We start from the raw sequence: 54,710 nt of genomic DNA, 5'->3' as shown, positions 1-54,710 counted from the left end.
CTTCCCGCACCGGGTCGCCTACCACCCGACCTGCCACTCGCTGCGCGGGCTGCGGCTGGGGGAGCGCCCCGAGCGGCTGCTGCGGGCGGTGCGGGGGCTGGAGCTGGTCGAGCTCCCGAGGGCCGACTCCTGCTGCGGCTTCGGCGGCACCTTCGCGGTGAAGAACGCCGACACCTCCGCCGCGATGCTCGCCGACAAGACCGGCGAGGTGACGGCCTCCGGCGCCGAGGTGCTCTGCGCGGTCGACAACTCCTGCCTGCTGCACATCGGCGGAGGACTGTCCCGGCAGGGCAGCGCTGTGCGGACGGCGCACCTCGCGGAGATCCTGGCCGCGACCGAGGGAGACCTGCGATGAGCGACCGTGGCGTGGTGTGGCTCGGCGCGCCCTCCTTCCCGGAGGCGGCGCGCGAGGCCCTGAAGGACGGTCAGCTGCGCGCCAACCTCAGACGCGCCACCGGCACCATCCGCGACAAGCGGCTCGCGGTCGCCGGCGAACTGGACGACTGGGAGCAGCTCAGGGAGGCCGGCGAGGCGATCAAGCGGCGGACGGCGCGTCATCTCGACCGCTATCTGCTGCAGTTGGAGGCCGCCGTCACGGCGGCGGGCGGCACGGTGCACTGGGCGGCGGACGCCTCCGAGGCGAACCGGATCGTGGCGCGGCTGGTGAGGGCCACCGGCGAGACCGAGGTGGTCAAGGTCAAGTCGATGGCCACCCAGGAGATCGGTCTCAACGAGCACCTGGCGGAGGTCGGCATCACCGCCTACGAGACCGATCTCGCCGAGCTGATCGTGCAGTTGGGCGACGACCGGCCCTCGCACATCCTGGTGCCCGCGATCCACCGCAACCGCACCGAGATCCGCGACGTCTTCGCCGCCCGGATGGCTTCGTGGGGCCGCCCCGCCCCGGAGGGCCTCACCGACGAGCCCGCCGCGCTGGCGGAGGCCGCGCGGCAGCACCTGCGGGAGAAGTTCCTCAGGGCCAAGGTCGCGGTCTCGGGAGCCAACTTCGCCTGCGCGGACACGGGCACGGTCGTGGTGGTGGAGTCCGAGGGCAACGGCCGGATGTGCCTCACCCTCCCGCAGACGCTGATCACCGTCATGGGCATCGAGAAGGTGGTGCCCTCCTTCGCCGACCTGGAGGTCTTCCTCCAGCTGCTGCCCCGCTCCTCCACCGGCGAGCGGATGAACCCCTACACCTCGATGTGGACCGGCACCTCGGAGGGTGACGGACCGTCGGCCTTCCACCTGGTGCTGCTCGACAACGGCCGGACCGACACCCTCGCCGACCAGGTCGGCCGCCAGGCCCTGGCCTGCATCCGCTGCTCCGCCTGTCTGAACGTCTGCCCCGTCTTCGAGCGCACCGGCGGGCACGCCTACGGCTCCGTCTACCCCGGGCCGATCGGCGCCGTCCTCACCCCTCAGCTGGTGGGCGTGGAGCACGCGGCCTCCCTGCCGTTCGCCTCCACGCTGTGCGGGGCCTGCTACGACGCCTGCCCCGTGAAGATCAACATCCCCGAGGTGCTCACCCACCTGCGGGCCAAGGCCGTCGAGGCCGAGGGCTCCGGCCTGGAGGCGGTCGCGATGAAGGCGGCCGGCTACGTGCTGGACTCGCCGCGGCTGCTCGGCGCCGCCCAGAAGGCCGCCGCCCTCGGTGGCCGGCTGCTGTCCCGTGACGGGAAGATCGGGCGGGTGCCCGGCCCGATGCACGGGTGGTCCGACAGCCGCGACACCCCCGTGCCGCCGGCCGAGTCCTTCCGCGCCTGGTGGCGCAAGAACCGCGAGAACAGGGAGAGCCAGGGATGAGCAGCCGCGAGGGCGTCCTCGCCCGGATCCGCGCCGCACTCGCCGACGTCCCCGCCGACGAGCGGCCCGAGGACGTCCCCGTCCCCCGCGACCACCTCCGCAGCCACCTCGAACCCGGCCGGGACCGCGTCGACCTCTTCGCCGAACGCGTCGCCGACTACCGCGCCACCGTCACCCGCACCGACCCGGCGGGCCTGCGCGACGCCGTCGCCGCCGCCCTCACCCGGCAGGGGGCCACCCGCCTCGCCGTCCCCACGGGCCTCCCCGGCGAGCTCCTGCCCACCGGTGGGTGGGACTGGCACCCCGAACCGCTGGACGTCCCCGCCCTGGACGCCCTCGACGGCGCGGTCACCCTCGCCGCCGCGGGCATCGCCGTCACCGGCACCATCGTGCTCGACACCGGCCCCGGCCAGGGCCGCCGCGCCCTCACCCTGGTCCCCGACTACCACCTCTGCGTCATCGGAGCCGACCAGATCGCCGACGACCTCCCCGACGCCCTCGCCCGCCTCGACCCGCGCAAGCCGTTGACGTTCATCTCCGGCCCCTCCGCCACCAGCGACATCGAGCTCAACCGGGTGGAGGGCGTCCACGGCCCCCGCACCCTGGACGTCCTCATCGTCACCCCCGCCGTCCCGGCCGTCCCCGCCGTCCCGGCCGTCCCCGCCGTCCCGGCCGGACCCTGACGGGGCCCGAGGCCGGAGGAACGCCGAGAGGCCCGCACCGCGCGGTGTGCGCGGTGCGGGCCTCTCGTTGCCAGGTGGGTCACCCGGCACAGGAACTACAGCGGGCGGATGTTCTCGGCCTGCGGGCCCTTCTGGCCCTGGGTGACGTCGAACTCGACCTTCTGGCCCTCGAGCAGCTCACGGAAGCCGTTGGCGTTGATGTTCGAGTAGTGGGCGAAGACGTCCGGGCCGCCACCCTCCTGCTCGATGAAGCCGAAGCCCTTTTCCGAGTTGAACCACTTCACGGTGCCATTAGCCATTAAAAATCTCCTTCAAAGGGCCGTCCGGAACGCGCACGTCGCACGCTCCGAGTCGCCGCGATGAGCGCCCATCCGAAAAAATCGGAAAACAAAAAATGCGCCCGCGAAACATCAGCAGGCGCACACAAAGTTCATGGGAACCACTACTGCAACTACAACGACTGTAGCAGGCCCGGGTCCGGAACGTTCCCACATTGTGCTCCGTGTTTTTCCGGGCATATTTTTCGAGCCCTCGCAGGCGCTCGCCGCAGTGCACCGCACCGTGGCGGACCCCGCAGCGCCGACCGGATCCGACGGGCCGTCAACTCCGCTGCCCCGCACGGCTGCTCCGTGGATTCGGCCGTTGCCCCGCCGGTGCCGGTGCGCGGGCGGTACGCTCGCCCCGGTCCGTCCGCGGGGGGCGCCGGACCGTGGCGAGGGGGAGGCGCGGTGGAACGCCAGTTCTGGTTCGACTCGTGGGACGAGGGCGGCTCGAAGACGAGCTTCCACCTGCCGGAGGTGCACCCGCACGCGCGGTACCTGGTGGACAGTGGGCTCCTGGACGGGGCCCGGGTCCTGGTGCCGCTGTGCGGGAAGTCCCTGGACATGCCCGCCTTCGCCCGGCGGGCCCGCGAGGTGGTCGGCGTCGAGCTCGTCGAGTCGGCGGTGGCCCAGTTCCTCGCGGACAACGCGCTCGACGCCGTCCGGACGGAGCCCGGGGTCTTCCGGGTGGGCAACCTGACCGTGCTGGTGCGGGACTTCTTCGACCTCACCGCCGCCGGCCTCGGCCCCGTCGACGTGGTGTACGACCGTGCCTGCCTGGTCGCGTTCCCGGAACCGATGCGCGAGCGCTTCGCCGCGCACCTGACCGGCCTCCTGCCGGCCGGGGCCCGGTATTTCCTCAACACCCTGGAGTACGCGCCGGTGATGGACACCCCGCCCTTCTCGGTGGGGCCGGACGCGGTCCGGGGGTACTTCGGCGACGCGTTCGACATCGAGCACGTCTTCGACGACGACCGCCCCGACCACCGCATGGTCGCCAAGTTCGGCCTGGAGTCCCTGCGGGAGCACGGCTTCCTGCTGCACCGCCGCTGACCACCCGCCCGGTGCGGGGGCCGCCTGGTCCCCCAACTCCCGTGCGGGGGAGCCCGCTTGATCCGCTGCGGAACCGATGCGTCCGGCCGCTGCCCGCCCCGCTGCGGGTGCGACCATCGGTTCGTGCTCGTACTGTCGAACGGGGGGCGCCGTTCGACCGAACGGCGAAAACCAGACGAGGAGGCACATCTGATGCTTGCTCAGTTCCAGACCGAAACCGCTCCGGCGTCACGCAGCGCGACGCTCGCCGAGGCCGGGACGCTCGCGAGCCTGATGGTGGAGGACGAGGCCGTCGTGTCCGACGCGCCCACGTACCTGCCCGAGGCCGCCGGCGCAGTGCTGCTGGCCGGGCTGCTGCTGGCTTCCCCGAAGCCGCCGAAGGAGAGGCCGACCCGGTAGTCGGCCCCGTCGGTCCCGGCGCGCGGCAGCCCTGCGGCACGGCGCCGTACCGGACCCGTGCCCCATCCCGTGAAGGAGGCGGTTCCACCATGCCGTCCGCCGAGACCACCCTCCGCGACGAGTACGCCGCCGCGGTGGAGCACCTGTCAGGCCGTACCCTCGACGCCGTTCGGGACGGCGGGGGTACGGCCGCACCCGCGGATCCCGCCCTTCCCGACGGCGCCGCGGAGACCACCGCACGCCGCCCCCTGCTGGCCGCCGCCCGGGTGCTCGGCGTGAACCTGTTCGCCCCGCAGCTGCTGGCCGGCGCCCCTCCCGACGAGGCGGCCGCCGCCCTGCTCGCCGAGGCACGACGGACCCTCCCCGAGCCGGCCGCCGCCACCGACGGCGGTGCCCTGGCGATCGCCTGGCAGGACTGGGCCGCCCTGTGCCTCCTCGCCGCCACGTCCCACGCGAGCGGCGGGACCCCGGCCCCGACGCCACCGACGCCGCCCGGCCCGGCGGACGTCGGCTGGCAGTCCTGGTCCGTCCGGATGGCCCAGCTATCCGGTCTCGCGCTGCCCGGGCTGGACGGCGCCGTGCACGACTCGGCCCGCACCCACACCCTGGACCTCGCCCGCGGCACCGTCCGCGCGATGCTGCGGCGCGACCCCACCACCGCCGTCCGCCTCGCCCGCTGGCTCGCCTGGGCACACGCCGACGGCCGCCCGGACCGGCTGGAGATCGGGCCGGTCCTCGACCGGATCGGCTTCGTCGGCGACGGGACCAACCGCTCCGGGCTCGAACTCGCCATCGCCCGGCGCCTGTTGACCGATGACCGATGACCGTTGAACGGGGCACGGAGATGACCGACACCCAGGTGCTCGCCCTCGCCCAGCAGCTCGGCTCCCGGGCCCTGGCCTGGCTGCACGCCGGCCAACTCGGCGGGTTCGACCGGATCGAGGACAACACGATCATCGACCTCGCCGATCCCAACGACGTCTACAAGCCGCTCTGCGAAGCAGCGCTCGCCTCCTCCCTGGTGCTGCGCGACGGCGTCACCGGCGCCCACGACGCCCGGCTCGCGCGCGAGCTGCTGGAGGCCTCCTGGTCCCAGCTCAGGCACGGCGACCTCCTCTACGAGCGGCAGCTGCGCCACGTCACGGTGATCGACCCGCTGGAGACCTACGCGCACTTCGCCCGGGCCGGCTACCGGCACCCCGCCATGGACGAACTGCTCACCTCCCTCGGCCGGCTCCGCTCCGTGCACGCCGTCGAGATCCCCGGCAACCGGCAGCTCGCCCTCGCCAACGCCCGGCGGATCGCCGGGCTCGAACCCGCGCCGGACTGGCCGGCACTGGCCCGGTCGACCTGGCTCGGCGCCCTCTCCGAGCCGTGGACCATCGCCTGGGTGATCGGCTACCACGTCACCCACACCGTCTTCCACCTCACCGACTGGGGCGCGCGCCCCGAGTGCCTGCCCGAGCCGATGCACGCCTACCTGCGCGACTGGCTGCCGGTCTGGCTCGACGTCTGGCTGGAGACCGAGCAGTGGGACCTCGCCGGCGAACTGCTCATCGTCGACTCCTGCATGGGGGAGCCGGTCACCGGGCGGTCCGGCTGGGAGGCGCTGGCCGCCGTCCAGCAGCCGGACGGACTGATCCCGCGCGACGGGGCGACCCCGCTGTACGAGGACTCCGAGGACACCTTCCGCGAACACGAACACACCGCCGTGGTGGGCGTGGTGGCCGCGACGGTCGCGCTGTCCCGCGCCCTCGGCGGCACGCCGGTCGCCGCGTGAACGCGGCCGACCGCGAGTGCGACCAGGCGGTCGACCAGGCAGTCAACCAGGCGGTCGGGGCGGCGGTGCGCGCCGCCGGGCCGTACGCGAGCGCGGTCACCGTGGCCGTCGGCCGGGGGGACCGGGAGGAGGTCCGCTGCCACGGGCGCGCCGCACGGGCGCCGGACGCGCCGCCGTGCACGCCGGACACCGTCTTCGAACTCGGCTCGGTCTCCAAGACGTTCACCGCCCTGCTGCTCGCCGAGATGGCCGCCCGCGGTGAACTCGCCCTGGACGACCCGGTGGAGCGACGGCTGCCGCCGCACTGGAGGACGGCCCGGGGCCGCTCCGCCCGAACGATCCGCCTGCTCCACCTGGCCACCCACACCTCGGGGCTGCCCCGTCTGCCACCGGGGCTGCTCGCCGGTGCCGTGCCGGACTGGTTCGGCAACCCCTACGCCGCCTTCGGCGACGAGCAGTTGGGGGAGTCGCTGGCCCGGACCGCCGTCCGGTGCGCGCCCGGCAGCCGGTACCGCTACTCCAACTACGGGGTCGGGCTGCTCGGCCGGCTGCTCGCCGAGACGGGCGGGCTGACGTACGGGGAGCTGTTGGCCGAACGGGTCTGCGGGCCGCTGGGGCTCACCGCCACCTCCTGCCGGCCGGACGCGGCGGGACTGGCGGTCGGCTACCGCCACGGGCGTGCGCGACCGCCGTGGCTGATGCCCGGGCTGCCGGGCGCGGGGGCCGTGCGGTCTTCGGGGGCCGACCTCCTGCGCTACCTGCGCACCCACGCCGAGAGCCGGAGCGGGCCGCCGGGCTCCGCCGCAGGTGTCTCCGTCGGCGCCGAACTGGGCGCGGCACTGGCCGACGTCCAGCGGCTGCGACTGCGGCTGCCGGGCTCGACGGACCGGCTCGGCCTGGTCTGGATGCACCGTCACTCCGGTGGCCGGGACCTCTACTTCCACTCGGGCGGCACCCGCGGGTTCACCACCTTCGTCGGCTTCTCCCCGCAGGGCCCCACCACGGTCGCGGCCCTGGCCAACACCGCACCCGCGCTGGACGGGCGCTTCGTACAGGCGGGCTACGAGGTGCTGCGGACGGCCGCCGCAGGGGCCGTTCCGCGCGGATGAGCCGCGGGCCCCGGGCGGGGTGAGGGGCGCGGCCCCGGCCTTATGACAAGGGTGTTGACCGTAACGGGGCGCCGCGTGTTGGATCGGTGAACCCCTCCGCCGGCTCGACCCCCGGGACCGCCCGCCATGCCCATCTTCGGCCGCCGCCCCGCCGGGCCACGCCTCATGCCCGCCCTCGACGACGCCGAACTCGCCCTGGTGCATCGGCAGTTGACGGTGCCGCAGACCCACGGCCAACTGGAGCTGTCCGCCGTCCTGGTGGAGCGGGCACTGCGCGACGCCGGCTCCGCCTGGGACCGTCGCACCCTGCGCCTGGCGGTCCTGGCCGAGGCGGCCACCCCGCGACTGGCCCAGGTCTGGCGACGACAGCGCCCGGACGACGCCGATCCGCTGGTCTTCCGGGCATGGGTGCACGTCGCCGCCGCCCGCCGCACCGGGAGCACCGAGGAGCTGCACGGCGTGGAGCGGTGGTGCCGCGACGCGGCCGGTGCCCGCCCGCAGGACCCGGCCCCCTGGATCGCCCTGCTCGGAGCCCAGCGGCTGCTGGGCCGACCGCTCGACGAGGTGCTGCCGACCTGCCGGGAGATCGGAGCCCGCGACCGGTGGAACCGCACCGCGCACCTGGAGCTGCTCGGCTACCTCTCCCCGGCGGAGTCCGGCTCGCGGGCGGAGGAGCTCGCCTTCGTCGACGACGTCCGCGCCACCGCGCCGCCCGGCTCGCCGGTGGCGGGGCTCGAACTCGCCCTCTACCTCGGCCGCTACCGCGCCGCGCTGGCGGCCGGCGGGTCGAGTGCCTTGGCAGCCCGTCAGCGCTGGGAGCAGCCGGACGCCGCAGCGGCCCTCGACCGCGCCCTGCGGTGGACCGCACCGGGCGGCCTCCGGCACGCCCACGCCAAGGCCGACCTCAACCTGCTCGCCCACGCCCTCGTCAAGGCCAACCGCCCCAAGGACGCGGCCAGGGCCTTCGAGGCCGTCGGCCACGTGGTGACCGCACACCCGTGGGACCTCGACGGCGACCCGCTCCTGGAGTTCCGCCACTGGCGCGACCAGTCAGCCGCGGCCTGACCGCCGCGGGCGGGCGGGGCCGGGAGAACGGGAGGATCGACGGGGACCGCGTTCGGGCCAGTGCCGGTGGCCGGGGTGCGGGCCGCGTGGTCGACTGGCGTACGGATCCGGCACGCGCGACCCGGGGGTGTGCCGTACGTCGGCGAGAGGTGTGCGCATGGGCCATGACCACGGTGCGCCGTCCGCCGCCTCCGGCACCCTGAGCGGCGGCTTCCGCAAGCGGTTGCTGTGGACCATCGGCATCAGCGCGTCGATCACCCTCATCCAGGTGGTCGGCTCGGTGGTCTCCGGTTCGCTGGCGCTGCTCGCCGACGCCGCGCACAGCCTCACCGACGCGGTCGGGGTCTCGCTCGCCCTCGGCGCGATCACCCTCGCCCAGCGCGCCCCCACCCCGAAGCGGACCTTCGGCTTCTACCGGGTCGAGATCTTCTCGGCGGTACTCAACGCCCTGCTCCTGGTCGGCATCTTCGTGTGGGTGCTCTGGTCGGCGATCGGCCGCTTCAGCGAACCCGTCGAGGTCAAGGGCGGGCTGATGTTCGCGGTCGCGGTCGGTGGGCTGGCCGCCAACCTGGTCGGCCTGTGGCTGCTGCGGGACGCCAAGGACCAGAGCCTCAACCTGCGCGGCGCCTACCTGGAGGTGCTCGGCGACGCGCTCGGCTCGGTCGCGGTCATCGTGGGAGGCCTGGTGATCCTGCTGACCGGGTGGCAGGCGGCGGACCCGATCGCCTCCATCGTGATCGGACTGCTGATCGTGCCGAGGGCGTACGGACTGCTGCGGGACGCCGTGCACGTGCTGCTGGAGGCGACCCCGCAGGGCCTCGAACTCGCCGAGGTGCGCCGCCACATGACGGCCGAGCCGGGCGTCGTCGCCGTGCACGACCTGCACGGGTGGACGGTCACCTCCGGAATGCCGGTCCTCACCGCGCACGTGGTGGTGGAGCGGGCGGCGCTCGCGCGCGACGAGGGCGATCTGCTCGCCCGCCTCCAGCGCTGCGTCGGTGACCACTTCGACGTGGCCCACTCGACGATCCAGCTCGAACCCGAGGGTCACACCGAGCACGAGGCGTCCCTCCACCCCTGACGCCCCGCCACGGGCGGGAGAGGGCGGCAGACGGCCGGGTCCGGGAGCGACGGGGGACCGCTCCGGGCGGACCCGGCCGGTGGGAGGCAAGCAGTGCCGGTGGCGTGGCACGGCTGCTCTGCCCGACGGCCCGGTCGAGGCTGTGGTGGGGCCGCCGTGGCCGGAACACTAGACCCCGTGATCCGGCTCCCGCTAGGGCCGTGAACAGGGATTTTTCGGCCGGGAACATGCCAGCCGTTCAGGCCTCCCGGGCTGACGGCGCGTCAGCCCCGTGGGCCGGGGCCTCAGCAGCGGACGTCCACGGCGTCGATCCGCTTGCCGAAGTTGGTGTCGTAGGCCTTGGCGTAGTCACCGCTGTTGACCGCGCGGCGCTCCTCGGGGCTCCAGTCGATGAAGCAGGCGCGGGCGTTGGCGTAGAAGGAGTACACGTGGTCGTGCAGGTTGGACGGCAGGTCCCGGTAGCCGTTCGAGGGCGACCAGCGCCACGGGGTCCCCGAGTAGTTCCGGTCGCGCCAGAAGCAGACCTCGCCGGAGCCGCACTGCTCGGCCGCGCGCTGCAGTGCCGCGGCCGCCGTCTCCGCGGTCGGGGCGGTGACGGCCCGGGAGGGGCTCGCCGCGCCGGTCGAGGCGAGACAGGCGGCGGCGACGGCGACGGCCAGGCTCATGCGAACACGCATACGCACAGGGGGAGTTCCTTCCAGGAGGTCAGCGGCCGGACGCGACGCCGGCCCCGGCCACTCCACCACGCCCGGCACGGGCCGGCCCCGCCGCGGGCACGGAATCACCCGTACAGACGGTAGAACTCGGTGTGCATGCGAACCGTGTGAGCCACCGCGCTCCGTCCGGGGCGGAAGGGCGCCGGCTGCGGGCGCGGGTCGGCTGCTCCGGTCCGGTCCGGCGGGTGCCCGCCCGGGCTCGTCGGCGTCAGGGTTCCGTAATGCCCTCGGAGCTGGCACGACCCACACCCGTGGTGCTTCGATCGTGGTCGTCAGCCCGTTCCCCGCCCCGGAGTTCCTGATGCGACGACGCGTGTCCAAGCCCACCCTGACGGTCCTGTCGCTCGCGCTGGCGGCGGTGGTCGCGGCGGGCCTGCTCGCCTTCGAGCCGTGGAAGGCCTTCACGACCACGACCGTCGAGGAGGCCCTCCCGACCGTGGTCGCCGCTCCCGCCGCCGCCCCCACCGCCGCGCCCGCGACCGGCAGTTCGACGGCCGCGACCCCCGCCCCGTCCGGTGTCGCCCCGTCCGCTGCCGCGCCGACGGACCTCGGCCGGGGCAGCTTCGTCTCCGGCGAGCACACCACCACCGGTCAGGCCCGCCTGGTCCGGCTGGCCGACGGGAGCACCGTCCTGCGCCTGGAGAACCTCGCCACCTCCGAGGGCCCCGACGTCCGCGTCTACCTCTCCACCCGCCCCGCCGCCGAGTCCAGGCTCGACGACCTCGGCCCCGGCGCCGTCGAACTCGGCCGCCTCAAGGGCAACATGGGGAACCAGAACTACGCCGTCCCGGCCGGCACCGACCTCAGCGGCCTCCGCAGCGCCGTCATCTGGTGCAAGCGTTTCTCCGTCGGCTTCGGCGCCGCCGACCTCGCCGCCGCGGCCTGATCCGGCGGGCGGCCCGGCGGGTGGTCCGGCGGGTGGTCCGGCAGGCGGTTCGGGTGCGGGCGGGGCACGATGACGCCATGTCCCGACGAATCCGGTCCGCCGTTGCCGCACGTCCGTTCCCGCACGCCGTCCCGGATCCGCCGGCCGCCGCGCTGCTGGTCGGCATCACCGGATCCGCCCGGCGGCCGCGGTCAGGTCTGCTGGTGCTCCCCGACGGCCGCCGGCTGGTCACCGGTCCGTTCACCGCGCGGCAGGCCCGTGCCGTCGCCGAGCTGGTCGCGGGCCGCCTGCGCCGCGCCAGCCTCGGGGGGCAGGCCCTCGTGCACTGGCTGACCGTTCCCCACCCGGTGCCGGACCTGGACGGTCTGATCCCCGGCTCACGCCGCTGACCGCGCGTGGTGGGGCATTGTCCGATCTTCACTCGATCGGATGATGGTCGGCTGTCGGGCGGGTGGACGGGCACCTAGTGTCATGGACCCGTCCGGCGGCTCTGTCGGGCCGTCAGGAACGCCATCGGGAGGGGAAGATCGTGGGGGACATCGACGGTACCTGGGCGGAGCGCGGGGCGTGCCGGAGGGTCGACCCGGACGCGCTGTTCGTCGAGGGAGCGGCGCAGCACCGGGCGAAGGCGGTCTGCGACGGATGCCCGGTCCGCACCGAGTGCCTGGCCCATGCGCTCGACCGGCGCATCGAGCACGGCGTCTGGGGCGGGATGACCGAACGCGACCGCCGGGCGCTGCTGCGCCGCCGCCCCACGGTGGAGTCGTGGGCCGAACTCCTGGACGAGGCGCGCGCGGCGCACGCCCGGCGGAGCCCGACGAGCCGCCAGGCCCTCGGACGGACCGGTTGACCACGAGCCGTTTGAGGTTGGCCGGCCCGTTCGCTCCCGGCGGCGGCCGTGACCACGTCCACGGGGTGGTCCGGCAGGTCCAGGAAGTCCTCGAACCGGTTCGTCCTTCGACGTCTCCTCCGGGGTGAGGCGGAGGAGCGGGTGTGGGCGGCGGCCGGGGCCCGTACCCGCCGGGCCGAGATGATCACACAAGTGGTTGGGAAAGGCTTTGCCCAGAGTTTGACCGCCACCGGCCCCGCCACCGGCCCCGGCGTCGGCCTACGGAAGGCCGCCGAAGGCTCCCGGGTGGCCGTGCGCGGGAGCGGGCCACTCGTGCTCGCGCAGCAGGGCCAGGGCGTACAGGAGGTCGCCGGTGCTGGTGAGGTGGGCGCCGGTCCGGTCGTGCACCTCCCACGCGCCGGACGCGGGGTGCGCGGTGCCGAGCGGGAGCGGGTGGGTGGGGTCGGTGACGTCGTCGAGGCGGACGGTGCCGCCGCCGGGGTCGGCGGCGGCCGCGGTGTAGGTGCGGCCCATGCACTTGACGACGGTGGCCCGTTGGGTGACTTCGCCGAGCAGCGGGACCTGGTCGGCCTGGTCCCGGGTGGCCCGGGTGGGAGTGTGCTTCATCGATGCGACTTTCCGTGACGCCGAGGATTCGCGGAGTGACTGTATCCCAGGGCGTCCGAACGGTCCTTTACCTTCCGGCGGCGGGGACGGGCCGGGCGGTGGCCATCCGCCCGGCCCGTGGGCCGCGCTATCCGAAGACGGTCCGCAGTGCGCGGAGCGCGCTGGTCAGCGCCGACCGCGGCGCCTTCGGGGACGCGGCGTGCCGGGCGGTCACGGGGGAGGCGTCCGGCTGCGGCGCCGGGTGGAGCGGGGGCGTCGGCCGGGGGGCCTGCGGCGGCCGGACGGCGGACTGGCGGGTGGCCTCGGCGCGCACGAGCGCGCGCACGGCGAAGTAGGGGTCGGGCATGACGGAGTTCTCCTGCGGATGTGCCGATGTGTCAGGACGGGGAACAGCGGCACGCCGCGTGCCGGTCGGCTGTGCGGCGTGCGGGCTCCCTCAGCAGCGCAGGACCGTCGAGGAGTTCGACGCGGGGCGCGGTGCGCTCGGCGTCCGAGGGCGGGTCGGGGGGCGGTCGGCGCCGGGGGTGACGCCCAGGGCGACGACGGAGACCGACGCACGGACCTGGGGCGAGGAGTGCCGCCCCTGGTGCGTGTCGACCGCGCACTGGCCGGGGGCCGGACGGTCCCGGCCCACCGTTTCGGTCGCGGCCGTGGCCGCGTCCTCCTGACCGGCGGGCGCGGCCGCGGCGGTCACCACGGTGCGGCAGTGGTCGGGGTGGCCCATCGGCAGGTGCGGCTGGGTGCTGCTCAGGACCGTGTGGAGCAGGGCGAGGGTGGCCACGAGTGCCGCGGTGCACCAGGAGAGCCGCGGGCGGTCCGTGCGGAAGCGCGCCATCCCCAGCACCTCCTGCTCTCCCGCCTCCAATGGGTAACGCTCTGATGCCCATTCGGACACTCAACGTGACGGAAGGGGGGTGCGTCTCACCCGATCCGGTGAACGGCGTTGCCCTCAGCGGCCGCGGCCCCGCCGCTCCGGCACCGGCCGGCGCAGGGCCAGGGCCAGTTCGGTGCGAGACCGGACGCCGAGCTTGCGGTAGACGCGGCTGAGCACCGCCTCGACGGTCTTGACCGAGAGGTGGAGCCGTTCGGCGGTCTCGCGGTTGGTGAGGCCGTCGGCCACCAGCGCGGCGAGCCTGTCCTCCGCCCCGGTCAGACCGGCGGCCGGGAGGGGCGAGCGGGCCGGACCGTCGGGCGCGGTCGGGCCGGAGCGGCCGGCCAGCGCGTCGAGCAGGGCGGTCCACGGGGCGGCACCGCAGCGGGCGAACAGCTCGGCGGCCTCGTCCCAGGCCTCCCGGGCGGCGGCCCGGCGGCGGTGGGCACGCTCCAGGCCTCCGAGGGCGAGCAGCGTCCGGCCGTGCTCCAGCCGCAGGCCGAGCTCGGCGAACCGCTCGACGGCCGTCCGCAGCTGACCCCGGGCCCGGTCCGCCTCGCCGAGCTGCGAGGAGACGGCCGCCGCGGCGCGCAGGCAGGCCGCCTCGGCGCCGGTCCCGGGGGCACCGCGGCCGAGGGCCGCGCGGGTGCTCACCAGCAGCGCGTGGGCCTCCCGGGCCCGGCCGAGGCCCGCCCAGGCCTCGGCCAGCTCGGGCTGCCAGCGCAGCACCGTGGGGTCACCGACCTGCTGACCGGCCTCCAGCGCGGCGACCTCCTCCAGTGCGGCGGCGGCCTCCCGCAACCGCCCGGTGGCGAGCCGTACGGTGCCGAGCGCCAGCAGGTTGCGGGAGGTGAACACCAGGTCGTGCTCCTCCCGGGCCACCCGCAGGCCCAGGGCGGCGTGCTCGGCGGCCCGGGCGAACGCGCCGCCGGCCGTCTCGGCCAGCGCGGCGGTGTACGAGACCGGACCGGCCGACAGCCCGGTGGCCGAGCGGTGCCGCAGTGCGCGCCCGGCCCACTCCAGGGCGCGGGCACAGTGCCCGGACCGGCACTCGACCTCGGCGAGGCTGCGCAGCACCTCCTGCACGTCCTCGGCGTCGCCGCCGGCCTCGGCCGCCGGCAGGAGGTCGAGCAGCACGGCCCTGGCCCGGTCCAGCCGGTCGTCGAACACGGCGTGACGCGCCGTCAGGTAGTCGGGGCTGCCGCGCACCCCGAGCCGGGACACCGGGACGCCCAGGCCGCGGGCCCGCTCCAGGCTCCGGGCCGAGGCGGGGTCGCCGAGCACCCGCTCCATCCGCGCCCGCATCGTCAGGGCGGCCGCCTCCAGTACCCGGTCGCCGCCGGACCTGGCCAGGTCGGCGGCGAGCGCCGCGGCCCGCACGGCGCGGTGCGGGCGGCCGTGGCCGATGTTGGCGCGCACGGCGTCGCGCAGGTGGACGGCGGCGAGCAGCACGGGGTCGTCCCCGGCGAGGTGGCGGGCGCGCGCGATCAGGGCGTCGCTCTCGTGCAGGGCCTGGCCCCGGGTGTCGATCACGGCGAGCAGGGCGGCGACCTGTTCGGACGGTCCGAGTCGGGCGGCGCGTACGGCCCCGGCGACCCGCGCGGCCAGGTCCGGCCGGCCCGCGGCCGCCGCGTCCGCGGCGGCCAGCGCCAGGCAGCGGGAGCGGGCGGTGCGGTCGGCCGGTGGGACGCGGTCGGCGGCCAGCAGCAGGAGCTCGGCGGCCAGCGCGCGCTCGCCGTCCCGGCGGGCCAGCGCAGCGGCGTGTTCGGCGTCGGCCGCGGCGTGCGGTGCCCGTGGGTCCCGCGGGTCCTGGCCGAGCAGCCGGTGGCGCACCGCGTGCACCGGATCGGTCTCGGCCGCGGCCAGGGCCAGGTGCGCGGCCGGCACGGCGGCGGGGTCGACCGCCCGGCCGCCCCGGGCGGCGGCACGCAGGGCGTCCGCGGCGAAGGCGACGGCGCCGTCCGGGGCGATCCCGACCAGCCCGGCGTCCTCGGCCTCGCGCAGGCGGGCCGCCGAGGCGGCCGGGCCGGTCAGGCGGCCCAGCAGGGTGAGGGTGGGGTGCTCGCTGAGCGCTGCCGTCAGCAGGACCTCCCGGACCGGCGCGGGGACGGTCTCCAGCCAGCGTTCGGCCTCCCCGGAGGCGGCGTCCGCGACGCTGCCGGGGAGTGCCGGACCGTCGGCCCGCGCCGGTCCGGCGGCCGCCAGCGACGCCCTGACCAGGGCCGGGTTCCCTCCGCTGCACCGGTGCACCGGGCCGGCCCAACGGCGCGGGAGGCCGGCCGCCCCCAGCAGGTCGGCGAGTTGAGGGACGGTCAGCGGAGCGGGCGTCAGACGGGGTGCGTGGTCCCCGCACAACTGCCGGACCGGCACCGGCACGGCCGCGCCGCGCACGGCGGCCAGGACGGACAGCCGGCCCGGCGCGAGGGCCCGGCGGGCGTGGGCGAGCACCGCGGCCGTGGCCGGGTCGAGCCACTGGGCGTCGTCGACCACCAGCAGGACGGGGCGTGCGGCGGTTGCCGCGTGCAGGGCCAGCCGGACGGCCTCGCGCTCGGCCGGGCCTCCGGGGTCCGCCGCCGACGGGTGAACCGCCGCCGATGGGCCGGGCGCTGACGACGGGTCCGGTACTGCGGCGGGGTGGAGCGTCCCCGCCCGGTCCGGGAGCGCCACGGGGCGCAGCGCCGCCGGCAGGTCCGCTGCCGCGGTCGGCGGCAGCTGTCCGGCCAGGGCCGTGAGCGTCCCGAACGGCCGCCGCTCGTCGCCGGGTTGAGGGGCGAGACGGACCACCGGCCGGTCGGCGCCGGCGACCAGGGCGGCGAGGAGCGTGCTCTTGCCGCTGCCCCACGGGCCCTGCACCACCAGGCACCCCGCCGAGCGGAGCAGGCCGGCGGCCGCTGTCAGTGGCTCCTCGGACATGCGGTGACCGTACGGGCCGGGAACGCCCCGGACAACCCTCCCGCCGCCCCGGGCGGGACGAGGGATTCCCCCGTTTCGGCGGCTGCGGGACCGGCCTAGCTTTCTGGGCACCGCTCACCCCCACTCGAAGGGTCTCCCCATGAGACGACTGCGCCTGCTGGGCGCCGTGGCCCTGGCCGCGGCACTCGCCGTTCCCCTCGCACCCGGGGCACTGGCCGCCCCCGCCCCCGGCGTGCCCCCTGCCCCCTCCGCTGCTCCCGCCCCCGCCCCCGCCCCCGCCCCCGCTCCGGCCTCCGCCCCCGCTCCGGCTTCCGACGCCCTGCTCGACGCGATGGAGCGCGGCCTCGGCCTGACGGCTCCTCAGGTCCTCCAGCGGTGGGCCGCGGAGGACGCCGCACGGGCGGTGCAGGCCCGGCTGCGCCCCGCCGCGTCCTGGTTCGACGCCGGTTCGGGCCGCCTGGTGGTGCCGGTGACCTCGGAGGCAGAGGCGTCCCGCGCGCGTTCGGCCGGGGCGCTGCCCGCCCGGGTCCGGTTCGGTCCGGGTGAGCTGGCCCGGGTGGCGGCCGCGATACCCCGGGTCGCGGGGGTGCGGGCGTACGGCCCGGACCCGGTCCGGGACCGGGTCGTGGTGGTCCTCGCCTCCGGTGCACCGGCCTCGGCCGAGCAGGACCTGCGGGCGTTCTCCCCGGCGGTCGAGGTGGTCCGATCCACCGTCACCTACCGCCAGCAGGGCGGGGACGTGGTCGGCGGCGAGTCCTGGAAGCCCGGGAGCGAGAGCCAGTGCTCGGTCGGCTTCTCCGCCGGCGGGGCGGGCGGCGCCCGGCACTTCCTGACGGCCGGTCACTGCACCAACGACGTGGACCAGCCCGCCTACGGCAAGGACGGCACCCGGCTGGGCACCTCCAACCGCGGCGGCACCCACTCGGTCAACGCCCGCGAGGGCGACTTCGGACTGGTCGACGTCACCGAGGCCGGCTGGGCCCTGGCGGGCCGGGTCTCCGGCTACGGGGCGGGCGACTACACCGTGACCGGAGCCGTCGACCCGACCGTCGGCATGTCGGTCTGCCACTCCGGGGCGAACACCCGGCTCCAGTGCGGCACGGTCACCAAGGTCAACCAGACCGTCGACTACGGCTCGGTGGTGATCGACGGCCTGTTCGAGACCAACGCCTGCTCCGGCGGCGGTGACTCCGGCGGTTCGTACGTCACCGGTCCGAAGACCGACGCCAAGGCGGTCGGTGTGCACTCGGGCGGCGGGAACGGCTGCGGCCAGTCGGACCCGACCACCATCGGCCAGCCCGTCGTCGAGGCGCTCACCAAGTGGAACCTCACCCTCACCACCGGGACTCCGCCGGCCCCGGGCGGCGTCACGGTCGCCAACCCCGGCAACCGGAGCACCCCGGTCGGCACCTCGGTGTCGCTGCCGGCCTCGGTCTCCGGCGGCACCGCCCCGTACGGCTGGACCGCCACGGGCCTGCCGGCCGGCCTGACCGTCGACGCCGCCACCGGCACCGTGACCGGGAGCCCCACCACCCCCGGCAGCTCCGAGGTCACGCTGTCGGCCAAGGACGCGGCAGGCCGGGTCGGCTCGGCCGCCTTCACCTGGACGGTCACCGCGGGCGGCACCGGTCCGCTGACCCTGGCCAACCCCGGCGCCCAGACCGCCTACACCGGCCGCCCCTACCGCCTGGCCCCCACCGCCACCGGCGGCACCACCCCCTACAGCTGGACCGCGGTCAACCTGCCCCCGGGCCTCTCCCTCGACCGGGCCACCGGTGTGATCTCGGGGACCCCCACCGCCTGGGGCATGACCACCACCACCCTGACCGTCACGGACGCGGCCCGCCGGACGGCGAGCGTCTCGTACTCCACCACGGTCTGGAGCCCGTGGTGACGACCGCTCCCGGCTGACGGCCACCGGCCCGGCGACGAGGACGTCGCCGGGCCGGTGGCGGTCCCACCGGGAATCCGCTGCACCAACGCTGCGGGTACGCGCGGGCGGCGCGGCGGCGCAGGCTGGGACGGTGGTCCGAAGGGGGCGAGCGGAAGGAGGAGTCCGGTGACCGATCCGCACCGCGTCCGCGAGTCGGTGTGGGCCTACCCGCGCCCACCCGCGGTGGACGACGCCTCCGGCCGGACGGTGGAGGTCTGGTTCGGCGGCCGGCAGGTCGCCTCCACCAGGTCCGCGCTGCGGGTGCTGGAGACCAGCCACCCGCCGGTCTACTACCTCCCGGCCGCCGACGTCGCCCTGGAGGTGCTCAGCCCGGCCGAGGCGGTGACCGCCTGCGAGTGGAAGGGCCTGGCCTCGTACTGGGACCTGACGGTCGGTGAGCGCCGCGTGGCGCGTGCGGCGTGGTCCTATCCGGACCCGCTCCCGGGCTACGGCGTCCTGCGGGGCTGCTTCGCCTTCTACCCCGGCCGGGTGGACCGCTGCACCGTGGACGGCGAGGAGGTGCGGCCGCAGGACGGCGGCTTCTACGGCGGTTGGATCACCGACGAGATCGCCGGCCCGTTCAAGGGGGCCCCGGGGACGGCGCAATGGTGACCGCGATCGCCGCCGCCCCTTCCCACCAGCGGTCCTGAGGAGCCGTCATGTCCACGGAGCAACCGTCGCTGCGGAAGCCCGCCGCCGGGCCGGCGCCCGCCGAGACGCCGGAGTGCGAGGCGTCCACCTGTCACGCGATCTCGGTGCCCGAGCCGGTGGAGCTGCACGACGCCTGGCCCGGCTGGATCCCGCTGACCCTGATCCTGGTGATGGCGCTCACCCTCGCGGCCTTCGCCGTCGGACGCATCGCGGGATGGTGAACCCCGCGGCGCGTCCGACGGCTCCGGGGTGGCGGCCGCCACCCCGGTCAGGGGGACGGCGGCGCGATCGGTTCGACGATCGGCGCGCCGTCCAGGTCGGTCGTGTAGTCGCGGGGGACGGGCTTGCGGTCCTTCGGGCCGGGGAGGGCCGGGCAGGCGATGCCGTCGCCGTCCCGGTCGAGGCCGTTCGGGTCGAGCGTGTCCGCGCGGAGCACGGCCTGGGCGTCGGCCTGGGTGGTGAAGGCGTCGCAGTCGGCCACGTGCCCCCGGTGGACGTACGGGGCGACGTCGAAGCCGCGCGGCGGGGGCCCGCCCTCGCCGCACGCGGTGAGGGCGAGGGCCGCGATCGCGACGGACGTCCCGAGCCGGGCGAGGCGGCCCCGGCGCCGGTGGACGGCGACGGCGGTGGGTTGGTGACGGGGCATCAGGCCGGCCCCGTCCGGAAGACCGAGACCGTGCCGTTCGCCGGATCGACCGCGTAGACCTTCGCGGTGGTGTTGTTCACGGCCACCGCGCCGAACAGGCGGGGCGTGCCGAGCGGGGCCCGCGGCAGCAGCGTGCTGCCATCGGCGATCGCGAGGCCGCCGGACCCGTCGGTGCCGGCCTGCTGGGCGACGAAGACCCGGTTGAAGTTCCGCAGCAGGGCGAGCCGGTGCGTGGGGTTGCCGGGACCGGAGGCCACTCCGCAGACCGGGGTCTGGCCGACGACCGTCGTCCCGACGATCCGGTCGACGCGGCCGCCGTTGTTGGTGCCGCAGTTCGATCCGCCGTCGAGGTGGACGTAGACCGACCCCGCCGTCGGGTTGTAGACCGCGCCGATGGGGTACTGGGTGGATCCCGCCGGGTCGTTGACCGGTGTGGCGGTCCCGTCGACGGGGTTGACGACGATCGTCGTCGCGACGTTCTTCCAGGAGCCCGAGGGGTCCGCCGGGTTCGGGACGCAGCGCTTTGCGAGCAGGTAGACGAGGTTGCGCCGGGGATCGACGGCGATGCTGCCGCGGACGCTGCCACTGACGAGGAAGTCCCCGGCGTTGGAGCCGCAGGTCCCCTTGGTCGGGAAGCGCGCCAGGACGGTGGCGGTACGGGTCTGCGAGGAAATGGCGTACAGGCCGATCGAGGCGGCCTCGCTGCTCCCGGTGCCGACGTTGGCCTTGGCGAGGTACACGGCGTGGTGCACGGGGTCGAAGGTGAAGTCGGTTCCGATGCCCGGGCCCACGAGCCCGGCGACGGGCAGCGGGATCGGGACGGCGGCCGTGCCGCCGGCCGGGACGTAGGCGACCGCCGAGTTGCCGACGGTACCGCTGCTGACGTAGACGTCGCCGTTCTCGGGGGAGACGGCCAGCGCGCTGACGGTGGTGGTGAAGCCGCCGATCCGGGTCACCTGGTTGCCCTTGGTGGTGTCGATGACCGCGACGCCGCCCGTCCCCCCGACGTAGACCAGGCCGGATCCGGGGGCGACCGCGATCCGGGTCGGAGCGGTCACGGCGGCGGAGACGTCGATCGGAGCGCCGACCGGGGTGTCGGTCCTGCCGTCGATCACGATCACGGCGTTGCTGCCGCCGGCCGCGACGTACACCCGGTCGGCCTTCTCGTCGACCGCCAGGTCGACGGGAGCCGTGCCGGCCGGGACCGCGTCCGCGACGCGCGAGGTCGCGGCCGTGGTGTCGTACAGGGCGAAGGACGACTTCTCGCCCTTGCCGCACTTGTTCTCCTCGCCGACCACCATCATGGTGTAGGTCGGCTCGCCCATCAGGAATCCGGCGGCCTTGAGGTCCTCGAACGTGCCGTACCGGCCGTTCTTGGCGCAGTAGGCCTCCTGTGCCGTGCGCACGGTGGCCGCGTCCGTGGCGGCCGCGCTCCGGTGGCCCTTGTCGCCGATGCCCCGGACGGAGAAGACCACGACGGCGGCCAGGACGCCGAGGATCACGACGACCACGAGCAGTTCGACGAGGGTGAAGCCGTCCTGGGGTCTGGTGCGGGGCGAGAACGGGCGGTGGTCCGCAGTCATGGCAGTCGGGGTTTCCTTCGAGGGTCGGTTCGGGTGCGCCCCGGGGGCGCGGGCGGGCCGTCGACGGGTCAGGGGCCGGCGCCGCGTCAAGGGACGTTCCGGCGCACGGACTTGAGGTCCTTCGGGTCCGGACGGTCCGGGCAGGCGATGCCGTTGCGGTCCTCGTCGAGACGGTTCGGGTCGGCGGGTGCGAAGCGCAGGACCGCCTGGGCGTCGGCCTGGCTCGCGAAGTCGGCGCAGTCGTAGGCGTCGGTGCCGTGGCGCAGGAAGTACCGCGCGTCGAAGGGGCGTTCCGGCTGGGGGCAGAGCGCGCTGCGGGTCTCGCCCGGGCCGCAGGCGGCCTGCCGGGCGGGGCCGGCGACCGGTGTGGTGTCGCGCGGTGCCGCCAGGCCGCGGCAGGCGACGCCGCCTCCGTCGTCCAGGTGGTTCGGGTCGGCGGGGTCGGCCCGCAGCACCGCCTGGGCGTCCGCCTGGCTGGCGAAGTTGGCGCACTCGAAGGCGTCGCCGTGGGTGGCGTACTCCTGCGGAGTGAACTCCTTGCCGTTCGGGCACAGCGCGCTGCGCTGGGTGCCCGGGGTGCACCAACTGGGGTCCTCCTTGCGGGCCTTGGCGGCTGCGCCGGACCCGTCGCGGAGCAGGGCCACGACGACCAGGGCCACCGCGGCCACTCCGAGGACCAGCAGGCTCCACCTGGTCACGCGCGATCGCGAAAGTCTGCTCAACAGTGCCATGCCACGCCTCTGCCCATCGTGCCCGCCAGCCCCTTCGGTGCGCGTGGCAGCGGACCGACGGCCGTCGGCCGCCGGCCCCGCTGCAGGCTGGATACCTGCATTACATCCACAGCCAACAGGGTTGTCAACGGTTGACTACCGGGTTCCGGAGTGACCACCATCTACGCATGTGCGGCGACGTCGCCCTGGCAAGCCTCGCAGATGCCATGGCAGTTCGGATGATTGCCCGATCCCACGGCAGGGCGCCCGTGCGGCTGCCGCCGCCACCCGGATCGACGAGGAGTAACAGATGCAAGAGAGGTCGAGGCGCTCGTGGAGCGCCCCGAACGCAGCCCGCACCGCGATGCGCCGGATACGCACCGCCGTCGCGGCGGGAGCCCTGGCGACGGCGCTGATCGCCGTCGCCTCGCCGGTGGCGTCCGCCACCACCAACTCGCAGGTCGGCGTCGCGAACAACCTGTACCCGGCGGCGCGGGAGATGCGGAGCACGATCGAGTCGCTCGAATCCTTCACCGCGTTCACCGCGAACACCGCCTCCCAGGTGGGCGGTTACTGGAACAAGCCGGCGATCGACACGTCGACGATGCGTGGGATCACCTCGGGGAGCCTGCGCCAGCAGTTGAAGAGCGCGGGCCCGTACACCACCTGCAACCCGTCGTCGTCGAACAACTGCGTCGACGGGCCGCTGCACATCGACGCCTTCCTGTCCGCCGACGCGGCCAACGTGGACGCGGTCATCCCGACCGTGGACGGCGGTACGTGCACGGCCAGTGGGAGTGTCGAGTGCAACGGCACAGCCTCCAGCCGGCACGCGGTGGCCATCGGCCACCTGGCGATCTACAGCTGCAGCGGGAGCTGGGCGGGCTCGACCAAGGGTGACGACCCGTCGAACGCCGGGAGCCCGCCGCTGGCCTTCGGTGCGGACGCCAACGGCAGCGGCAACGGCAAGGCGCAGTCGCCCCGTTGCGACGCCTCGCCGGTCTCCGGCGGCGCCCCCACCACCATCTCGGGCGTGGTGAGCTGGCTCGGCACCAGCGGGCACCGGATCGCGGTCGCCGACCCGGCCGCCGCGCCGTTCGGCGCGGCGTCCAAGCAGGCGCTGATCCAGAACGGGTTCAGCTGGGTCGCCAGCGGTGCCGGTCAGAACGTGTTCACCGGCAGCGCCTGCGACAGCGCGGGCACGGCCTGCAAGGTGCGCATCGAGTCCGGGATCAGCCAGGTCCGGGGCGCGGTGACGGCGAACGCCGGTGGCAACACCCAGCTCGGCCTGGTCGCCAAGTCGAACATCATGCACGTCAGTTGGACGTCGAGCTCGCTCAGCGGCACCACCGGCAACGACCCCAACACCTGGACCGAGGTCGACTCGAGCGCGTACTCCGGCTACGGGGAGATCGAGCAGTACGGCGTCGCCCTGTCCGGTGGCAACACCGGTGCGGAGGCCGCCTGGGACGACCTGTTCAACAACAAGTGGGACGGCAACAGCACCATCCAGTCGACCCTCGCCGCCTACGGCTTCTAGGCGGTTCCCGGCACCGGGCAGCGGGCCGTCGGCGGGCACCAGCTCCGCCCGCCGACGGCCCGTCCCGCCCCCGTGCCGCACGGTTCCGCACCATCAACTCCCTTTCACCAGGCCCCGAGGAGGGGCCTCATCCATGGGCAGATCCTCACGTCGACACCTCCTGCCGGGCGGCCGCTCCCGCGCGCTCGCCCGCTCCGGCACGGTGCCGGCACTCGTCCTCGCCATGACGGCCGTCGCACTGGCCGGTGGCCCGGCCTCGGCGGCCGGCGCCGACCCCACCGCCTTCGCCACCGCGGTCAACCTCGACGACAACGGCCGCGGCAGCGCCGCCGTCGCGATCGGTGACCTCAACGGGGACGGGACTCCCGACCTCGTGACCGCGATCCGCGCCGAGGGCCTCGGAGTGTTCCTCGGCACGGGCGGCGGTGCCTTCGGCGCCGTGACGAAGTACCCGGCGCCGCGCACCGTTTCGAGCGTCTTCCTCACCTCCGCGGTGATCCGCGACCTCAACGGCGACGGCCACCAAGACGTGGTCAGCCAGGACTCGCGCGGCAACGTCGCCCTGGTCTGGCTCGGCGACGGCTCCGGTGTCCTCGGCACCGGGGCGAAGGCGCAGCTCAACCCGGTGCCCGGCTGCGACACCACCGGCGACAACCCGTGCGTCGCGCGCTTCCCCACCGACGTCGCCGTGGGCGACTTCGACGGGAACGGCACGCCCGACCTCGCGACCTCCAACGCGAACACCGCCAACGTCTCGGTGGTGCTCGGCAACGGCGACGGAACCTTCGGCACGGCGGCGCAGTCCGCCCTGGGCGGCGGCGCCAACCCGCAGGGCATCGCGGCCGCCGACCTCGACGCCGACGGCCGCCTCGACCTCGTCACCGCCAACTCCTCGACCGGCACCCTGAGCGTGCTCCTGGGTGACGGCAGCGGGGGCTTCGGCGCCGCGTCGGGCGTCGCGTCCGGCGTGACCCTGCCGTCCGAGGTCCGGCTGGCCGACGTCAACGCGGACGGACGGGCGGACGCGGTCGTCGTGGCGCCCGGCTCGCCGGGGCGGGTGGCGGTGCTGCTCGGCGACGGTGCCGGCGGGTTCGGCACCGCGAACGTCCTGACGGCGGGGGTGAACCTCAGCTCGGCCTCGGTGGCCGACCTGAACGGTGACGGCCACGCCGACCTGGCCGTCGCGGGCGCCGACTCGAACGAGGTGCTGGTGCTGGAGGGCGACGGCACCGGGGCGTTCGGCAGCCCGGTGGCCTTCGGGCTGGCCGGCGGCCGCAACCCGCAGGCCGTCGCGGTGGCCGACCTCGACGGCGACGGGCGCCCCGACATCGCCACGGCCAACAGCAACGGCTCGGCGACCTTCGTCAACGACGCCTCGGTGCTGTTCAACCGGACCAACCGGCCGCCGGCCGCGGCCAACGACGCGTACGGCCACATCGGGGCGGACACCCCGCTGGTGGTCGCCGCCCCCGGGGTCCTCGGCAACGACACGGACCCCGACGGCAACCCGCTGACCGCCTCGCTGGTGAGCGGACCGGCGCACGGCACCCTCACGCTCAACCCGGACGGATCGTTCGCCTACCAGCCGGACAGCGCCTACGCGGGCGGTGACGGCTTCAGCTACAAGGTGAACGACGGCGCGGACGACTCGAACACGGCGACCGTGACGATCACCGTCTCGGCCGGCTGCCGCGGTCTCGCCGCCACCATCACCGGCAGCGGCGCGGTGGCCGGTACCAGCGGCGCCGACGTGATCGTGACCGGCAACGGGAACGACGCCGTGAGCGGGAACGGCGGCGAGGACACGATCTGCACCTTCGGTGGCAACGACGCCGTGGCGGCGGGCAGCGGCGCCGACTACGTCGACGCCGGGGACGGCAACGACGCCGTCAGCGGCGGGGACGGGGACGACCTGGTCAACGGCGGCGCCGGTGACGACGCGCTCTCCGGAGGCGGCGGCAACGACGTGGTGGTCGGCGGCGCCGGCAGCGACGTGCTGGCCGGTGGCAGCGGTACGGACGTCTGTGCCGGCGACGCCAACGGCGGTCCGGCGCTGGCCGGTACGGACTCGGTCTCGCCGGGCGGCTCCTGCGAGACCGTCGTCGAGGTGCCGTGACCGCCGAGGCGGTCGGGCGCTGAGGCGGTGAGCCGCTGAGGCACCCAGCTGTGCGAAGGGCTCGGCGATCGCGAAGTCGCGATCGCCGAGCCCGAGTTGGTGGCGTCCCCGCACCGTGGTGCACCGCCTGCGGCTACCGGCCGTGGTGCCGGGCGTGCGGGTGGGGGCTGCCGGGGTCCCGTCCGTCGTGGTCGTTCCGGCGGCTGCCGGTCGGATTGCACGCCGCGCCGGGGCGCTGACGTGGTTGCCGAGGAAGGACGACCAGCGGAGGACGTCAGGCGGTCCTGGCGACCGCCTTCGCCGAGGCGGCCTCGACGGTGTCGAGGAACCGGCTCGCGGCGCGGACGTGTTCCAGCCGCCAGGCGTAGATCGCCCCGGCCAGCTGGTCCCCGGCGGCCTCCTCCTTGGCGCGCAGCGACTCCTCGATCTCGTCGATGACGACCCGCTGACGCTCGATCAGGCGGACGGGACTCGCGTCCCGGCGCTGGAGCAGCAGCAGCTTGCAGGTGAGGTCGGCGCGGACGTCGAACAGCTCGGTCACCGGCTCGCCGAGCCACCGGGTGACGGTGGACTTCGCCGCGCGGGTGGCGGCGTAGACCATCCGCTGCGGTCCGCGGTTGCCGTCCTCGGCGCCGACCGGGGTGATGAGGCCGCGGTCCACCAGCCGGGTGATGGACCGGTAGACCATGGGCCGCGAGACGTACCAGAACTCGCCGATCTCCGCCCCCTCCGCGGTCAGGGTGGCGATGGCGAAGCCGTGACTGGGCCCTTCGGCCATGAGTGCGAGTACGATCCACTCGGCCAGTGGCAGATCAAGTTCCTTCATGGTAGCTAGGGTAAGGATCGTCACTGTGCCGACTGAAGCCCGTGCGCGGAAGAGCCGGGAGCGTGGGGCCGGCTCCCGGCCTGACGGGCGGTCAGCCTCCGGCGCGGGACGGCGCACCCGTCGCGTAGGCATCGGCCAGGCCCTCGTACCAGTGCAGCACGGGGCCGCCGAGCAGGACGGCGGCGATGGCACCGGCGGCGAGGAAGAGCCCGAACGGGAGCCGGGTGTGCCGGGTGGCCCGGCCCGAGGCGATCAGCACCAGGCCCACCAGCAGCCCGGCGGCACTGCCGCCCAGCACCGCGAGGACCAGGTGCCCCGGGCCGAGCCAGCCGAGCCCGGTGCCGAGCAGGCCGGCCAGGCGCACGTCGCCGAAGCCGAGCCAGGCCGGCCGCACCCAGTGGAGGGCGAAGAAGACGGCGAAGCCCGCGAGGCCGCAGGCGGCCGTCACGGCGAGCCGCTGCCACTGGCCGGTGGCGGCGGCTGCCGCGAGCAGGCAGGCGGCGGTGAGGCCGAGCGTCGGGTAGACCAGCAGCCGGGGGAGCAGGAAGTGTTCGGCGTCGCACGCGGCCAGGGCCACCAGCCCGGCGGTGAAGACCAGGTGGGCGGGGAGCGCGGCCGACGGGCCGAACCGCAGTGCCTCGGCGGCGAACAGCAGCGCGGTGAGCGCCTCGATCAGCGGGTAGCGCGCGGGGATCGGCGCCCGGCAGGCGCGGCAGCGCCGGCCCAGCAGGAGCCAGGACAGCACGGGGACGTTGTCCCGGGCCGCGATCGGAGCGGCGCACCGGGGGCACGCGGACCGGGGCCGGACGACCGAGCGGCCGGCCGGGATCCGGGAGACGGCGACGTTGAGGAAGGACCCCACCGCGAGCCCCAGCAGACCGGTGACGAGGACGAGGGTGGCGGGCATGCGCGCGTGGGTGCCGTTCCGTACGGGCCGGCCGGTGCCGGCGGGTGGAGGAGTGGTGCGGGCGTTCGTCGGACGTGCCGACGGCGGTGCGCCGGGCGGCAGTCGGGCTGCCGCCCGGCGCACCGCCGGGTGGGTGGCAGGGCGTTCGGGTCCGGGCGCGGACCGTCCGGCGTCAGGTGCAGGGGTTCGGCGGGGCGCCGGTGGCCGGCTGCAGCAGCGCGACGGTGTAGGCGCTGCCGTTCGCGGCGACGCTGACGTCGTACCAGCCGGAGGGGGTGGACAGGAAGCCGTCCCGCACCAGCTCGGCCATGGTGGCGTACCTGTCGCGGCCGCCGGCGAAGTAGGCCTCCTCGGCGGTCTGGATCGTGGTCCTGTCCGTCTTGCACGCCGCGCCCTGGCCCTTGTCGCTGATGCCGCGGACGGAGAAGACCACGATGGCGGACAGGACGCCGAGGATCACGATGACCACGAGGAGTTCGACCAGGGTGAAGCCGGCTTCGGCCGCCTGGCTCCGCGCGCGTATCCGGCGGCGCAGGGTTCGGTGCAGGTTGGTGAGCATCTTTCTCCATCCACGGCGACCGGTGCGAGGGGCGCCGGTCGCTAGTAACCACGTGAGTAATCAGCCGTAGACTACGGACGAGGCAAAGGGCTTGCAAGGGGTTGCTTCTGCGAGCCGTACTGATCGTCAGGGGTGGAAGATCCGAGGGTTCCATGTAGTATCCCGCTGACTAATCAGCAGCTGACCTAGGGGTGGGTTCCGTGGCGAATCGCCGGCTTCTCAGGCGCCGTTCGGCGACGGCGGACCCGCTGGACCCGGCCGGCCCCGTGGACCCGGCCGGCTCGGCGGGTGGAGCGGCCGACGGTGCCGCGCCGGTCGAGGAGCCGTCGCCGCCCGCGGAGCGGACGGGGCCGCGCATCGGCGAACTCCTGGTGCGGCGCGGCCTGTTGACCCCGGCGCAGACGGACGAAGCGCTGCTGCAGCAGTCGGCCTCCGGCAGGCGGCTCGGGGCTCTGCTGGTCGAGCTCGGCATGGTCGACGAGCGATCGCTGATCGAGGCGCTCGCGGAGCAACTCGACCTGCCGGTCGCCGACTTGCGCCAGAGCGAGCCCGACCCCGAGGCGGCCTCCCGGGTGCCCGAGGCCTTGGCCCGTTCGCTGGGCGTGGTCGCGGTCCGGCGGGAGGGCGGCACGCTGCTGGTCGCGGCCTCCGACCCGGCCGACCCCCGGGTGCTCGACGAGCTCGGCCGGGCCGTCGCGCCGGACCGGGTGCGGTTGGCGATCGCGGCCCCCTCGGACATCCGGCGCTCGATCGACCGCACCTACCGGGCGCTGACCGGCGTCAGCAGCCTGGTCGAGGCCTTCGAGGCGACCGAGAGCGGCCGCGAGGCCAACTCCTCGGCCAGGGTGGTGAGCGAGGACGCGCCGGTCGTGCACCTGGTCAACCTGATGCTGACCCAGGGCCTGCGGGACCGGGCCTCGGACATCCACGTCGAACCGCACGCCGACCGGGTCCGGGTCCGCTACCGCATCGACGGCGCGCTGCACGACGTGCTCAGCCTGCCGGAGAGCATGGGCCCGTCGCTGGTCAGCCGGATCAAGATCATGGCCACCATGAACATCGTCGACCGGCGGCGCCCGCAGGATGGCCAGATCACCACCGAGATCGACGGCAGGTCGGTCGACATCCGGGTCGCGACCAGTCCCACCATCTGGGGGGAGAAGGCCGTGCTGCGGCTGCTGGACAGCAACCGCACCCTGCTGCGGCTCGGCGAGCTCGGCATGCCCGCCGCGACCCACGAACGGTTCGCCTCGCTGCTGCGCTCCCCGTACGGCATGGTCGCCTGCGCCGGACCGACCGGCAGCGGCAAGACGACCACCCTCTACGCCACCCTCGGCGAGCTGAACCAGAGCGAGCGCAACATCACCACCATCGAGGACCCGGTGGAGTACGTCGTCCCGTCGGTCAACCAGATCCAGATCAACGAGCAGGCGGGCATCTCCTTCGCGACCGGGCTGCGTTCGATCCTGCGGCAGGACCCCGACGTCATCCTGGTCGGCGAGATCCGGGACGCGGAGGCGGCGCGGATCGCGGTCGAGTCCGCCCTCACCGGCCACTTCGTGCTGTCGTCGATCCACGCCGCCGATTCCTGCTCCGCGCTGCACCGGTTCGCCGACATGGGCATCGAGCCGTTCCTGATCACCTCCACCGTCACCGGCGTGGTCAGCCAGCGCCTGGTGCGGCGGATCTGCGACCACTGCCGTGAGCCCCACCGGCCCGGCGTGGACGAACTCGCCTTCTTCGCCCGGGCCGGCGGGTCGCCCGACGCCGCGTTCTGGCAGGGCCGCGGCTGCGCCTTCTGCTCCCGGACGGGCTACCAGGAGCGGATCGGCGTCTTCGAACTGCTCGTCATGAGCGAGGAGGTCAAGCGGCTGCTGGTCGAGAACGCGCCGGTCCACCTCCTGCGCCGGGCCGCCCGCGAGCAGCACATGGAGAGCCTCCTGGACGGCGGCGTCCGGCTGGTGGAGGAGGGCGTCACCACCATCGCCGAGATCATGTCCAGCGTGTACGTGGCCTGAGGCCGCTGCCCGCCCGGCGTCCCCAACCACACCCACCCCGGAACATCAGGAGGGCACTGGCATGGCCACCTTCACTTACGTCGCACTCGGCCCGGACGGCAAGCGGGCCACCGGCGTGCTCAAGGGCTCCAGCGTCGACGGCGTGCGGGGAAGTCTGAGCCGGCAGGGCTACGAGGTGCAGTCGGTGAAGGCCGTCGGCCGGAACCTGCTGCAGCTCGAACTCACGCCGGAGAAGGTCGACCTGGTCGAACTGAGCAACTTCTCCCGGCAGATGGCCGCCTTCGTCAGGGCCGGCGTGCCCCTGCTGGACGCCCTGGAGATCATCCGCGCCGAGACCAAGGACCGGAAGCTGGGCCGGGTGCTCGTCGACGTGATGGACTCGCTGCGCTTCGGCGAGGGCTTCGCCGCCGCGATGGCCGCCCACCGCAAGGCACTCCCGCCGTTCTACGTCTCGGTCCTGCGCTCGGCCGAGGCGACCGGCGAACTCGACCTGGTGATGGCCCAGTTGGCCCGTTACATCGACCGTGACGTGGAGGGCCGGCGCAGTGTCCGCTCGGCCCTGACCTATCCGCTCCTGGTGATGGGGCTCGCCCTCGCCGTGGTGCTGGTCCTGGTGCTCTTCGTGCTGCCCCGCTTCAAGGACTTCTTCGCGTCCTTCGACGCCCAACTCCCGTTGCCCACCCGGATCCTGCTGGGCTTCACCGACTTCGTCGCGGCCTGGTACCCGGTCATCGCCGGCGCCCTGGCCGCGCTCGCACTGGCGCTGCTGGCCGCCCTGCGGACCGAGCGGGGGCGGGCCCTGCGTGACCGTGCCCTGCTGGCGACGCCGGTCCTCGGCGACGTGGTCCGCTTCCTCGTCATCGAGCGCTTCTGCCGCATCCTGACCTCGATGATCAAGGCGGGCGTCCCGGTGCCGGAGGCGCTCGCGCTGGCCGGCGCCGGCACCGACAACCTGGTGTACGAGCGGGCCGTCGGGGTGGTCCGGGCCGAGGTGCTCGAAGGCGGTGGCATCTCCCGGCCGATCGCCCGCAGCGGCCTGTTCCCCGGGGCGGTCACCCAGATGATGCGGGTGGGGGAGGAGACCGGCACCCTCGACGAACAGCTGGAGAACGTCTCGGACTTCTACGAGAAGGAACTGCAGCACCGGATCAAACGGCTCACCAGCCTGTTCGAGCCGACCGTGGTGGTCATGGTCGGGGCCGTGGTGGGCTTCGTGGCCGTGGCGCTGCTCTCGGCGATCTACGGCGTCTACAGCCAGGTCGAGGTCCAGTGACCGGCCCGGCCCGCCACCCACGGCACCGCCCGAGCAGCCCGGACTGCCCGCAGCACCCGGACTGCCCGCAGCACCCGGACCTCCCTCAGCACCCGGACCGCCTGCGGCGCCCGGACCGGCGGGGCGAGGAGGGCGAGACCCTGGTCGAGGCGCTGGTGGCGGTGGCCCTCATCGGCGTCGCTTTCGTCGCGATCCTCGGGGGGATCGGGACGGCGATTGCCGGCTCGGCCGCGCAGCGGAAGGTGACCACCGCCGATGCGGCCGTCCGTACCGCCGCGGAGGGGATCCTCGGCGGCCCGTACGTCCCCTGCGCCCGGAGCTACGGCACGCCGACCCCGCCCGCCGGGTTCACCGTGACCGTCGAGGTCCGGTACTGGGACGGGGCCGGCGCGTTCACCGCGACCTGCCCGGCGGCCGACACCGGCGTGCAGCAGGTGACGCTCACCGTGCGGTCGGGCGGCCCGCGCCCCGTCCGGGACACCACCCTCGAAGTGATCAAGCGGGAGGGGATGGCGTCATGACGGCGCATCGGCCTCCCGGGCACCCGGAGTCCGGGTTCACCCTGACCGAACTGCTCGTCACGATCGTCATCGTGGGCATCATCGCGACCCTGCTGCCGACGGCGGTGCTCCTCGGACTCCGCTTCACCGCCGGCACCGAGAAGCGGGTGGCCGCCTCCGGCGCCACCGGTGCGCTCACCCGCTACTTCCACGGTGACGTGCAGAGCGCCGACGGCGTCACGACCACCCCCGCGTGCGGCGCGGCCGACCCGATCGTTCATCTGACCCGGACCGGCACCGACGTCGTCTACGCCTACGACCCGGCGAGCGGCGCCCTCACCCGGCTCAGCTGCACCGGCGGGGTCGTGGCCACCAAGGCGCTGGGCCGCTTCGACAACGCCGCCGTCACCCGGCCGGTGACCCTGACCTGCGGTGCCGAGATCTCGTGCACCTCACCCCTGGAGGTGACGCTGACCGTGCGGACCGACCCCGCCGCGCCCCCGACCACCCTCACCGCCGTCCGACGGGTGGGCACCTCGTGACCGGCCGCCCGTGCCCGGGCCGCCCGCACCGCGACGAGCAGGGCGCGACCCTGATCCTCGCGCTGGCCTTCGTCCTCGTCTTCAGCCTGATCGCCGTGTCGGTCCTGTCCTTCACCGGGGCCTCGCTGAAGGCCGCCGGCACGTACGCCGAGCAGGGCAGGCGGGCCTACAGCGCGGACGGCGCCACCCAGCTCGCGATCCAGGCCTTCGCACGGGGCAACCCGTGCGCCGACTACACCGCCCCGCCGATCAACGGCCGGCGGACGACCGTGCACTGCGACCCGCTCAACGCCTCCACCGCCACCGCGCGCCTGACCCAGCCTCAGGACGCACTGCGCAGCCTGGGGCAGGCACCCGGGGACGGCATCCAGGTGACCGCGCCCGGCGTGCGCGTGCAGGGGAGCGTCTTCTCCCGCTCCTCCATCACCACCGCCACCGGCGCCTCGATGGTGGTGACGGGCGACGTGTCCGCCGTCGGGCCCTGCTCCGCCGCCGTCTCCCGGGCCCCCCTGCCCCCGACCCAGCCGCCGTACGCGCACAGCTGCGCCGACGACACCCCGCCCGCCCCCGCCGACGACGCCCTCGGCGCCGACCCGGACCTCACCCCGCCCACCACCGCCGTCCCGGTCCGGCGGACGGTGCCCGGCTGCCCCGGCACCGGCGGATGGCTGGTGCCGCTGCCGCCCGGCTACTACGACGACGCCCGCGCCCTCAACCGGCTCACCGGCGGCGACTGCCCCGGCGCCGTCCTGTGGCTCCAACCGGGCCTCCACTACTTCGACTTCACCTTCACCGGCGGCACCGAGGCCTGGACGGTCGGCGACCCCACGGTCGACGTGGTCGGCGGCACCCCCACCGGCTGGGACCCTGCGGCCCCCGCGCGCCCGAGTGTCCCCAACCCCGGCGGCTGCGACCGGACCCGCCCCGAAGGGGTCGAGGTCGTGATGGGCGGCGGCAGCCGGTTCCAGGTGGACCGCGGACACGTCGAACTCTGCGCCCCGGTGCGGCCGGACGCGCAGCAGGTCGCGGTGTACGGGGTCCAGCAGGCCAAACCCTCGCACACGCTGCGGCCGACCGCCGTGGCTGCCGGCACCGGCTTCACCGATCCGGCCCGCGCCCTGACCGGCGGCGAACGCCCCGGCCCGCCCGGCTGTCCGCAGCCCTCGGGCACCGCGGGCTGCACCGCCGACGCCGTCCTCGACCCCACGGACCACCGGTCGGCCTCGATCCGGCTCGCCGGCTTCACCCCACAGGTCCCGCCCGGCTCGGTGGTCACCGGCGCGACGCTCCACGTCCGGCACCAGGAGGACGGCGAGCTGACCGCCCCCGGCGCGCTGACGGTCATCACCGCCGTCGGCCGGGACACCTGCCACACCGTCAGCCCGCCCCGTCACGCGGAGCTCGCCACGGATCCGCCGGTCGACCTGCTCGGCGCCTGCGGACTCACCGACCCGGCCCGGCTCGCCGCCCTGACGGTCACCCACACCGCCACCCTGGACACCGGGGGCACCGCCGCCACCGAACGCCTGGACGGCATCTGGCTGGAGGTCACCTACCGCACCCCCACCACCGCCAAGCCCACCGCGGTGTCGGCCTCGACCGGGTTCGCCGCCGTCGACGCCCACAGCGCCCTGGAGATCGGCGAGCAGCCCGCCCCCGCGGTGGTCCGCGCCGACCTGGGCCCGTCGGCCCGGACCGCGTCGATCACCCTCAGCGGGTTCGGCCTGCCACCGCTGCCGTCCGGGTCGACGATCGTCTCCGCCGTGCTGCGGTTGGCCCACCGGGAGACCGGCGACCTCGCGGCGCCCGCGATCACCGTCACCCCCGCCGGTGGCGGCGGCAGCTGCACCGGCCTGCCGCTCCCCGTCCGGACCGAACTGCGCGACGACCGCCTGGACCTGACGGCCTGTGGCCTCACCGACCCGGACCGGCTGACCGGCCTCACCGCCGGCTACACCGCCGGACTCAAACCAGGCGGCACCGCAGGCACCGCCTCGCTGGACGGCATCTGGCTCGAGGTCGTCCACACCCCGCCGCCACCCCTGCCCGCCACGAGCGCGCGGTCGACCGGCTTCACGTCCCCGGCCGACGCCCGGGCGATCGACGGCACCGGCACGGCCCGCGCCGCGCTCGGCCCGGCCGCGCCGACTGCCACCATCGAGCTCGGCGGGTTCGACACCACCTCGGTGGCGCCCGGCTCGGTCCTGGACGGCGCGCTGCTGCGCGTCGCGCACCGCGGCGACCCCGGAGCACCGGGAGGACCGCCGCCGACGGCCGCGGTCACCCTGACCGGGCCCGCCCTGCCCGGCCCCTGCGCCGGACCGCAGCAACTCCCCACCCACCAGGGGGCGTTGGGCACCGACACCCTGGACCTGGCGGCCGCCTGCGGGCTCACCGACCCGGCCCAACTGACCGGCCTGTCCGTGACCTACACCGCCGCCCTCGGCGCCGCCGGCACCACCGCCGAGGCCCAACTCGACGGCCTCGCACTGGACCTGAGCTGGCGACCCCCGCTCACGGTGCGGCCCACGACGGCTGTCGGCGCCGCCGCACCCGCCGCCGCGGCCTTCACCGATCCCCGGAACGCGCGGGCGATCGACGCCACCCCCTCGACCGCGACCCTCGGCACCGCCACCCCGACGGCCTCCATCCGGCTCGGCGGGTTCGCGGCAGCGCCACTGCCGGCGGGGGCGGTGATCGACAAGGTCCTGCTCCGCGTGTCCCACCAGGAGGACGACACCACCCCGGCCCCGCCCGTCACCCCGACCCCGCCCGCTGAGCCGCCCGTGCCCGCTGAGCCGCCCGCGTCCGCATCGGCGGCGCCTGCCGCACCGACCGCGGCGCTGACCGTCTCGGGCACCGGTACCGCCTGCGACGCGCGGCACCCCCTGACCCCCCGTCAAGGGGCGCTCGGAGTCGACGTCATCGACCTCGGCGCCTGCGGCGTCACCCGGGGCGAGCAGCTGACCTCGCTCGCCGTCGACCACGCGGTGAGCCTGGGCGCGGACAGTACGGCGGCCACCGCCCGGCTCGACGGCGTCGAACTCGACCTGGTGTACCGCGCCCCGTCCATCCGGCCCCTGTCCGGCTGCCTCACCGCGGGCGGCGGCTGTGCGGTGCTGAAGTCGACCTCCGACGCCGACACGGCCACCGAGCACAGCCGCTTGGTGATCAACGGCACCGTCTATGCGCCGACCGCGGCCGTCGACCTGTCGATGCGTCAGGTCACCTCGCAGGTCGTCACCCGCGGCATCGTCGCCCGCAGCATCGCGGTCGGCATCACCCCGGCCCCCGGGTACCTCCGCCCGGTGATCGGCATCCCGCCGGAGCCGGTACGGTTCACCGCCTATCCGACGGTGACCGCACAGCCCTCCTCCGCCACCGACGCCGGCGGATTCGCCGACCCCGCTCCCGGCGCCCCCGTCGACGTCGCGGACGCCGCCCTCCCCGGAGACGGCCGGGCCTCCCTCGTGCTCGGCGGCTACGACCGGCCGGCCCCCGCCAGGAGCGGACCGCTCGACCACGCCACCCTCCGGGTGACGCACCGGGAGAGCGGCGACGTGGCCTCGGTGAAGGTGTCGGTCGACTTCCCCGGCAGCACCTGCACCGGTGCCGACGGAGCCCTGTCCGTCCCGGTCCGCACCGGCCCGGACGCGCCGGTGACCGACCGGATCGACCTGGCACCCTGCGGTCTGACCGACACCTCCCAACTGGCCGGGCTGACCGTGACCCACACCGTCACCGCCGGCGGCGGCGGCGCGACCGCCCACCTCGGCGGCACCCGGATCGACCTGCTGTCCGGCCCGCTCCTCCAGGCCGCCGTCTCCTTCGACGGCCACAACGCCACCGTCGAGCAGTGGAAGGTCCTGTCATGAACGAGCACACCACCGCGGCGCCGCCCGCGTCCGGCCCGGGGGCCGCGGTCATCTCCCACTTGCTCGACGAGCTGTGGGCGCGGGGCGGCAGCGACCTGCTGCTCACCGCCGGAGCGGCACCGTTCCTACGCGTCGACGGCGCCCTGCGGCGGGTGGAGGGGGCTGTGCTGACCGAGGCCGAGGTCGACCGCCTGGTGACCGGGGTCCTGGGAGCGGAGCTCACCGCACGCTTCCGCCGGGACCGGCAGGTCGACTTCGCGTTCAGCTGGGGGGAGCGGGCCCGGCTGCGCGGCAACGCCTTCGTCCAGCGCGGCGCCTCGGCGCTGGCCCTGCGGATCATCCCGTTCGCGGTGCCGTCCGCCGAACAGCTCGGGCTCCCCACGGTCGTCACCGGATGGGCGGGCCTGCCGCGCGGGTTCGTCCTGGTCACCGGACCGACCGGGTCGGGGAAGTCCACCAGCCTGGCGGCGCTCCTCGACCACGTCAACACACACCGGGCGGCGCACGTGCTCACCATCGAGGACCCGATCGAATACCTGCACCACCACAAGCGCTCGGCCGTCAACCAACGGGAGGTCGGCACCGACACCGAGTCCTTCCCCGCCGCGCTGCGCGCGGCCCTGCGCGAGGACCCCGACGTGCTGCTGCTCGGCGAGATGCGCGACCCGGAGAGCATCTCCGCCGCCCTGACCATCGCCGAGACCGGCCACCTGGTGCTCGCCACCCTGCACACCAACGACACGGCGCAGACCCTGGACCGGATCGTCGACGTCTTCCCGGCCGCCCAACAGCCCCAGGTCCGCCTGCAGTTGGCGCACACCCTGGTCGGCGTCCTCAACCAGACGCTGGTCCCCCGGATCGGCGGCGGCCGGGCGGCCGCCTTCGAGGTCCTGGTCGCCACCCCGGCGATCCGCAACCTGATCCGCGAGGGGAAGACCCGTCAGATCCGCAACGTGATCGCGACCGGCCACCGCGACGGCATGCAGACCCTGGAGACCGGCCTCAACGCCCTCGTCGCCGCCGGCACCGTCGCCCACCAGGAGGCCCTACGCCACACGGCCCACCCGGAGGAGATCCACCGGCCACCCGTCCCGGCCGGCCTCGGCTGACCCTTCCGGCCGAGGGGTCCGCCGTTCGGACGTGCCCGCCGCGCCGGGGCGGCGTGCGGCCGCGATGCTGGGCTCGCGCGCAGGCGCAGGTCGGTGGCACGCCGTCAGGAGGACGGCGCGGTCGGCCCCTTGCCCGCAGGGAAGGCAGTCGGACGTGGCAGACCCCGTCATCAAGTGGCCCGACAACGCGGTGGAGGAGAAGGACGACCTCGCCGCCCCCCTCGCGGACCTGCTGAGCAGCCTGCAGCTGCTGTCGAAGTTGAAGGAGGGCGAGAAGGAGTCCCGCTTCAGCACACCGGAGAGCCTGCAGGTGGTGCGGGCCGGCGCGTTGGACCTGACCAAACTCTGGGCAAGTCTGATGGCGGGCGGAGGAGCCGGCTCCGTCCTCGCCGCGTGGAAGTTCTTCGAAGCGTCCACCGAGCCGCTGAAGGTCGCGGCCATCGCCGCCGTGGGGTTCTGCCTCGCGGCGGTTGCCCTGGCGATCGCCATCATGGTCAAGGCCGATGTGGACGGCCGGGCGTCGGCGACCGCCGCCAAGGTGGGCTCCAGCGCGCTGGTGGCGGCCGAGTTCCTCCGCACCGCCGCGGACCTGCAGAAGCCGAAGTCCGCAGCGGCCGAGGCCGCCGTGCCGGACGCCTCCTCCCAACTGCTGCTCGCGCTGGCCGCCTACCCCCGGACCCTTCGCGTCGCTACGGCGGGCGGGGAGCTCCAGACCGCGGTCGGCCTCAGGCGGGAGAACGGGACGCTGCGGGTCCTGGTGGACGGCGGCTCGATCGCCGTGGACGACATCGCCAGATACACCACGGAGGGATCGGTCGACTAGGGACCGCTCGGGACACGGCCGGCGGCGGACTGCGCGGCGTCCACCCGAGCCAGGTCGCCGGACGGTTCGTCGAGGACCGGACCGACCCGGAGTTCGTGGCGGGCGCGGGGTCAGTACTCCTCGTCGGGGTAGCCCCACTCGATGGCGACCTCGGCGTCGGGGGCGGCCTCGGCGACGGCGGAGGCGAAGGAGCTCTCGAAGTACGGCTGCCAGCGGCCGAACCCGCTGATGCTGATCGGGAACTTCGACTCGCCCGACACGTAGTCGACGCCGTTGTCGCGGACCGCGCCGTAGCTGATCTGGCCCTCGAAACCCTCGTCGCGCAGCAGGTCGCCGATGGACGAGGCGACGGCCTCGGCCTGGGCCGGGTCGGCGAGGCGGGAGATGGTGAAGTGGAGATCGATGTTGACCGACATGTCCGCAGGCTACCGGTCGCCGGTGACGTACCGCCCCGCTGGGTGGTCCCACCTGGCACGGGGCTGACCTGCCGTCACCGGGGCACCGACCCCTGGCGGTCGTGGCAGGTGGGTGTGGTTGCCCTCCGGACATCCGGGGCAAAAGGACCGCACGGCCCGTGCTGAATGCGCGGGGCACCCTTTCGGACAAGGGAGTTCACCCATGTCGTTCCTGTGGGCCCTCATCGCCGGCCTGGTCATCGGCCTGCTCGCCAAGCTCGTCCTGCCCGGCCGCCAGCCGATCCCGCTCTGGCTGACGGTGATCCTCGGCGCGATCGGCGGCCTGGCCGGCAACGCCCTCGCGAGCGGACTCGGCGTGCGGGACACCGGCGGCATCGACTGGATCCGCCACCTGCTGCAGATCGGCGTCGCGGCCGTCCTGATCGCCGTCGTCACTCCGGTCTGGTCCCGTCGCGGCTGACGGGCCGGCCGTCCACGGGCGGGTGACCGGTCGTCAGCGGCGCCAGGACTCGCCGTACTCGCGCCACTGCTCACCGGTCTCCCGACCCTGCTGCTCGGCCTGACGTCCCAGCTCCCGTCCCTGCTGTTCGCCTTGGCGCCCCAGCTCGCGCCCCTGCTGTTCCGCCTGACAGCCCGTCTCCCGGCCGGCCTGCTCCGCCTGGTGGCCCAGTTCGCGGCCGGCCTGCTCCGCCTGCTGGGCGCCGGTCGCGGGCGGCGCCACCTCGGCCGGAGCGGTGGCAGGCCCGGAGGGTGCGGGCGAGGGGGCGGGCGGGGTGCCGGTGCGTTCGGTGGTCGCGCAGCCGGCGGCGGCGAGGGCGAGCACGAAGGAGGCCAGGGCCAGGTGGCGGGTTCGACGGTTCATGAGCTCATCCTGCTGCCGCCGGAGCGGCGGATCGGCCGCCGAACGTCCCCTTGGACACGGCCCTTCGTCCCCACTTCGGCAGTGTGCCGGGGTGTGCGTCGGCGAGGGGGTTCGCCCACGAGCGGGTCGATGCGTGACATGCTCCTCGCATGACGGACCTCGAGGAACGGGTGGCACCGGAGCCGGGCAGCGGTCCCGCGGCGTCGGGCGGAGATCCGGAGGTGGTCTCGGAGGTCCTGGCCGGTCTGACCGGATCCGTGGTGTTCCTCCGACCGGTGTACGGGCCGTGCGGCGAGGTGACGGACTTCGTGGTGGTGGCGGCCTCGCCGGAGGCGGTCGACGTCGGCGGGCGCCGGGGCACCGAACTGCTGGGACGGTCGCTGCTCGGGAGCTATCCGGGCACGCGCGGCACCGAGCTCTGGAAGGGGTACCTGGCGGCGCTCGGGGGGACGCGCTACGCGGGCGAGTTGGAGTACCTGGAGACCTCCGCCGGGATCCCGTACCGCTCACGGTGGAGCGTGTCGGCCGCTCCCTGCCGGGGCGGGCTGCTGGTGTCCTGGGAGCTCCTGGACCCGGGCGAGCGGGCGGAGCGCCGCCTGGCCCTGATGCAGCGCCTGGGCCGGATGGGCTGGGTGGACCGCGACCTGACCCGGGACGAGGTCACCTGGTCGGAGGAGGCGTACTCGATCTTCGACCGGGAGCGGTCACAGGGCCCGCTGAGCCTGGAGGAGCTGGCCCTGCTCGCGGAGGGCGAGGACCGGCGGCTGCTGGAGGCGGAGGTGCGGCGGCTGCTCCGCTCCGGCGAACCGATCGACCGCACCGTCCGCATCCGTCTGCCCCGCCAGGAGGTGCGGCACGTCCGGGTCCTGGCGGAGACCGAGAGGGACGGGCACGGCCGGCCCGTCCGCCTGCACGGGCTGTTCCAGGACCGCACCGCCGCCGAGCGGGCCGAGCGCCAACTGCTGGAGCAGCGGCGGGCCGTGCTCAGCCACCAGAGCCAGCTGGCGGCCGAACGCGACCTCGCCGCCCGGCTCCAGGAGACCCTCCTGCCGGTGCCCCAGCAGGTGCTGCGCCTGGGCGGTCTGACGGTCGACGTTGCCTACCAGCCGGTCCAGGAGGGGCTCAAGCTCGGCGGTGACTGGTACAGCGCCATCGAACTCCCGGACGGCCGGGCGCTGTTGGTGGTTGGGGACGTCGCGGGCCACGGGCTGGACGCGGTCGCCACCATGGCCCTGCTGCGCTTCACCGCCAAGGGGATGGCGGTCACCGGGACCCCGCTGCCGACGGTGCTGGCCAACCTCAACACCCTGCTGCTGCACACCTCGGACCGTCAGTTCCACACGGCCACCATGGTGATGGCCGTGTACGAGCCCGCCACCTCCCGGCTCACCTGGGTCCGGGCCGGCCACCCGCCGCCGCTGCTGCTGCGGGACGGCGAGGCCCGTTTCCTGCCGTCCCCCGAAGGCATCCTGCTGGGCGCCGCCGACGCCCCCGGCTACCGGGCCGCCACCCTGGACCTGCTGCCCGGCGACCAGCTACTGCTCTACACCGACGGCCTGGTCGAGCACCCAGGCGAGCCCATCGACGAGGGCCTGGCCCGACTGGCCCGCGCCGCCGAGGCCCGAGCCGGTTCCCCCCGGTTCGTCGACGCCCTGGTCCGCACCCTCCAGGACGGCCGCGAGCGCCGCGACGACACCTGCGTCCTCCACATCAGCCTTTCGGAGTAGACATCTGACGGTGCGTGAGGCGCCGAATCCGGGGCAGGCGCGCTCCCAGGACGCACCGTGGACAACGGTCACGGTGCGGCGACGACGGGAGACGGAGCATGTCGAGTGGTCTGATCGTGGCGGTCGTCCTGGTCGCCGTCGCGGTGGCGGTCCTCGTGGCCGTCGGCCTGCGGCAGCGCCGGGAGCGGCACCCCGACCTGAAGCGTCGGTTCGGGCCCGAGTACGGCCGCACCGTGGCCCGGTACGGCGGCGACACCGCCGCCGCCGAGCAGGAACTCGCCCAACGCGTGGCCCAGCACGGTGAGTTGGTGCTGGCTCCGTTGGAGCCCTCAGCCCGGGCCCGGGCCGAGCAGCAGTGGGCCGAGGTGCAGATGCACTTCGTCGACTCCCCGGAGCGGGCCCTCGCCGAGGCCGAGACGCTGCTGGCCCGGGTGGCCCGGGAACGCGGCTACCCCGACTCCGACGTGGACGCCCGGATCGACGCGATCTCGGTCGACCACGGTGAGCAGATCGAGGCCTACCGCGTGCTGCGGGCCAAGGCCCGCCCGGAGGCGGCCGACACCGAGGAACGGCGCGAAGCCCTGCTGCGGGCACGGGAGTTGTTCACCGTGCTGGTCGGTGTCGGTGCCGGTGCCGGTGCCGGTGCCGGTGCCGGCGAGGCGGTGCGGTCGGTCCGCGCCGGGACGCCGGTGGCGCCGGGCGGCGGGGCCCTGCGGCACTTCCCGAAGCAGCGCGAGCACCACGCCTGAGCAGCACGCCCCACCCAAACCCGTCCCACGACCGAGGAGGACAGCATGACCATCAGTCACCATGAGCACCGCACCGACTCCGTGGACAGCCCGCGTGCCCAGGACCGGCCCCGGAGCCGGACCGCCGGCACCGGCACCACCGGCCGCTGGGCCCGCTCCGCCGACCCGCGCCGCGAGGCGGCCCCGGACACCCGGAAGTCCGGCCCCGGTGACATCGCCGCCGCCTACGACGCGGCGGTCGCCGAGGAGCGGGAACGCACGTCCGGCGAGGGGCGCAGCGGGCGGACCGGTCAGGACCGCCTCCTGTCGCAGGACGTCGCCGCGCAGCTGACGCAGCGTCTGGACCGGGCGCTGGGCGGCTTCGTGGACGACCCCCGGGGCGCCGTGCGGGAGGCGGACACGGTACTGGAGGAGACACTGGGCCGGCTGGCCGCGGACCTGCGCGAGCGGCGCTCCGCGCTCCGCGCCTCCTGGCACGCCGAGGCCGACGCCGACCACTCGGGCCCGGGCCAGGGCCAGGGTCAAGGCCCGCAGCGCACCGAGGAGTTGCGCCTCGCGCTCCGCGACTACCGCGACCTCCTCCGGCGCCTGGCAGCCGCCTGACCCAGCCGTCCGGACGGCGGCCGACCCCATCGGGGCCGGCCGCCGTCCGGCGTTCACGGCTGTGCGCCGTCCGGCCAGGCGCGGGTGTCCCGCGGTTCGAGGTAGGGCTCGCGGGTGGCGGCCATGCCGCCCTCGATCCCGCGCTGGCGGACCAGCTCGGCGTCGAACTCCAGGCCCAGCAGGATCGCCAGGTTGGTCAGCCAGAGCCAGACCAGGAAGACGATGGCGCCGGCCACGGCGCCGTACGTCCGGTTGTAGGAGCCGAAGCCGGCGACGTAGGCGGCGAACCCGCCCGACAGCAGCAGCCACAGCACGACCGCCAGCACGCTGCCAGGAGAGACCCAACGGAGGCCCCGGCCGCGGACGTTGGGTGCGGCCCAGTACAGCAGGGCGACCATCGCGACCACCAGCAGCACCAGGACCGGCCACTTGGCGACCGACCACACGCCGAGCGCGGTGTCGCCCAGGCCGAGCAGGTCGCCGGCCCGCCGGGCCAGCGGCCCGGTGAACACGACGATCAGCGCGCTGGCGGCCAGCAGGACGAGCAGCAGCACGGTCAGCCCGAGCCGGATCGGGGTGAGCTTCCAGACCGGTCGTCCCTCCCGGATGTCGTACACCGCGTTGGACGCCCGGATGAACGCGCCGATGTAGCCGGAGACGGACCAGAGCGCACCGAGCAGGCCGACCGCCGCGAGGACGCCGCTGCTGCCGCGGCCTTCCTGCAGCTGGACGACCGCACCGCGCAGGACGTCCTGCGCGGGCCCCGGCGCCGGCGCCGCGAGGTCGTCGATGAGGCGACCGGTCACGCTAGGGCCGGCCAGCCCGATCAGGGAGACCAGCAGGAGCAGGGCCGGGAAGACCGCCAGCACCCCGTAGTAGGTCAACGCGGCGGCCCGGTCCGGGAGTTCGTCCTCCAGGAACTCCAGGCCGGTGCGGCGCAGTACCGGCCACCAGCTGCGGCGCGGCAGATCGGTCGGGCCTCGGGGCACATCCCCGCCGGGACGGTCGGGGTGGCCGGAGTGGCCGGGCCCGAGCGGGTCGGGAGCGTGGTCGTGGTGATCGCGGAACGTCGGCATGCTGCCCGTGTTTCCGCTGCCCCGGCTCCCAACCCCTCTCGGCCGGGTGCCGGGTCAGGCGGGTGGGTTCGTCCGGCGCAGGGCTCCGGCGACGCAGGCCCGGACGTGTCGGCTGGGGTCCTCCCGCAGCTTGGCGATCAGCTCCAGGGCCTGCGGACCGCCCACCAGCGCGAGTGACTTGACGGCCTGTGCGCGGACCCGGGGCTCCTGGTGGTGGGTGGCCTCGCACAGGCGGTGCAGGCGGCCGGGCCGTTCCGGCAGGCGGGGCTCCAGCCACGTCCGGGTGGTGGCGTCGCCGAGCCGGGCCATCTGCTTCTCGAACCGGTCGAGGTCCACCTGCGGGTGGTGGGCCGCCCTCAGGATGCCCTCGGTGGCCAGTCGCCGGATTCTGCGGTCGGGCGCGCAGCGGACCAGATGGGCCATCAGGTCCACGAGGGCCGGGTCGCCGCGTTCGGCGAGCGGGCGCACCAGCGAGGCCCGGACGGTTCCGTGCACCAGGGTCTGGACCACCAGGTCGGTGGCCCGGGGCGAGTCGCAGAGCGCCAGGACGTCCGTGGCGAGGTCGCGCACCGCGATGGACTCGCGCAGGCCGTTCGGCGGGGTGCGGCGGATCGCGTCGATCGCCAGGTCCTCCAGCCGGGTCGGGTCGGCGCCCGGGACGGGACCGAGTCGGCGCAGGGCGAGCAGTCGGGTGTGCAGCTCGTTGCGGTGCCCGATCGTCGTCGTCAGCGGCAGCGCGAGGATGTCCGGGACGGCCTCGACCGCGCCGAGCCGGGCCAGGGAGGCGATGGCGGCCTCCTCGACCTCGCGGCGGCCGCTGCGCAGGGAGGCGAGCAGGAGCGGTACGGCCTCGGCCAGCCCCATCCGGCCGGCGGCGTAGGCGGCCCGCCGGTGCAGGGAGTCCGGGTCACGCAGCACGGTGAGGACGGCCTCGCGACGGGCCGCCCGCCCCCCGATCCGCTGGATGGCCCGGTCGGCGCGGGCCTGGACCGCCCCGTGCTCGTGTCCCAGGGCGACGGTCAGCACCGGCAGCGCGGAGACGTCACCGTACTTCCCCAGCGCCTGGATGTACTCGCCCTGGAGGGGCTTCTCGGCGACCCGGTCGATCAGCCAGCGGACGAACGGGCCCCGCCCGGCAGGGGGTTGCTCATCGGCGAGCCGGCCCAGCCGGGCGCGCGTCTTCCGCTCGACCCCCGCCTCGTACCGGTCGAGGGCGGCCCGGGCGGCCGGATCGTCCTGGGCGCGGAGGAAGTCGGCGAGGTGCCCCCACAGGGCCTCCGTCTCCCAGGCCCGATCCTCCTCCGAGCGGGCTTCGGGTGTGGGCTCGGAGAGCACCCGCGCCACGAGCGGGAGGTGTTCGGGTCGGAGGGAGCGGACTGCGGCCATCCGGAGAGCGCTGACAGGGCCGGTGTGCTTCCCGCCCGGGCCGACCAGTCGGGCCCAGGCGTCGAGTAGTGGCCCGACCGCCTCGGGGGCGCGGAGCACGCCGAGGGCGGTCGCCGCGTACGCGAGCACGAGCGGGTCCTCGGAGTCGAGGTCGGCGATCAGCCGTCGTACGGTGTCCGGCGTGGCGAAGCCGGGCCGGCCCGCGTCCGCCTTCGCCAGCACCCTGCGCCGTTCCGCTGCCCGGTAGACGTCCGACGGGTCCGCCCAGCACTCGTGGACCAGCGCGGCCCGGGCGGCGGCCGCCGCGGGGAACCGGCGTATCCGGTTGATGTGGCCGATCGCCGCGTCACCCGCGTCGAGAAGCTCCGGGTCCATCCCGAGGGCGGCGAGCCGGTGCCGGCTCCAGCCGTGGGTGAGCAGCGCGGTGACGTACACCGAAGCCCGGGTGACCGGATCGGTGGTCGCGCCGGCGACCCGTGCGGCGAGTTCGTCCGTCTTCTCCAGCACCGTCCGGGCGGCCCAGTGGTGGGGGTGGCCTGACCGACCGCCGGAGCCGTCGGTCCAGCCGTCGAGCTGACGGTGCGTGAAGGCACGGGCGTCCGATGCGCGCATGCTCGGCATTCTGGACCGCCGGGCCGCCCCGGGACCAGCCCCGGGACCAGCCCCCGGGACGGCCCGCCCCGGTCCGCTCCGGCCCAAGTCCCGGAGTGCGGTCGGCCTTTCCGGGGAGTCCGTCCGGATCCGGCGGTGTCGGACGCGCGGTCGCGGGTAGCCGTCCGGAGCGGTGACGGCCGGACGGTGCGGGGGAGGCGGTGGGCGAGGGTGAGGTCAGGACCGGTGGCGGCGTCGCCGGGCCCCGGCCGCCGGCGCTGCCGGGCAGCTGCCGTGACCACCCGTCAACCCGGGGGGTGGGGCTCCGGCGGCCCCGGTCATGCTCCATGATGGCGCAGGCCGTGACGCGGTCACCCGCCGGCGGCCGCGACGGTGGGACGCCAGGTGACGAAGGGTCAGGCATGAGCAACACGGCTGAACAGGCACTACCGGAGCCGGAGGTGCCGGACCGTTCGGTGCCTCGGCAGGCGGCCCCGCAGGAGCCCGGCCCGGAGGTCTCGGCCGCGGCCGGTCAGGAGACCCCGGAGGAGCCCGAGCACGCGGTCCCGGCCGTGGTGGAGAGCCCCGCCCGGCGCGCGCAGCCGCAGGGCGCCGCTGCCCGCTGGCTGCTGAAGTACCGCGTCCAGCCGGTCGGCCCGGCCGCGGCCGAGGGCCATTCGGAGCCGCAGGCCTGGTGGAAGGTCATGTGCCTGACCGGCGTGGACTACTTCTCCAGCCTCGCCTACGTCCCCGCCATCGCCGCCCTCGCCGCGGGCGCGGTCTCGCCGCTGGCGACGCTGATCCTGGTGGCGCTGACCCTGGTCGGGATGCTGCCGATGTACCGCAGGGTGGCGAAGGAGAGCCCGAGCGGCGCCGGGTCGGTGGCGATGCTGGAGGACCTGCTGCCGTTCTGGCGGGGCAAGCTGTTCGTGCTGGTGCTGCTCGGCTTCGTCGCCACCTCCTGGATCGTCACCATCACGCTCTCCGCCGCGGACGCCTCCGTCCACCTGGTGGAGAACCCGTACCTCACCGGCGCCCTGCACGGCCACGAAGTCGCGCTGACCGTCGGCCTGTTGCTGCTGCTCGGCGGGGTGTTCCTGCTCGGCTTCAGCGAGGCGGTCAAGGTCGCCATCCCGCTGGTGGCGGTGTTCCTGCTGCTCAACGCGGTCACCATCGGCGCCGGCGTGCTGGAGGTGGTCACCACCCCCGGTGCCTGGTCGGCGTGGACGCACGCGCTGACCGAGGGCGGCGGGGGCCTCGGCGGGCTGGTCCAACCCGCGCTGCTGGCCTTCCCGTTGCTGGTGCTGGGGCTGTCCGGCTTCGAGACGGGCGTCAGCATGATGCCGCTGGTGGCCGCCGAGGGCGAGGACGAGGCCCAGCGGCTGCACTCCCGCATCCGCAACACCCGCAAGCTGCTCACCACCGCCGCCGCCGTGATGAGCGTCTACCTGCTGGCCGCCAGCTTCGTCACCACCGTGCTCATCCCGCACCGGGAGTTCGAGCCCGGCGGCGCCGCCAGCGGGCGCGCGCTGGCCTGGCTGGCGCACGAGCAGGTCGGCGAGGCCTTCGGCACCGCGTACGACATCAGCACCATCCTGATCCTCTGGTTCGCCGGCGCCTCGGCCATGGCCGGCCTGGTCAACATCGTGCCGCGCTACCTGCCGGACTACGGGATGGCCCCCGAGTGGGGCCGCGCGGTGCGCCCGGTGGTGCTGGTCTACACGCTGCTCTGCGTGGTCATCACCGTCGTCTTCGACGCCGACGTCAACGCCCAGGCCGGTGCCTACGCCACCGGCGTGCTGGCGATGATGGTCTCGGGCGCCTTCGCGGTGACCGTCTCGGCCCTGCGCCGGCGCCGCCGCGCGGCCACGGCCGGCTTCGCCGCCCTCACGGCCGTGCTGCTCTACGCCCTGGTCGCCAACATCGTCGACAAGCCCGACGGCATCACCATCTCCGGGTTCTTCATCCTGGGCATCGTCCTGGTGTCGCTGGTCTCGCGGATCTCCCGCACCACCGAGCTGCGCGCCGACTCCATCGCCTTCGACCCGACGGCCCGTCGGTTCATCACCGACACCCTGGCCCACGACAACGCGATCAACATCATCACCAACCGCCGCCACACCGGCGACGCGGCCGAGTACGCGTTCAAGGAACGCGAGCAGCGCGGCGACAACCCGGTGCCGGGGAGCGCGGACGTGCTGTTCCTGGAGATCGAGGTCGTCGACCCCTCCGAGTTCAGCGACACCCTCCAGGTGCGCGGCGTCGAGGTGGACGGCTACCGGGTCCTGCGCGCCGAGGCCCCGGCCGCGCCGAACGCGATCGCCGCGGTCCTGCTCGCCCTGCGCGACGCCACCGGCGTCCGGCCGCACTGCTACTTCGCCTGGGCCGAGGGCAGCCCGCTCAAGCACATGTTCCGCTACTTCCTGCTGGGCCGGGGCGACACCGCTCCCGTCACCCACGAGATCATCCGCCGCAACGAACCCGACCCGGAGCGCCGCCCCGGCATCCACGTCGGCGCCTGACTCCGAAAGAGGGTGGGGGTTCCGCGCCACGGCACCCCCACCCGACGGCCGACCCCGGATGCCGTCCCCGGCCAACCGGGGCAAGCTGCTGCGGGAGAGCACCGGCCGGAGCGGAAGGCGGACCACGCGGTGGACGCACCAGGTTTCGCGACGGACGGCACCGCCACCGTCCTGGTCGACGGGCGCTCCACCGTCGTCTGGTGGTCGCGTGCCGCCGCCGACCTGTTCGGGCGCCCGGCGGCCGAGGCGCTCGGCCGCCCCGCCGTCGAGGTCCTCGGCGCACCGCTGCCGGAAGGGTCCGCCCGGGTCGAGGGAGCCGTGCTGCGCCGGGCCGACGGCGGCAGCTTCACCGCCGACCTGACCCTGCTGCCCTCGGCCGACGGCGCACGGGCCCCGGAGGGCGCCCCCGCCGCCCTCCTGGTGGTCCGGCCGGAGCGGCCCGGGCCGGCCGGGCGGCTGCAGCTCGCCGAGGCCTACCGGCGGGCCGCCGAGATCGGCGCCTCGCTGGACGTGGTCGGCGGCGCCCGCGAACTGGTCGACGTCCTGGTCCCGGCTCTCGGGGACCTCGCGGCCGTTGACTTCCCGGACGCGGTCCTCCAGGGCCGCGACCCCCAGCTGGGCTACCCCGGGCCGGAGGCCTCGGCCCCGCGCCGGGTGGCGGCCAAGGCCGCCGACGGGCGCTGGCCCGCCGCGCTCGTCCAGGTCGGCGAGCCGGTGCCGACCCCGGCGGCCACCCCGGAGACCGCCGCCATCGTCGTCGGCGGGGCCATCCTGTTCGACCCCGCCACCGCCCTGCTCGCCATGGGCGACCAGCCGGAGATGGCGGCCCGTCACATCCCGGCGGGCATGCGGTCGGCGATCGGCTGCCCGCTCTACCACCGGGGCCGGCTCTTCGGCTACGTGCTGGTTTGGCGCACCGGCGACGCCGACCCGCACGACCAGCAGGACGTCGAGGTGGTGCAGGACCTCTGCGACCGCACCGCGCTGGCCCTCGACAACTCCTTCCGCTACACCCGCGAGCACCAGACGGCCGTCGTCCTCCAGCGCAGCCTGCTCCCGCCCGCCGCCACCACCAGCACCGCCTGCGAGACCGCCGGCGCCTACCGTCCCGCCAGCGGCGCGCTCAGCGTCGGCGGCGACTGGTACGACGCCTTCCCGCTCTCCTCGCTGCGGGTCGCCCTGGTCGTCGGCGACGTGGTCGGCCACGGCCTCCAGGCCACCGCGACCATGGCCCGGCTGCGCACCGCCGTCCAGACCCTGGCCGAACTCGACCTCCCGCCCGACGAGTTGCTCATCCGCCTGAACGACCTCGTCCAGCGGATGGCCGCCGAGGCCGAGGAGCCCGACACCGTCGGGGCCTCCTGCCTGTTCGCCGTCTACGACCCCGTCACCGGCGAGTGCCAGTTCGCCAGCGCCGGCCACCCGCCCCCGCTGCTGCTCACCCCCGACGGCAGCGCCGAGTACCTCCCCGTCCCGCCCGGGCCCCCGCTCGGCGCGGCCGACCAGCCCTTCGAGCCGTACCGCACGACCCTGCCCGCCGGCAGCCTGCTGGCCCTCTACACGGACGGCCTCACCGGCCACGACCCGGACACCGCCCTGCCGGCCCTGCTCACCGAACTGACCCGGCAGCACCGCCCCGACCGGCCGCTGGCCGCCATCGGTGCCGACCTGATCGCCACCGTCCCCGCCGAGCACCCCGACGACGACATCGCCCTGCTGCTCGCCCGCACCCGCGTCGTGCTGCCGCAGTCCACCGCCGGCTGGCGGTACGCCGACCTCTCCGAGGTGGCCCGGGCCCGCGCCGACACCGCCGCCCGGCTGGCCGACTGGGGCCTGGACCACCTGGACTTCGCCGTCGAACTGATCGTCAGCGAGCTGGTCACCAACGCCATCCGCCACGCGGGCGGCCCGGTCGAGCTGCGCCTGATCCGCGACCGGATCCTGGTCTGCGAGGTCTCCGACCCGTCCAACACCCAGCCCCGGATGCGCCGCGCCCTGGAGAGCGACGAGGGCGGCCGCGGCCTCTTCCTGGTCGCCCAGCTCGCCGACCGCTGGGGCTGCCGCTACGCGGCCCGCGGCAAGACCATCTGGGCCGAACTCGCGGTAGAACCCGACCCCTGACGCCCGGAAGGTGACACCCGGAAGGTGACACTCGGAAGGGCAGCGACCCGGGGGCGCGAGGAACTGCGCGGGCCGGAAGGCGGCGACCCGTGTGCCGGGTACGGACGGGCACTTGCAAGTGAAACCCAGTACCCGGCACACGGTCCGGTCCTTCCGACCCGCGCAGTTCCTCGCGCCCCTGGCTGCCCTGGCCCGACCGACTTCCCGGCCCGGGGCGGCCAGCACGGCCGCCCTGCCCGGGCGGGGGACGGTCAGGGAGCCGTGCCGCCCGCGTTGGTGATCAGCCGCCCGAGCACCTTGAGCGCGGTGACGTAGTCCGCGTCGTCGATGCCCTCGTGGAGGGCGGCCCGGATCGCGGGGGCGTTGCGGGCCAGCTCCACCCGGGCGCGCTCGCCCTCCTCGGTGAGCCGGAACCGGTCCTCCCCGTCGAGGCGGAGCCAGCCGCGCTCGACGAGTGCCGCCCCCTCGGCCGCGAGGTCGTCCTCCGGCCGGAGGTACGCGCTCATGGCCGCCCGCAGCTCCGCCACCGTCCGGCTCCCGCCGTCCGGGGACAGGTCGTTCGCCGAGAGGTTGCGCAGCAGCCAGAGCTGCGGCTGGGTGTAGCCCTTCTCGGCCTGCCGGGCGCGGGTGAACGAGATCAGGGCCTCGTACGCCACGCCGGTCCAGTACGCGGCCGGCTGTGCGGCGAGCTCCTGGTCGGTCCGCTGGTGGTCCGTCATGGACGCGCCGCTCCCCACTACTTCGCGCCCGCCGCGACCGGCCCGTAGGAACCGGACAGCAGCTCGGCCACCACGTCCCGCCCGGCCGGGCGCCAGCCGAGCTCGGTGCGGGCGGCGGAGCCGGCGACGCTCTGGTCGAGGGCGAGCGCGTCGGCGAACAGCGGGCCGAAGACCTGCGCGGCCTGCTCGGCGGGCACCACGCGCGGAGCGCCGTCCACCCCGGCCACCCGCCCGGCCGCCACGGCCAGGTCGCGGACCGGCGTCGCGGCCGCCGAGACCCCGTGCCAGAGGGTGCCGGCCCCGGCCCGCTCCAGCACCGCCACGTAGAGCGCGGCGAGGTCGTCGACGTGGACGGTCGGCCAGCGCACGCCCTCCTCGCCGTAGTACTCGGGCGAGCCCTCGCCCCGGGCCCGGTCGACCAGGATCGCCGGGATGCCGCCGCCGCGCCCGTACACGATGCCCGGACGGATCACGGCCGCGCGCACGCCCTCGGCGGCCTCGGCGATGACCTGACGCTCGATCAGCGGGCGGTAGCCGACCAGGTCGACGGGGTTGGTCGGGGCGTCCTCGCCGACCTCCTGGGCCTCGCCGGTGGCGCCGAGCACCCAGACGCCGCTGGTGTAGACGAACGCACGGCCGGTGCCGCGCAGCGGGGCGGCCAGCGCCTCGATCACCGCCGCGTCCACGGCGGCGTCGGTGCTCGGCGGGGCGAGGTGGAGGACCGCCTCGATGTCGGGCGTGACCACCCCGGCCAGGGTGGCCGGGTCGGCGGTGTCGCCGGCGACCTGCGCGGCCCAGGCGTGGCCGGGCCGGGGCTCGGCGCCGCGGACGAGGGCGACCACCTGGTGGCCGGCCGCGGTGAGGTGCTCGGCGACGGCCGTGCCTATGTAGCCGGTCGCACCGGTGAGAAGGACCTTCATGACGTTCCCGTCTTCCGTGGAACGGGGCCCGGTGCCCCGTTCGGTGATCGGTGGATGGTGATCGGTGGATGGTGGTGCGCTCCGCCCGCCCCAGCGGTCGAGGCGCGCGTAGGCGGGCCACCACTGCCGCGCGTACGCCCGGCGGGCGGACTCCGGCAGCAGCCGCACCAGGACGGCCGAGGCCGTCGGCCCGTCGGCGCCGTCCAGCAGCCACGGCAGCAGCCGGGCCGGGTCGGCGAGGATCCGCCGGGCGTGGACGTGGCCGAAGTGCTCCCACGCGTCCGGGCCCAGGACGGTCCGGGCCAGCGGGAGGACGGTCTCCTCCTCGTGGCGCAGGTGCCCGCGCAGGCCGGTGACCAGGGCGTCGGCGAGCGAGCCGAACGGTTCGGTGGCGGCCCCGGGGTCGTCCAGCGCCCGGTCGATCTCCGCCAACAGGCAGGCGATCGCCGCGTGTTCGGCCTCGATCGCCTCCAGCCGGGCGAGCGAGAACGGGCGGCCCCGGAGCGCCGCGCGCAGCGCCGGCCAGAGCGCGTCGTCCTCGGCGGCGTGGTGGGCCCGCAGCGCCCGGCGGAACAGGTCCCACCCCGCGGCGGTCCGCAGGACCGTGCAGGGGTCGTGGGCGACCGAGGCGGTGACCAGGGCGAGGTGGCGCAGCTCCCTGCGGAGCGCGTCGTGCATCGCGCGGGTCACGGTCAGGTCGAAGCTGTCCGTCACGGCTGTGGGGCTCCTGCTCGCGGCGTCGGGTGAGTGGCTCCAGCCTCCCGTGGCCGCCCGGTGATGATCAACGCGCACTTCGGCGCCGCACCGATAACCCCGCTGTTATCGGTCGCGACCCACCGGTCGCCGTCCACCACCTGTCGGTGCGTCAGAAACCGAAGGTGCCCAGCTCCCTGACGGTGCCGGCGAGCGCGGTGATCAGCTCGCTCTCCGCCTCGCTCCGCCAGACCAGGGCGAAGTCGAGGGTGGGCAGGTCGGGGGCGGCGATCCAGCGGATGTTCGGCATGCCCCAGTACCGGGTGACGTGGCTGGGGAAGCCGTGGATGATCTCGCCCATGCCGACCCGGTTGATCAGGTCCTCGGCGTTGGTCACCGTCCCCCTGCGCTCGATCGTCCGGCCGCGGGCCGTCTCGAAGGGCAGGTACCGCTCCTGGTAGTAGCCCGGCATCCCCGGCGGCATGACGTGCTGGAAGTCCGCGAACACCTCCAGCCCCACCGAGCCCCGCACGGCGAGCTCGTGGTCGTGGGCCACGGCGACCACCCGGGGGTCCGTGCACAGCACCGGCCCGACGGTGAGGTCCGGCTCCTCCACCGGCAGCCAGGTGACCAGGACGTCCATCTCCCCGTTGCGCAGCCTGCCGAAGATGTCGTCGTAGGTCAGCTGGCGGATCTCCAGCTCCCACTGCGGGTACCGCGAGCGGAAGGTCCGCCAGTAGACGTGCAGGTCCACGACGTTGAACGGCATCATCCCGATCCGCAGCCTCCCGGTGACCCCGCGGGCGGCCGAGCGGGCCCGCTCCAGCGAGAGCTGCAGCCCCGCGTAGACCGGCTGGAGGTCGTCCCGCAGCTGGCGGCCCACCTCGGTGAGCCGCACCGTGCGGCTGGTGCGCTCGAACAGGTCGGCCCCGATGCGGCGTTCCTGCTTGCGGATCGCCTGGCTGACCCGGGCCTGGGAGACCAGCAGCCGCTGCGCGGTGCGGCCGAAGTGCAACTCCTCGGCCAGCACCAGGAATATCTCGATGTCCCGCAGCTCCATGCCGCCCGCCCCGCCCCCGTGTCGTTCCCCCTGGCGACCCGCGGGCCGCCGAACCGCACCAGCATACGGCGGCGCCCGCGACCGCCCCGGCCTGCGGGCCTGTCACAACGGTGGTCCAGGATGGCGGTCATGACGCTCTTTCCGATCACCGTGCCCGCCTCCCTGGCCGAGTCCCTCGGCCTCGACCCCGCGACCGACGACTGGGGCCACGAGATCCGGCACGCGGTCGGCACCGGGGCGGGGGACACCTACGTGCTGAGCGGCCTGTGGCGGCGCGACGGGCAGCGCACGGAGGACGGCGGGCGGGGCTTCGTCCTCCAGCTGATCACCCGTCACGCCCCGGACGGCGCGGCCACCGCCACCGCCGTCATCCCCTACGAGGTCCCCGGCGGCACCCGCTCGACCATCAGCTGGGGCAACGAGTCCAGTCTCGCGCTCCTGCCGGACGGGACGCTGGTGCTCAGCTCCCGCCCGGGCAACACCCACCTGCTCGCCCCCGGCCTGGACCGGGAGCTGGCCGGCTGGCGGATGTCCACGTACTCCTGGACCAAGGAGGAGAACGGCCCGGACGACCCCTTCGCCGCCTCGGTCGCCGTCACCCCGGGCGGCCGGCTGCTCTGCCTGGTCTCCGAGACCAGCCTGGAGAACTGGGGGGTCCCGATCCCCAACCTGGTCGCCGTCAGCGACCCCGGCGAGGTGCTCGCCCCGGGCCACAAGCCCGTGCTGCACGCCTTCGCCACCCTGTCGACCTCCGCCGCCCGCCAGACCGAGCAGGACGCCCACCCGCACGTCCGCCACGCGGGCGCGCCGGTGCTCGGCGACAACCGCCCCGCACCCGCCCTCGGCACACTGGTGTCCGGGCTGGTCGGCGGCAGCGCCTACGACTGGGACCGGGCCTTCCTGCACCGCCCCGCCCCGCTCTCCGACGAGCTCTACGTCGTCCCGGTGTACGGCCGCACCTACCGCTCCGGGAGCCGGGGCCAGCGGTTCGCCTTCGCCCTGCTGGACGCCGAGGGCACCGTGCACGGCCACCTCGGCGGCCTGGACCTCCGTGCGGACAGCCCCTACACCGGCCACCTCTTCGACCTGACCACCGACCCGCACCGCGGCCTCGCCTTCCACCTCAACCGCTACGGCCTCTACGCCTGGACCGCCGACGGCACCCTGCGCGCCGCCCTCCGCACCACCGAGGCCCCGTTCAAGGCCCTCACCCACTTCGCGCTGCTCGCCGCCACCCCCACCGGCGAGCTCCTGCTCGCCCACCGCAAGCAGCACTTCGTGCTGCGCGTCCCCGTCCCCGCGGACCTCACCGCCCTCGGCGAGAGCGTCACCGAGGCCCTGGCCGGCCTCGCCAAGGCCCGCAACGCGGCGAAGAAGCAGCACGCCCCCGTCAACTGGCTCTGGACGACCCCCGGCGGCGCGGTTCACCACCTCTGAGCCCCGGTCAGACAGCCGGGCGGGGCGGGGGGGGGGGGGCCCCCCCCCCCCCCCCGCGGGCCGGGGTGGTAACAACCGGGCC

General features: G+C 74.9%; 51 protein-coding genes (1 of these 51 running past the window's edge). 32 read left to right on the top strand and 19 right to left on the bottom strand.

Annotation, left to right across the window (positions count from 1 at the left end):
• The 3 genes in view from ACWEPF_RS25330 to ACWEPF_RS25320 are tightly spaced (each overlapping or abutting the next) and all read left to right on the top strand, a layout consistent with a single transcriptional unit that may run on beyond the window.
• On the top strand, positions 1–355 hold the end of the coding sequence (locus ACWEPF_RS25330) for a (Fe-S)-binding protein (protein WP_345288472.1). Its footprint begins 377 nt before the window's first position; 355 of the gene's 732 nt are visible here — the last part of the coding sequence; its start codon lies off the left edge, out of view; the stop codon is at positions 353–355.
• The gene (locus tag ACWEPF_RS25325; protein ID WP_452174295.1) at positions 352–1,803 is read left to right on the top strand and encodes a LutB/LldF family L-lactate oxidation iron-sulfur protein; all 1,452 of its coding nucleotides are present in this window, start codon (positions 352–354) and stop codon (positions 1,801–1,803) included. Before ACWEPF_RS25330 ends, ACWEPF_RS25325 begins: the two co-directional genes overlap by 4 nt.
• Entirely contained in the window at positions 1,800–2,486 is a 687-nt protein-coding gene (locus tag ACWEPF_RS25320) for a LutC/YkgG family protein (protein ID WP_452174294.1), read from the top strand. Before ACWEPF_RS25325 ends, ACWEPF_RS25320 begins: the two co-directional genes overlap by 4 nt.
• A 95-nt stretch (positions 2,487–2,581) precedes the next feature.
• Here ACWEPF_RS25320 and ACWEPF_RS25315 read toward each other — a convergent pair whose 3' ends face one another.
• Positions 2,582–2,785, bottom strand: a complete 204-nt coding sequence (locus tag ACWEPF_RS25315; RefSeq protein WP_045694210.1) for a cold-shock protein — start codon at positions 2,783–2,785, stop codon at positions 2,582–2,584.
• 429 nt (positions 2,786–3,214) lie between these two features.
• On the opposite strand from ACWEPF_RS25315, the gene ACWEPF_RS25310 reads away from it, so the two are divergent.
• From ACWEPF_RS25310 to ACWEPF_RS25280, 7 genes are all read left to right on the top strand, one after another.
• The gene (locus ACWEPF_RS25310) at positions 3,215–3,859 is read left to right on the top strand and encodes a hypothetical protein (protein WP_452174293.1); all 645 of its coding nucleotides are present in this window, start codon (positions 3,215–3,217) and stop codon (positions 3,857–3,859) included.
• Between the two features lie 192 nt (positions 3,860–4,051).
• On the top strand, positions 4,052–4,258 hold the full coding sequence (locus tag ACWEPF_RS25305) for a hypothetical protein (RefSeq protein ID WP_345288480.1): 207 nt from the start codon (positions 4,052–4,054) through the stop codon (positions 4,256–4,258).
• A gap of 89 nt (positions 4,259–4,347) precedes the next feature.
• Positions 4,348–5,082 (top strand): hypothetical protein, encoded by a 735-nt coding sequence (locus tag ACWEPF_RS25300; RefSeq protein ID WP_452174292.1) that lies wholly within the window; start codon positions 4,348–4,350, stop codon positions 5,080–5,082.
• A complete protein-coding gene (locus ACWEPF_RS25295) occupies positions 5,079–6,038 on the top strand; it encodes a DUF6895 family protein (protein WP_452174291.1) in 960 nt (319 codons plus the stop codon). Before ACWEPF_RS25300 ends, ACWEPF_RS25295 begins: the two co-directional genes overlap by 4 nt.
• Entirely contained in the window at positions 6,035–7,147 is a 1,113-nt protein-coding gene (locus tag ACWEPF_RS25290; protein ID WP_452174290.1) for a serine hydrolase domain-containing protein, read from the top strand. The genes ACWEPF_RS25295 and ACWEPF_RS25290 overlap by 4 nt, the downstream gene beginning before the upstream one ends.
• 126 nt (positions 7,148–7,273) lie before the next feature.
• Complete coding sequence (locus ACWEPF_RS25285) at positions 7,274–8,212, top strand: hypothetical protein (RefSeq protein ID WP_345288488.1); 939 nt, start codon at positions 7,274–7,276, stop codon at positions 8,210–8,212.
• Positions 8,213–8,369: 157 nt separating this feature from the next.
• Positions 8,370–9,293: a cation diffusion facilitator family transporter gene (locus ACWEPF_RS25280; RefSeq protein WP_452174289.1), complete on the top strand. Its 924-nt coding sequence runs from the start codon at positions 8,370–8,372 to the stop codon at positions 9,291–9,293.
• A gap of 284 nt (positions 9,294–9,577) precedes the next feature.
• Here the strand turns inward: ACWEPF_RS25280 and ACWEPF_RS25275 are convergent, their stop codons facing one another.
• Positions 9,578–9,958: a peptidase inhibitor family I36 protein gene (locus ACWEPF_RS25275; protein WP_452174288.1), complete on the bottom strand. Its 381-nt coding sequence runs from the start codon at positions 9,956–9,958 to the stop codon at positions 9,578–9,580.
• 352 nt (positions 9,959–10,310) lie between these two features.
• On the opposite strand from ACWEPF_RS25275, the gene ACWEPF_RS25270 reads away from it, so the two are divergent.
• From ACWEPF_RS25270 to ACWEPF_RS25260, 3 genes are all read left to right on the top strand, one after another.
• Positions 10,311–10,895 carry a DM13 domain-containing protein gene (locus ACWEPF_RS25270; protein ID WP_452174287.1) on the top strand — a complete coding sequence of 195 codons (585 nt, stop codon included), beginning with the start codon at positions 10,311–10,313 and terminating at the stop codon, positions 10,893–10,895.
• Positions 10,896–10,972: 77 nt separating this feature from the next.
• Positions 10,973–11,284, top strand: a complete 312-nt coding sequence (locus ACWEPF_RS25265) for a hypothetical protein (RefSeq protein WP_452174286.1) — start codon at positions 10,973–10,975, stop codon at positions 11,282–11,284.
• A 149-nt stretch (positions 11,285–11,433) separates the two neighbouring features.
• Positions 11,434–11,745: a WhiB family transcriptional regulator gene (locus ACWEPF_RS25260; protein WP_452174314.1), complete on the top strand. Its 312-nt coding sequence runs from the start codon at positions 11,434–11,436 to the stop codon at positions 11,743–11,745.
• 258 nt (positions 11,746–12,003) lie between these two features.
• On the opposite strand, the gene ACWEPF_RS25255 is transcribed toward ACWEPF_RS25260, so the two are convergent.
• The 4 genes from ACWEPF_RS25255 to ACWEPF_RS25240 form a co-directional block, all read right to left on the bottom strand.
• Positions 12,004–12,351: a hypothetical protein gene (locus tag ACWEPF_RS25255; protein ID WP_452174285.1), complete on the bottom strand. Its 348-nt coding sequence runs from the start codon at positions 12,349–12,351 to the stop codon at positions 12,004–12,006.
• Positions 12,352–12,478: 127 nt separating this feature from the next.
• Complete coding sequence (locus ACWEPF_RS25250) at positions 12,479–12,697, bottom strand: hypothetical protein (protein WP_452174284.1); 219 nt, start codon at positions 12,695–12,697, stop codon at positions 12,479–12,481.
• A gap of 90 nt (positions 12,698–12,787) precedes the next feature.
• Positions 12,788–13,186: a hypothetical protein gene (locus tag ACWEPF_RS25245; protein WP_452174283.1), complete on the bottom strand. Its 399-nt coding sequence runs from the start codon at positions 13,184–13,186 to the stop codon at positions 12,788–12,790.
• Between the two features lie 114 nt (positions 13,187–13,300).
• Positions 13,301–16,135 carry an AAA family ATPase gene (locus ACWEPF_RS25240; protein WP_452174282.1) on the bottom strand — a complete coding sequence of 945 codons (2,835 nt, stop codon included), beginning with the start codon at positions 16,133–16,135 and terminating at the stop codon, positions 13,301–13,303.
• Between the two features lie 139 nt (positions 16,136–16,274).
• On the opposite strand from ACWEPF_RS25240, the gene ACWEPF_RS25235 reads away from it, so the two are divergent.
• From ACWEPF_RS25235 to ACWEPF_RS25225, 3 genes are all read left to right on the top strand, one after another.
• Positions 16,275–18,029, top strand: coding sequence for a putative Ig domain-containing protein (locus tag ACWEPF_RS25235; RefSeq protein ID WP_452174281.1), 1,755 nt, complete (start codon positions 16,275–16,277; stop codon positions 18,027–18,029).
• 165 nt (positions 18,030–18,194) lie between these two features.
• The gene (locus tag ACWEPF_RS25230; RefSeq protein ID WP_452174280.1) at positions 18,195–18,680 is read left to right on the top strand and encodes a DUF427 domain-containing protein; all 486 of its coding nucleotides are present in this window, start codon (positions 18,195–18,197) and stop codon (positions 18,678–18,680) included.
• Between the two features lie 47 nt (positions 18,681–18,727).
• The gene (locus ACWEPF_RS25225; RefSeq protein ID WP_452174279.1) at positions 18,728–18,940 is read left to right on the top strand and encodes a hypothetical protein; all 213 of its coding nucleotides are present in this window, start codon (positions 18,728–18,730) and stop codon (positions 18,938–18,940) included.
• 47 nt (positions 18,941–18,987) lie between these two features.
• On the opposite strand, the gene ACWEPF_RS25220 is transcribed toward ACWEPF_RS25225, so the two are convergent.
• The 3 genes from ACWEPF_RS25220 to ACWEPF_RS25210 all read right to left on the bottom strand — a co-directional run bounded on the left by ACWEPF_RS25220 (position 18,988) and on the right by ACWEPF_RS25210 (position 21,646).
• The gene (locus tag ACWEPF_RS25220) at positions 18,988–19,365 is read right to left on the bottom strand and encodes an excalibur calcium-binding domain-containing protein (RefSeq protein ID WP_452174278.1); all 378 of its coding nucleotides are present in this window, start codon (positions 19,363–19,365) and stop codon (positions 18,988–18,990) included.
• On the bottom strand, positions 19,365–20,948 hold the full coding sequence (locus tag ACWEPF_RS25215; protein WP_452174277.1) for a YncE family protein: 1,584 nt from the start codon (positions 20,946–20,948) through the stop codon (positions 19,365–19,367). Before ACWEPF_RS25215 ends, ACWEPF_RS25220 begins: the two co-directional genes overlap by 1 nt.
• Before the next feature lie 86 nt (positions 20,949–21,034).
• Positions 21,035–21,646, bottom strand: a complete 612-nt coding sequence (locus tag ACWEPF_RS25210; protein ID WP_452174276.1) for a hypothetical protein — start codon at positions 21,644–21,646, stop codon at positions 21,035–21,037.
• Between the two features lie 322 nt (positions 21,647–21,968).
• Here ACWEPF_RS25210 and ACWEPF_RS25205 point away from each other — a divergent pair, with 322 nt between their 5' ends.
• Both ACWEPF_RS25205 and ACWEPF_RS25200 read left to right on the top strand, forming a co-directional pair.
• On the top strand, positions 21,969–23,198 hold the full coding sequence (locus tag ACWEPF_RS25205) for a hypothetical protein (protein WP_452174275.1): 1,230 nt from the start codon (positions 21,969–21,971) through the stop codon (positions 23,196–23,198).
• Positions 23,199–23,331: 133 nt separating this feature from the next.
• Complete coding sequence (locus ACWEPF_RS25200; RefSeq protein WP_452174274.1) at positions 23,332–25,314, top strand: FG-GAP-like repeat-containing protein; 1,983 nt, start codon at positions 23,332–23,334, stop codon at positions 25,312–25,314.
• 274 nt (positions 25,315–25,588) lie between these two features.
• Here the strand turns inward: ACWEPF_RS25200 and ACWEPF_RS25195 are convergent, their stop codons facing one another.
• The 3 genes from ACWEPF_RS25195 to ACWEPF_RS25185 all read right to left on the bottom strand — a co-directional run bounded on the left by ACWEPF_RS25195 (position 25,589) and on the right by ACWEPF_RS25185 (position 27,606).
• Positions 25,589–26,140, bottom strand: a complete 552-nt coding sequence (locus ACWEPF_RS25195; RefSeq protein ID WP_452174273.1) for a PadR family transcriptional regulator — start codon at positions 26,138–26,140, stop codon at positions 25,589–25,591.
• 91 nt (positions 26,141–26,231) lie between these two features.
• On the bottom strand, positions 26,232–27,047 hold the full coding sequence (locus ACWEPF_RS25190) for a prepilin peptidase (RefSeq protein ID WP_452174272.1): 816 nt from the start codon (positions 27,045–27,047) through the stop codon (positions 26,232–26,234).
• 172 nt (positions 27,048–27,219) lie between these two features.
• A complete protein-coding gene (locus tag ACWEPF_RS25185) occupies positions 27,220–27,606 on the bottom strand; it encodes a type IV pilin protein (RefSeq protein ID WP_452174271.1) in 387 nt (128 codons plus the stop codon).
• 200 nt (positions 27,607–27,806) lie between these two features.
• On the opposite strand from ACWEPF_RS25185, the gene ACWEPF_RS25180 reads away from it, so the two are divergent.
• The 7 genes from ACWEPF_RS25180 to ACWEPF_RS25150 all read left to right on the top strand — a co-directional run bounded on the left by ACWEPF_RS25180 (position 27,807) and on the right by ACWEPF_RS25150 (position 37,746).
• Complete coding sequence (locus tag ACWEPF_RS25180; RefSeq protein ID WP_452174270.1) at positions 27,807–29,624, top strand: GspE/PulE family protein; 1,818 nt, start codon at positions 27,807–27,809, stop codon at positions 29,622–29,624.
• Positions 29,625–29,685: 61 nt separating this feature from the next.
• Positions 29,686–30,897 (top strand): type II secretion system F family protein, encoded by a 1,212-nt coding sequence (locus ACWEPF_RS25175; protein WP_452174269.1) that lies wholly within the window; start codon positions 29,686–29,688, stop codon positions 30,895–30,897.
• Positions 30,894–31,418, top strand: coding sequence for a type IV pilus modification PilV family protein (locus ACWEPF_RS25170; RefSeq protein ID WP_452174268.1), 525 nt, complete (start codon positions 30,894–30,896; stop codon positions 31,416–31,418). The genes ACWEPF_RS25175 and ACWEPF_RS25170 overlap by 4 nt, the downstream gene beginning before the upstream one ends.
• Positions 31,415–31,939, top strand: a complete 525-nt coding sequence (locus ACWEPF_RS25165) for a type II secretion system protein (protein ID WP_452174267.1) — start codon at positions 31,415–31,417, stop codon at positions 31,937–31,939. The genes ACWEPF_RS25170 and ACWEPF_RS25165 overlap by 4 nt, the downstream gene beginning before the upstream one ends.
• Positions 31,936–35,814, top strand: a complete 3,879-nt coding sequence (locus ACWEPF_RS25160; RefSeq protein WP_452174266.1) for a hypothetical protein — start codon at positions 31,936–31,938, stop codon at positions 35,812–35,814. Before ACWEPF_RS25165 ends, ACWEPF_RS25160 begins: the two co-directional genes overlap by 4 nt.
• Positions 35,811–36,923 (top strand): type IV pilus twitching motility protein PilT, encoded by a 1,113-nt coding sequence (locus ACWEPF_RS25155; protein WP_452174265.1) that lies wholly within the window; start codon positions 35,811–35,813, stop codon positions 36,921–36,923. The genes ACWEPF_RS25160 and ACWEPF_RS25155 overlap by 4 nt, the downstream gene beginning before the upstream one ends.
• A 154-nt stretch (positions 36,924–37,077) precedes the next feature.
• A complete protein-coding gene (locus ACWEPF_RS25150; protein WP_452174264.1) occupies positions 37,078–37,746 on the top strand; it encodes a hypothetical protein in 669 nt (222 codons plus the stop codon).
• A gap of 110 nt (positions 37,747–37,856) precedes the next feature.
• On the opposite strand, the gene ACWEPF_RS25145 is transcribed toward ACWEPF_RS25150, so the two are convergent.
• Positions 37,857–38,162, bottom strand: a complete 306-nt coding sequence (locus tag ACWEPF_RS25145) for a hypothetical protein (RefSeq protein WP_452174263.1) — start codon at positions 38,160–38,162, stop codon at positions 37,857–37,859.
• Positions 38,163–38,364: 202 nt separating this feature from the next.
• Here ACWEPF_RS25145 and ACWEPF_RS25140 point away from each other — a divergent pair, with 202 nt between their 5' ends.
• Positions 38,365–38,622: a GlsB/YeaQ/YmgE family stress response membrane protein gene (locus ACWEPF_RS25140; RefSeq protein ID WP_452174262.1), complete on the top strand. Its 258-nt coding sequence runs from the start codon at positions 38,365–38,367 to the stop codon at positions 38,620–38,622.
• A gap of 33 nt (positions 38,623–38,655) precedes the next feature.
• Here ACWEPF_RS25140 and ACWEPF_RS25135 read toward each other — a convergent pair whose 3' ends face one another.
• Positions 38,656–39,024, bottom strand: coding sequence for a hypothetical protein (locus ACWEPF_RS25135; protein WP_452174261.1), 369 nt, complete (start codon positions 39,022–39,024; stop codon positions 38,656–38,658).
• 149 nt (positions 39,025–39,173) lie between these two features.
• Here ACWEPF_RS25135 and ACWEPF_RS25130 point away from each other — a divergent pair, with 149 nt between their 5' ends.
• The 3 genes from ACWEPF_RS25130 (at position 39,174) to ACWEPF_RS25120 (ending at position 42,103) form a co-directional block, all read left to right on the top strand.
• Complete coding sequence (locus ACWEPF_RS25130) at positions 39,174–40,751, top strand: PP2C family protein-serine/threonine phosphatase (protein ID WP_452174260.1); 1,578 nt, start codon at positions 39,174–39,176, stop codon at positions 40,749–40,751.
• 98 nt (positions 40,752–40,849) lie between these two features.
• On the top strand, positions 40,850–41,500 hold the full coding sequence (locus ACWEPF_RS25125; RefSeq protein WP_452174259.1) for a hypothetical protein: 651 nt from the start codon (positions 40,850–40,852) through the stop codon (positions 41,498–41,500).
• 45 nt (positions 41,501–41,545) lie between these two features.
• Positions 41,546–42,103, top strand: a complete 558-nt coding sequence (locus ACWEPF_RS25120; protein WP_452174258.1) for a hypothetical protein — start codon at positions 41,546–41,548, stop codon at positions 42,101–42,103.
• Between the two features lie 53 nt (positions 42,104–42,156).
• Here ACWEPF_RS25120 and ACWEPF_RS25115 read toward each other — a convergent pair whose 3' ends face one another.
• Together ACWEPF_RS25115 and ACWEPF_RS25110 are read right to left on the bottom strand one after the other, a co-directional pair.
• A complete protein-coding gene (locus ACWEPF_RS25115; protein WP_452174257.1) occupies positions 42,157–43,179 on the bottom strand; it encodes a YihY/virulence factor BrkB family protein in 1,023 nt (340 codons plus the stop codon).
• 54 nt (positions 43,180–43,233) lie between these two features.
• Positions 43,234–45,177, bottom strand: coding sequence for a HEAT repeat domain-containing protein (locus tag ACWEPF_RS25110; RefSeq protein ID WP_452174256.1), 1,944 nt, complete (start codon positions 45,175–45,177; stop codon positions 43,234–43,236).
• A gap of 401 nt (positions 45,178–45,578) precedes the next feature.
• Here ACWEPF_RS25110 and ACWEPF_RS25105 point away from each other — a divergent pair, with 401 nt between their 5' ends.
• On the top strand, positions 45,579–47,678 hold the full coding sequence (locus ACWEPF_RS25105) for an amino acid transporter (RefSeq protein WP_452174255.1): 2,100 nt from the start codon (positions 45,579–45,581) through the stop codon (positions 47,676–47,678).
• A 129-nt stretch (positions 47,679–47,807) separates the two neighbouring features.
• Positions 47,808–49,799 (top strand): SpoIIE family protein phosphatase, encoded by a 1,992-nt coding sequence (locus tag ACWEPF_RS25100; RefSeq protein WP_452174254.1) that lies wholly within the window; start codon positions 47,808–47,810, stop codon positions 49,797–49,799.
• Between the two features lie 251 nt (positions 49,800–50,050).
• Here ACWEPF_RS25100 and ACWEPF_RS25095 read toward each other — a convergent pair whose 3' ends face one another.
• The 3 genes from ACWEPF_RS25095 to ACWEPF_RS25085 all read right to left on the bottom strand — a co-directional run bounded on the left by ACWEPF_RS25095 (position 50,051) and on the right by ACWEPF_RS25085 (position 53,191).
• A complete protein-coding gene (locus ACWEPF_RS25095) occupies positions 50,051–50,518 on the bottom strand; it encodes a MarR family transcriptional regulator (RefSeq protein ID WP_452174253.1) in 468 nt (155 codons plus the stop codon).
• Between the two features lie 17 nt (positions 50,519–50,535).
• On the bottom strand, positions 50,536–52,152 hold the full coding sequence (locus tag ACWEPF_RS25090; protein WP_452174252.1) for an NAD-dependent epimerase/dehydratase family protein: 1,617 nt from the start codon (positions 52,150–52,152) through the stop codon (positions 50,536–50,538).
• Positions 52,153–52,303: 151 nt separating this feature from the next.
• Positions 52,304–53,191: a LysR family transcriptional regulator gene (locus ACWEPF_RS25085; protein ID WP_452174251.1), complete on the bottom strand. Its 888-nt coding sequence runs from the start codon at positions 53,189–53,191 to the stop codon at positions 52,304–52,306.
• Positions 53,192–53,320: 129 nt separating this feature from the next.
• Here ACWEPF_RS25085 and ACWEPF_RS25080 point away from each other — a divergent pair, with 129 nt between their 5' ends.
• The gene (locus ACWEPF_RS25080) at positions 53,321–54,628 is read left to right on the top strand and encodes a hypothetical protein (RefSeq protein ID WP_452174250.1); all 1,308 of its coding nucleotides are present in this window, start codon (positions 53,321–53,323) and stop codon (positions 54,626–54,628) included.
• Positions 54,629–54,710 lie beyond the last annotated feature (82 nt).

It is taken from the genome of Kitasatospora sp. NPDC004289, from assembly GCF_053602875.1.
Note: the sequence above shows the minus strand (reverse complement) of the source record. Positions and strands in the feature narration are given on the sequence as shown.

What these genes read in the sequence shown, in the direction of transcription:
- ACWEPF_RS25190 (WP_452174272.1), bottom strand. Translation starts at nt 27,047, where the DNA reads ATGCCCGCCACCCTCGTCCTCGTCACCGGTCTGCTGGGGCTCGCGGTG.
- ACWEPF_RS25205 (WP_452174275.1), top strand. Translation starts at nt 21,969, where the DNA reads ATGCAAGAGAGGTCGAGGCGCTCGTGGAGCGCCCCGAACGCAGCCCGC.
- ACWEPF_RS25300 (WP_452174292.1), top strand. Translation starts at nt 4,348, where the DNA reads ATGCCGTCCGCCGAGACCACCCTCCGCGACGAGTACGCCGCCGCGGTG.
- ACWEPF_RS25185 (WP_452174271.1), bottom strand. Translation starts at nt 27,606, where the DNA reads ATGCTCACCAACCTGCACCGAACCCTGCGCCGCCGGATACGCGCGCGG.
- ACWEPF_RS25120 (WP_452174258.1), top strand. Translation starts at nt 41,546, where the DNA reads ATGACCATCAGTCACCATGAGCACCGCACCGACTCCGTGGACAGCCCG.
- ACWEPF_RS25255 (WP_452174285.1), bottom strand. Translation starts at nt 12,351, where the DNA reads ATGAAGCACACTCCCACCCGGGCCACCCGGGACCAGGCCGACCAGGTC.
- ACWEPF_RS25215 (WP_452174277.1), bottom strand. Translation starts at nt 20,948, where the DNA reads ATGACTGCGGACCACCGCCCGTTCTCGCCCCGCACCAGACCCCAGGAC.
- ACWEPF_RS25125 (WP_452174259.1), top strand. Translation starts at nt 40,850, where the DNA reads ATGTCGAGTGGTCTGATCGTGGCGGTCGTCCTGGTCGCCGTCGCGGTG.
- ACWEPF_RS25325 (WP_452174295.1), top strand. Translation starts at nt 352, where the DNA reads ATGAGCGACCGTGGCGTGGTGTGGCTCGGCGCGCCCTCCTTCCCGGAG.
- ACWEPF_RS25220 (WP_452174278.1), bottom strand. Translation starts at nt 19,365, where the DNA reads ATGCCCCGTCACCAACCCACCGCCGTCGCCGTCCACCGGCGCCGGGGC.
- ACWEPF_RS25130 (WP_452174260.1), top strand. Translation starts at nt 39,174, where the DNA reads ATGACGGACCTCGAGGAACGGGTGGCACCGGAGCCGGGCAGCGGTCCC.
- ACWEPF_RS25225 (WP_452174279.1), top strand. Translation starts at nt 18,728, where the DNA reads ATGTCCACGGAGCAACCGTCGCTGCGGAAGCCCGCCGCCGGGCCGGCG.
- ACWEPF_RS25175 (WP_452174269.1), top strand. Translation starts at nt 29,686, where the DNA reads ATGGCCACCTTCACTTACGTCGCACTCGGCCCGGACGGCAAGCGGGCC.
- ACWEPF_RS25280 (WP_452174289.1), top strand. Translation starts at nt 8,370, where the DNA reads ATGGGCCATGACCACGGTGCGCCGTCCGCCGCCTCCGGCACCCTGAGC.
- ACWEPF_RS25140 (WP_452174262.1), top strand. Translation starts at nt 38,365, where the DNA reads ATGTCGTTCCTGTGGGCCCTCATCGCCGGCCTGGTCATCGGCCTGCTC.
- ACWEPF_RS25165 (WP_452174267.1), top strand. Translation starts at nt 31,415, where the DNA reads ATGACGGCGCATCGGCCTCCCGGGCACCCGGAGTCCGGGTTCACCCTG.
- ACWEPF_RS25145 (WP_452174263.1), bottom strand. Translation starts at nt 38,162, where the DNA reads ATGTCGGTCAACATCGATCTCCACTTCACCATCTCCCGCCTCGCCGAC.
- ACWEPF_RS25110 (WP_452174256.1), bottom strand. Translation starts at nt 45,177, where the DNA reads ATGCGCGCATCGGACGCCCGTGCCTTCACGCACCGTCAGCTCGACGGC.
- ACWEPF_RS25095 (WP_452174253.1), bottom strand. Translation starts at nt 50,518, where the DNA reads ATGACGGACCACCAGCGGACCGACCAGGAGCTCGCCGCACAGCCGGCC.
- ACWEPF_RS25285 (WP_345288488.1), top strand. Translation starts at nt 7,274, where the DNA reads ATGCCCATCTTCGGCCGCCGCCCCGCCGGGCCACGCCTCATGCCCGCC.
- ACWEPF_RS25265 (WP_452174286.1), top strand. Translation starts at nt 10,973, where the DNA reads ATGTCCCGACGAATCCGGTCCGCCGTTGCCGCACGTCCGTTCCCGCAC.
- ACWEPF_RS25320 (WP_452174294.1), top strand. Translation starts at nt 1,800, where the DNA reads ATGAGCAGCCGCGAGGGCGTCCTCGCCCGGATCCGCGCCGCACTCGCC.
- ACWEPF_RS25240 (WP_452174282.1), bottom strand. Translation starts at nt 16,135, where the DNA reads ATGTCCGAGGAGCCACTGACAGCGGCCGCCGGCCTGCTCCGCTCGGCG.
- ACWEPF_RS25315 (WP_045694210.1), bottom strand. Translation starts at nt 2,785, where the DNA reads ATGGCTAATGGCACCGTGAAGTGGTTCAACTCGGAAAAGGGCTTCGGC.
- ACWEPF_RS25080 (WP_452174250.1), top strand. Translation starts at nt 53,321, where the DNA reads ATGACGCTCTTTCCGATCACCGTGCCCGCCTCCCTGGCCGAGTCCCTC.
- ACWEPF_RS25250 (WP_452174284.1), bottom strand. Translation starts at nt 12,697, where the DNA reads ATGCCCGACCCCTACTTCGCCGTGCGCGCGCTCGTGCGCGCCGAGGCC.
- ACWEPF_RS25275 (WP_452174288.1), bottom strand. Translation starts at nt 9,958, where the DNA reads ATGAGCCTGGCCGTCGCCGTCGCCGCCGCCTGTCTCGCCTCGACCGGC.
- ACWEPF_RS25235 (WP_452174281.1), top strand. Translation starts at nt 16,275, where the DNA reads ATGAGACGACTGCGCCTGCTGGGCGCCGTGGCCCTGGCCGCGGCACTC.
- ACWEPF_RS25135 (WP_452174261.1), bottom strand. Translation starts at nt 39,024, where the DNA reads ATGAACCGTCGAACCCGCCACCTGGCCCTGGCCTCCTTCGTGCTCGCC.
- ACWEPF_RS25245 (WP_452174283.1), bottom strand. Translation starts at nt 13,186, where the DNA reads ATGGCGCGCTTCCGCACGGACCGCCCGCGGCTCTCCTGGTGCACCGCG.
- ACWEPF_RS25155 (WP_452174265.1), top strand. Translation starts at nt 35,811, where the DNA reads ATGAACGAGCACACCACCGCGGCGCCGCCCGCGTCCGGCCCGGGGGCC.
- ACWEPF_RS25270 (WP_452174287.1), top strand. Translation starts at nt 10,311, where the DNA reads ATGCGACGACGCGTGTCCAAGCCCACCCTGACGGTCCTGTCGCTCGCG.
- ACWEPF_RS25195 (WP_452174273.1), bottom strand. Translation starts at nt 26,140, where the DNA reads ATGAAGGAACTTGATCTGCCACTGGCCGAGTGGATCGTACTCGCACTC.
- ACWEPF_RS25105 (WP_452174255.1), top strand. Translation starts at nt 45,579, where the DNA reads ATGAGCAACACGGCTGAACAGGCACTACCGGAGCCGGAGGTGCCGGAC.
- ACWEPF_RS25085 (WP_452174251.1), bottom strand. Translation starts at nt 53,191, where the DNA reads ATGGAGCTGCGGGACATCGAGATATTCCTGGTGCTGGCCGAGGAGTTG.
- ACWEPF_RS25295 (WP_452174291.1), top strand. Translation starts at nt 5,079, where the DNA reads ATGACCGTTGAACGGGGCACGGAGATGACCGACACCCAGGTGCTCGCC.
- ACWEPF_RS25115 (WP_452174257.1), bottom strand. Translation starts at nt 43,179, where the DNA reads ATGCCGACGTTCCGCGATCACCACGACCACGCTCCCGACCCGCTCGGG.
- ACWEPF_RS25200 (WP_452174274.1), top strand. Translation starts at nt 23,332, where the DNA reads ATGGGCAGATCCTCACGTCGACACCTCCTGCCGGGCGGCCGCTCCCGC.
- ACWEPF_RS25305 (WP_345288480.1), top strand. Translation starts at nt 4,052, where the DNA reads ATGCTTGCTCAGTTCCAGACCGAAACCGCTCCGGCGTCACGCAGCGCG.